Origin of the sequence: Leptospira harrisiae (genome assembly GCF_002811945.1) — a bacterium.
In the GTDB taxonomy this organism is placed as follows: Bacteria; Spirochaetota; Leptospiria; order Leptospirales; family Leptospiraceae; genus Leptospira_A; species Leptospira_A harrisiae.
In genome coordinates this window covers 865,070-917,500 of record NZ_NPDX01000001.1, presented here as the reverse complement: position 1 = coordinate 917,500, position 52,431 = coordinate 865,070, and the positions used below count along the sequence as shown (strand labels likewise).

The window sequence follows — 52,431 nt, the reverse complement described above, 5'->3', positions numbered from 1 at the left end:
TTGAATTGTTTTCTTAACGATGTCTTGACCTTCTTCTACTTTTTCCAAAACACCATTTGACAATTCCGAAACCACATAAGTGGCCTCAGCAATTTTTGTGATCGCAAGGGTATTCTCTTCTACAGCAGATTTATTTTCAGAAAAAGCTTCCAATTGGGTATTTGAATTACTTCTTACTGTCGTCATTGATTCTGATATCGTAGCTGCTACGTTTGCAGAACCTTTTGCACTTTCTATTAGCTTATCTGCTGATTGCAAAACCTCGTTTGACGATTGTGAAACAACCTGAATCATCGTTCGCAAACTATTCGTCATTTGATCAAAATCGGTAAGCAGTGATCCTATTTCATCTTTATATACATGGTTTGATTTTGAAGTCAAATCACCTTCCCGAGCTTTTCCAATCAGTGATTTCACGTGATTGATTTTACGCGCAAAGATTGCGGCAAAAAAATAAGAAAAAACTAACGAAATGACGGAAGCAAATATGGCACCGAAAAAGAATAAGTAGGAAAGCGATTTGAGGCGCTCTTCATAAAAAATGGCTTCTCTCCCGCCAGATCCTACAATCCAATCCCATGGTTCATAATAGATCTGATAGGCAATCCATGAGTGAGTTGGTTCTTCGCCTTCCTGCCATAGTTCATATACTATTTTTCCGGTTCTTTCCTTATTGGACCAAGTGTCACGTACAGTAAACTTTCCATCGACTTGGTAATCCCAAAGATTTACGCCCTCAATGTTAAAGGGGTTCATCGTAAATACACCATTCGGGTGCGATGCCCAAACCCTCATATCTAATTTGGCTGACATTTTACCTTTGGATAAATCTCGAACTCCATCGGAACCTTTAGGACCCAAAATATAGATCCTAGCCGTTTCTTGGGCATCCGCTAAACTCATCTTCCCGGCCTTTACATCTTCATTTAATAAATCGATAACAGCGACTGAATCAGTTGCCAGAGTTTTAAACAAGTCTGCACCAATATCTACGATTTGACTTTTTGCAGACTGATAGACGAGATAAAAAATTGGACCTAGTACTAAATTAAGAACCACAAAAATGAAGATCATTAATTGAGTACGAATACTAAGAGAATAAAGTTTATGTAGAGTTTGTTTTAACATATTTTGGAAGTGATCGTTTGAATTATGAGAGAACAAAAACTTTATATGAAATGAAAGTCTTTTTTAATATTTCCGCTTACAAGAGACCAGTAAAAAAACTAACTATATTTTTTTACAAATGGCATAGAAAACAATATGCACTTTGCACTATCTGTAAATAAAAAATTTACAAGAATTCTCTGCTCTCGAAGATTAAGAGACATAGCCTGGAGCATTAGATCAGTGTTCAAATGCCAATTCCTAAAACCAAACTAGCCTCTGCATTCATTTACAATACTTTAAAGAAGTTTCAAAAGATGGTTTTAAAATCGAAACCGAGATACAATCTTTTCCATGGAATCAGAAACTGTTTGCAAACGGTTTGCCTCCTCCGAAATTTCACTAAAGGTAGTGGAAATTTTTGAATGATTTTCCCATAACTCTTGTAAGTTCGTATTCGACTTTTCCGTATATCCTGTTTGTAATTTCATTTCTTCCGTAATTTGTTCTGCATCCCGTTGAAACTGAGCAACAAGATCTTTTAATGACTTTACATTTTCAGAACTAGCTTCACTTGTACGTCCAAACATCTGCACTACTTTCGATATTTCTTCAAACTTCAATTTTACATCTTCATTGGTAGAGATAATCTCCTTCATGGATTCCAAACTTTCTTTGGAAGCAACTTGAGATAATTTCACAACGCGTTTAATTTCTTCAATATTCTTTGCAGTTTCATCTGCGAGTCGTGACACTTCCCCGGCAACAACAGCAAATCCTCTTCCCATTGTTCCTGCACGTGCAGCTTCTATGGATGCGTTTAAGGAAAGTAAATTCACTCGGTCAGAAATATCTTCTACTATGGAAATTGTTTCCTTGATATTTTCACTCATTTGATTCATGACTTCTACTTTTTCATAGGCAGATTGAATTGCATCCTTTGCTACTTGGATAGTTCCAATGGAATGAACAGTATTTTGTGCCAATCCATCAGCTTTGATCGAAAGTTCCGTCATTTCATCTGTGACTCTTGTGAGTTCGCTTGCTAAAAAGTTTGTTTTATCTTTTTGTGATAAGACACGGTCATAAGTGGCACGAGAGAGATTTTGGATTTGGTTCACTGATTCAAACGTAGAGTCTAATTTAGTTTTTTCTGCTATCACTTGAGAGTCGATCACACTACCTTTATCTAAAATTAATTTAGATGTAGAAAGAAGTGAAACAGCTTCTACCTTTGCAGTTTGGAAATACTGTCGCAACGATTCCATAAATAAGTTTAACTTAGTGATCGTATGACTTAAGTTTGTTGCAGAAAGTTGTGGAATGGTTTCTGACAATTCTCCTTGTGATAGTTTTTCTATCGAATGGTTTAAGTTACCAATATCTTCCTTAAGGGATTTACTTCCAACATACGCAGCATAAATGATAATTACAACCATCATCACAAAAACAATGGGCATTTGGTAAAACCAATAAGGAGAACGGAACTCTGTTAACAAAATTAAAAACAGATAATATCCAAAGGTTAACATTGGCAACAATGCAACTGCAATCATTGTAAAAAGATTCCGCTGGAAAACGCCAAATACTCGGATTTTTGTTTCATCCAAAAGAACTGAGGACAATTCCTTTGCTTTAAGGACAGGACTCAAGTTTACTTCGGTTTGAAAATAAAATGCTAAATAAATGATGGGAGATAACATCACACATGCATAAGGCAATGCTAATATTTCTTTCCATGGAAGGTCTAAAACTGTCGCAGCCATAAATGAAAAACCCAAAATTGAGACTGTCCAACGGATGAGGATCACCTTTCCTTCCCAGTGCGGGTGCTCCAAAAGTCCCTTTTTTAAACTTTCCAATGTTTTTCCATCAGCAAAATTTGAATAAGCTAACAAACGTTTTAATCTACGATGTCTGAGGGTGATTCCGATGACCAAAGGCACAAGGGAAAGAAGTGATCCAAGAATAGCTAAATTGATGAGAGTCGTAACATCAAAACGCGAGGCAAATAAACAAAAGTTTATAAAATAAGGAAAGATTAGTAAATAAAGAGGAGCTTCGATTGCAATAGTCAATTTTCTGATGAGTAAATTCTGATTCATGCTTTGTGGTTCCGCCATTTCGTTTGACAATCATTTCAAAAATCCCAAAGAACTTCATCTACTTTCGTAATTTTTTTTCTGCAAGGAACATCTTGAGTTCCTTGTTCAGGATTCAATTTCAAACGCCATTCACACGAAAATCATGCAGATTCCAGTGTTAATACGGAAATTTCAGAGGGGGCACCCAAACGAAACGGAGGACCCCAGTATCCAGTCCCCCGGCTAACGTAAATTAAGGAGTCTTTGTATCGGTGTAGACCAGAAACAAATTTTTGCGCAAAATAAATCAGGATATTTCCAGGAAAAAACTGTCCACCATGTGTATGCCCAGAGATTTGCAGCTGAAAACCAACTTCACTTGCTTCATAAATACTGTTGGGTTGGTGGGCTAAAAGAATTTTATAATCACAAGTTTCTCCACCTTCCATTGCTCGTTTAGGATCTGTTTGGTGAGATTTAATCATTTTTCCAGCAGTTAAATCCGTGACTCCTGCCATCAGCAATTTGGCTTTTCCTACTGATAGAATTTGATTTTGGTTGAGTAAAATTTTTACACCTAATTTTTGAATTTCAGGTAACCAAGAAAGAACACCAGAGTAGTATTCATGATTTCCAGTCACATAAAAAGTTCCATATTTTGCCTGGATCTGCGCCAGCGGTTTTAAATGTTGTTTTAAGGTGGAAGCTGGTCCATCGACTAAGTCTCCGGTAATCACTACCACATCTGGCGACTGAAAATTGATCCTTTTCACAACTCTTTGTAAAAATTTTTCTTTAATCGTGGGTCCGATATGAACATCAGAAATTTGGACAATTTTAAAACCTATCAAATCAGGATGTAAATTTTTGATAGGAACTGACACTTGTTTGTATTTCAATCGAACATGTGCGTTAAAAAATCCAAGGGAACTGAGTGCAGTCGCCGCTACGATGGTTGAAAAAGCCAAACTAAAATTTTTGACTTCAGTCACTCCATCCAAAGGAAAACCAAAATGTACCAAACTCGAAAATAAAACCTGCGAGTATTGAGTGATAATTCCTAAATCCGTCCAACGTAAAAAATCCATAATAAGGACCAAAGTGAAGAGGATAGAAAAAAAACCAAAGTTTGTGAAGGTGATATAAGCGAAGAATGTTTGGGTTTTTTCCCGTTTGGAGATCCTACTGAAAGTATAAGTGAGAGGAACAAGTAAAACCAAAGCCCCAATTCCCAATAAAATGACTAAAACGACAGGTCCATTCAGTGAAAGTCCTGAGATCAATCGAAAGGTAGAATAATAATAGATAAATCCGAGTAGCGATGTGAGAACGGACAAAAATAGGAAGAATGCTTTCAATTGAGTGACCCTATTCTTTGGACATAGATTATTACAGAAAAGTTGTCGATAATGAGACAGAAGGTAGAGGATGAAAGAAAAAGATACAGTTAGAACTAAGTCGGACGTGATTTTGATTGGAGCAGGGATTATGAGTGCCACTCTCGGAGTTCTACTGAAAGAACTTGCACCCCACCTAACAATCACAGTTTTAGAACGATTGGACGCTGCCGCAAGGGAAAGTTCGAATGCCTGGAATAATGCAGGAACTGGACACTCAGCCTTTTGTGAATTAAATTATACAATTGAAAACGAAGATGGTTCGATCCAAACAAAAAAAGCCCTTCAAATCGCAGAATGGTTTGAAATTTCGAAGGAATTCTGGGCTTATCTCTCTGGCACCAAGCGGATTTTAGATGCCGATGAATTCATTCATTCTATTCCACATTATAGTTTTGTTTGGGGAGAAGAAAATGTTTCGTTTCTAAAAAAACGTTACGAAGCTTTGAAAAAATATGAACTATTCAAAGATCTTGTTTATACAGAAGATAAAACAACGTTAGCTGAATGGCTTCCACTTGTTATGTCGGGTCGTGATCATTCAGAACCTCTGGCAGCAACAAAAATGGAATTAGGAACAGATGTTAATTTTGGAACCTTAACGAGAGCGATGTTCCGTTATTTAGAAAGTTTTCAAGATGTTCATGTTCATTATTTTGAAGATGTAAAAGATTTAGAACGAGGCGAAAATGGATTATGGCATCTCACTTCAAATAATATCCAAACACACGAAAAGGAACACCATGAAGCCAAATTTGTATTTATAGGTGCTGGTGGTGGAAGCCTCCCTCTTTTAGAAAAATCCGATATACCAGAGGCTGCGGGTTTTGGTGGATTTCCAGTTAGTGGACAGTGGTTGCGTTGTCGCAACCGAAATGTAATCAAACAACATTTTGCAAAAGTATATGGTAAGGCCAATGTAGGTTCTCCTCCAATGTCTGTTCCTCACTTAGATACGAGGATCATTGAAGGGAAAAAAGAATTATTATTTGGACCTTACGCTGGTTTTACGACAAAATTTTTAAAGAAAGGTTCCTATTTAGATTTAGTTAAATCTTTAGAATTTGATAATATCTTTCCTATGTTGTCTGCGGGAATGCACAACCTTCCACTAACAAAGTATCTCATCGGACAAGCGATGCAGTCACATGAAGATCGAATCGATGCATTAAGAGAATATTTTCCTGAAGTAAAATCTGAAGACTGGGAATTGGTTGTGGCGGGCCAAAGAGTTCAGGTGATCAAAAAAGATGAGGAAGAAGGTGGAGTATTAGAATTTGGAACAGAGGTTGTTTCAGCTAAGGATGGATCTCTTGCTGCTTTACTCGGTGCCAGTCCAGGAGCATCCACTTCAGTTTCAATAATGTTAGAAGTGTTAGCTGATTGTTTCCCAAAAGAAATTGTATCGGAAGAATGGAAATCAAAACTAAAAATAATGATTCCCAGTTTTGGCGAATCCATGAAAGACAACCCGGAAATTTGTTTAGAAAGTCGAAAAAAAACATCAGAACTTTTAGGCCTGAGCCAAACCGAACAAATTAACGTTGGCTCAAAAGTTTAGAAATGAAGCTAAAATATTGAGTTTCGTTTTTGATTATTTTACTTTTTTTCGAAGCTCAATCACAACTTTTTCTTTTGATTCCACTGTATAAAGAGAGGAACCTTGGGTGGAATCAATGATTCGCCTTGGGCTCACTCCTTTCTCTCTTAGAATTCTAGAGATTGCTTGCGAACGTTCAAAACCAAGATCATAGTTTTCGTAATTTCCAGGAACATCTTCACGGAAAGGACTTGTGTATGTAATGACAAGAACATCAAAGTCCTTGTACTCATTTTCCAAACTACGTGCTATGGCATCTAAACGCGCACGTCCTTCTAAGTGGATTCGACTCGTAGGTAAATCAAAAATCTCACTCGCAAGGAATACAAACCTCTCCAGTTTATTATCAACTATGGTTTCTTTCGGTTGCGCAGGAATTTCAGAACCCGCCGTGTCAATGACAGAATCTGGTTTTGTCTCTAACTCTGGTTTAGATTCTCCCAATGTTGAAAAACTAGCACCCAGACCTATTTTATAAAAAGTCTCTTCAAAATTCCCCTTGTTCCTATGGCCGGAACTTGGTGGGTCGTATTTTACTATATAAACATTCGAATGTTCTAATTCAGCATTTATAAAAAAATGACTGTCAAAATGGTATCTCAAACCAAAAGCACCAAACACTCGATTGGTGCCACCGCCAAATATTCTTTCGTATCCGGCACCTCCACCAATTCGAACATAGGGATCCATCGGGTCGTTAGGTTGGATGTGAAAAAAAAGATTTAAATCACCTGAAGTGGAATGAAACACATCCCTTCGTTTTTGAACAGCCATATCATACATGTCTCCTTGGTTCAACCGAGTGAGAAGCGTAGAATAGTTGGAAGCAGATAACGCATAAATGATGATTTGTCTTTCGTCAACCGATCGAAAATTAGAGGCCCGGATCACTTGGTCAGAAACAGATAACCCAATTCCAAAATAACGAAACAATCCATATTCGAAACCCAATTCTCCAAATTGACTCGAAAGATCCGTTCTCTCTCGGTTAAAGAGATTTAAGGCATAATAATTGGTATAAATTGAGAGGTTGTCCGCATAAGGAGAGTTTAGTGCAAGAAAATTAGGGAAATTTGTTTTTTCAACATTCTTCTCCAATGTTCCCGAATTTTCACCGATCCCCATCGCACCATTCCCGTAGAAAATCAATTTTCCGCGGTCAAAACCTTCAGCAAATATGGATCCAACAGGAAAAAGAAAAAAAATTCCGAAACAAATAAAATTAAATCTCCAATTCATTTTCTGCATGAGTGATCTTTCATTTTATCAGGCGTTAGATCAAGCCGAAATTTTTTGTAATCTTTGTCACAAAACCATAAGGGGAATTCGTCTTGGTATTGAGGTAAAAAGATGAAACCAAAAATTATCATTTTAGGAGCAGGTTATGCTGGAATTATGGCTGCCAATCGTTTGGACAAACAATTGGGTGAAGCTGAAATTGTTTTAATTTCCGAATCCAACATTTTCCAAGAACGAATTCGAAATCATGAATCTGCGATTCAAGGTTTTAGAAAAAAAATTCAAATCAAAGACCTCCTCAGAACAAGAGTTAAATTTTTACAAACCAAGATAAATAGAATTTCTCCCAAAGAAAAATCGGTATTTGTGGAAGGAAGAGAAGATAGTCTTACTTATGATTATCTTATACTTTGTTTAGGAAGTACTGAAATATTTACTAAATACAACCAAGAAAACTCGATTCAAAATGAAAAAACGGTTTCAAAATTTTTAGAAAGTGCAAAACAAAAAAAATTCCAAAATCTCTGTATCGTTGGCGGAGGACTTACTGGGATAGAAATGGCTACTGAGTGGAAACACTATCACCCAGAATCATCTGTGACAATCATTGATCGAAATGAATGGGGATCTTCTTTTTCACCCAAGGCCAGAAAATATTTAGAATCTTATTTATCTCAAAATCATATTCGAGTTTTAGATAAAACTAAAATTGAAACGATTATGGAGACGGAAATCACCTTACAAAACAATTCAAAACTTTCATTTGACCTACTCTTAAATTGTGCAGGATTTTTATGTTCTCCAATTCCGAATAAAGCAGGTTTTCCTACTAACGAAAAAAATCAAGTGTATGTAGATCCATTTCTAAGAGCCAAAGGTTATCCAGAAGTTTTTGTTGCAGGTGATTTAGCTTATTTAGAAAATTCAATTTTAAGAATGGGTTGTGTGACTGCATTGCCTATGGGTGCTTATATTGCAGACCACTTGGCAAACCTAATTCGAGGAAAAAACATTTCCCCATTTTTATTTCAATTTTTTGGAAGGTGTATTTCTTTGGGTAGAAACCACGGACTCATACAGTTTACTGATTATGATGACAATCCAAAAGATAAAATCATCATAGGTAGATGGGGGGCTCGTATCAAAGAATTGGTGAATCGCTTTACAATTTTTTCTCTAAAGATGGAAAAATACCTCCCATTCCGATTTTATTTTTGGCCTAAAGGAAATCCCATCCCTACAGAAACGATAATAAAAAAGACCCCTGTTGCTAACGGAGTTTGAATTGATGAATGATGTAGAAGTATTTTTAAAATGGAAACACTATCTTTTCTCAATTGCATATCGTATTACAGGAAGTTATGTGGATGCGGAAGATATTGTACAGGAGAGTTATCTTAGATGGCTCTCCCCCAAAAAAGTAGAAATTCAAAATCAAAAATCATATTTAGGAAGTATTGTCGCTCGACTTGCATTGGATCTTTTGAAAAAAGCATCGAGAAAAAAAGAAACCTATATTGGTCCTTTTTTGCCAGAGCCAATTCCTGAGACGGTTGAATCCATGAATGACGAAAAAATAAACTTCGCTTTCCTTGTCATACTTGAAACTCTCAATCCAATGGAACGTGCAGTTTTCATATTACGAGAGTTATTCGATTTTACATATGAAGAAATTGCGGAGATTATAGGAAAAACTGCTGAAAACTGTAGGCAAATCTATAGCCGAGCTCGTACGGCAATCCATTCCAGAAAAAAGAAATTTGAACCAGACCTTCAACTTCATTCAAAACTTTTACTCGAATTCAGTTTTGCATGTTACCACCAAGATACAAAATCTCTAACAAAACTTTTATGTGAGGACGTCATCGCTTACTCTGATGGAGGAGGAAAAATTCATGCTGCAAGGATCCCTATTCCTGGAATCCAAAGGGTTATCACTCTATTAAACAAAACAACAGAGAAAAAAGCAAAATCAACAGAAATCTATTTTGGTTATGCCAACGGTTCCCCTGCCCTTATTGGTTATACAAATGAAGTTCCTAGTTTTGTTCAAATTTTTACGATCAAAAACAAAAAAATCGATGCGGTCTTCAATTTAGTAAATCCTGATAAACTAAAGGGGTTTCAAAACAAAGAAAACCTAATCAAATTGGGATTTTTACGGAAACCAAGTTGGATTGACTGGATTCTTTTCAAGGTAAGGCGGTGGACCAACTTTCGTAATTGATGCATTTTTTTATATTTTTTTTCGTCAAATTGATAAAAGGCAATGAAGATCAGAAAACAAATCTTTCTGTTGATTCTTTTGACCACAGCAATTAGCAACTGCGGTTTCGGTCAAACAGCCGATGTACCAATTGCTAAAAATGGAGTTTTAAATCTCCAAAGCTGGAACTTTGAAACCATGGGAAATGTTCCTCTGAATGGAGAATGGAAGATCCATTGGGAAAATTGGAACCCAAAAGAAGATTCTTCTAACAAAGATATTACGATAGTTCCAGGACATTGGACAAACGCATCTGGGGGGAAATATCCTACTGGGTTTGCAACACTGAGTTTGACAATCCTTGTCCCTGAACATACAAAAAATCTTTACCTCCAAAACGGAGTCACTCGGAATGCTTTTGAAATTGTTATAGATGGAGAAACCATTTATCAGTCTGGTCAGATTGGCAAAAATTATGAACAAGAAGTCCCACACTTAAACATACAAACAGTCTCTCTACCAAATTCCCAAAACAATCAAATCAATTTAGATGTTAAAATTTCCTGTTTCCATTACCATATTTGTGGAATCGCTACTCCTTACACTTTAGGTTCACATTCCGGAATCAATAAGTCTTTTCTAGAAGCGATTAGCCGCGATATCTTTGTGTTGGCATCCTTACTTACTTTGGCATTTTTTCATTTGATTTTATATCTCTTTTGGCGAGATGAAAAAACGCATATTTATTTTGCTGCTGTCTGTTTTATTGCAGCAATTCGATTATTCACCACTGGAGAAACACGTTTTATTTACAATTATCTTCCTCTTGGTTTTTATGAAACAATAGTAAAATTTAACGGAATTAGTTTTGTTTTATTATATCTCTCGTTTGTTCTTTATGTAAAAGAAATTTATAATGCAAAAGAATATCGATTTGTTTATCGAGCGAACTTCTTTGTGGCATCTTTATTGTTTTTTGCTTTGCCACTTAACATGTTATCCTTTTCTAAATTTCTTGGTTTACATCTTATCCTTTCTCTAATCACTCTTTTTGGAATCTTGTATCCAATCATCCATGGTGTGATTCTTAAAAAAGCGGGAAGTCGGTTTTTTCTTTTTTCAGTCATTGCAACAATGGCTTTATTTTCCTTAGACATTCTCACTGAATTTGCTAAAAAAGGGACCGCCTATCTTGCGCAATATGGATTTCTCGTTTTCGGACTATCTCAAGCATTGTTTATTGCAGATAGGATGATTGAGAATTTCAAAAACAAAGAAAGGCTAAAACAAGAAAAGGAAAATGCTGAGGCCAAGGTAAATTTCAAAACTTCTTTTTTGTCTACAATGAGTCATGAAATCAGAACTCCTATGAATGGAATTTTGGGCATGACTCAAATCTTAAAACAAACGGAACTTACAGAAGAACAAAAAGAATATCTAAACCTAATTCAGTTTAGTGGAGATAATTTATTATTACTTGTGAATGATATTTTAGATTTAACTAAATTAGAATCAGGACAATTTGAGTTACACCTAGAACCGCTGGCATTACCAAAATTTCTAAATGATTGTATCAATCTTTTTAAGTCACAATCAGATCCAAACAAACTTACAATTTCATTGGAACTTGTGAATTCTCTTCCTGTTTTTTTGATTACTGATCAAAGACGTTTTGCTCAAATTTTAACAAATCTATTGAGTAATGCGATTAAATTTACCGAAAAAGGAACGATTACAATGTCTGTGGAATCCACTCCTGTTTCAGATGATACTGTTCGAGTGGCAATATCCGTAAAAGATACGGGGATAGGTATTCCAGAAGATCGGATGGGGATTTTATTCCAACCATTTTCGCAGATTCATTCTCACCTAACAGAAAAAACAGTTGGAACCGGCCTTGGACTCGCCATCACAAAGAAATTAGTAGAAGAGATGGGAGGATCCATATCCGTACAAAGTGTATACGGTAGAGGGTCCAATTTTTCTTTCCATTTTGAATCACAAGTCCCTTCTAAATCATTTAGGCCAGAAACCTTGGCAAACAATGGAGAATTATCTACAAAAACCGAGTGGGATTCAAAACTTGCTTTTAAGTATCCAGTAAAAATTTTGATTGCTGATGATGATCCAATTAATCAAAAAGTTTCTGATCTATTCCTAAAGAAACTTGGATTTTCCGCCTTACAAGCAGATAATGGAGAAAAAACTTTAGACATGGTACGTTCTGAACTACCTGACCTTGTTTTTATGGACATTCAAATGCCTGACATGGATGGTACAACTGTTACCAAATGCATCCGTCAATCTAAAACTATAAGTAAACAGCCAGTGATCATTGCTCTCACAGCCAATGTCCTAGAAGAAGAGAAACAAAGATGCCTTTCTGCGGGTATGGATGATTTTATGACAAAACCGCTTCTCCTTCACGATCTAGATTTTATGATCCGAAAATGGGCAAAAAAGGATTTAGCACCGTCCAATCATTAAGGACAAAATTTTGGCAACAACTCTCGGCAAACTCCCTCATGGAGACCTACTCAAACGGATCTCCCAATCTGAACACTTCCAATCAGGTAGTTTTAAAAATATCGAACATACTGAAATGTTAGCGCCTAACAGTTCTTACTGGAAAATGGCAATTAAATACTGGCAAAAACCAAACTCCATTCGACCATCTTCCCCAATTCCTTCCACTAAAATCAATTTAAAAGAACTAGATGCAAACAAAGCACAGTACATTTGGTTTGGGCATTCTTCCTATCTTTTACTCGCTCAGGGAAAAAAAATCTTAGTAGATCCTGTTTTTTCTGGTTATGCTTCCCCGGTTCCATTTGCCGTTCAATCTTTTGAAGGAACAGATATTTATCTACCAGAAGATATGCCCGATTTAGACATTCTTATCATTACTCACGATCATTATGATCACCTTGATTATGAAACAATGTTAAAAATTCACCCGCGAACAAAGAAAATCGTCGTTCCGTTAGGAGTTTCGGCACATTTGTTATCTTGGGGTGTTCCACTCTCAAAAATCATTGAACTAGATTGGTTTGAATCAAGAGAAATTGATTCCGTTGTCAATGTTACGGCAACCCCAACACGACATTTTTCCGGACGAAGTGTACTAAGAAACAAAAGTCTTTGGTGCTCTTATGTTTTGAAACTAGGCGATTATAAAGTTTTTATTGGCGGAGACTCCGGATATGGATCCGTGTTTGAATCCATTGGAAAAAAATATGGACCGTTTGACTTAGCATTTTTAGAATGTGGCCAATATGGTGATGACTGGCCTTCCATTCATATGAGACCAGAAGAAACGGCACTCGCAGCTGCAAATATTGGTGCCAAGTCCTTTGTACCAGTACACTGGGGAAAATTTATTTTATCCCTCCATCCTTGGAATGACCCTATCAAACGAGTCCTTGTTGCCTCACAAAGTATAAAACTTAATTTACAAGTTCCAAAAATTGGAGAAAGTTTTGAATTTACTGGATCAGGAAGTGTAGATGGTTGGTGGAATTTTCAGTGACAGAGAAACTCTTTACAAAATAAGTTAAGATCAATTTTCTTTAGGTTTTATAAATGAAAAATGCACTCGTTGTTGGCGCTACATCCGACATTGGTATCCATATTACAGAATCTCTTGCCAAAAGAGGTTATTCACTTTCTTTAACAGGAAGAAACAAACAAAAGTTATCTGATATAAAATCAAAAATCCAATCAGATTACTCTTCTTCTGTGGATATTTCCGAATGGGACGTCACCAATTTTAGTTCGCATCAGAAGTTTTATGAGGAACTTAGAAATAAGCCAGATATCGTTTTTTTCGTTGTAGGATACTACGAAGACCAAACCAAAGCGAGGAAAGACCAAAACGAACTTTTAAAAACCATTCAGACTAATTATTCAGCAGTAGTGTCTCTTATAAATATCATATCCTTGGATATGGAAAAAAAAGGCGAAGGAACCATTGTTGCGATTAGTTCTGTGGCGGGTGACCGAGGCAGACAAATGAACTATATCTATGGTAGCGCCAAAGCAGGACTAACTACTTATCTTTCAGGACTTAGGTCACTTTTGTTTTCCAAAGGAGTTCATATCACAACCATCCAATTAGGGCCTGTGTATACAAAAATGTCGGAAGGTCATAAACTTGTTCCTTGGCTCACCTTACAACCTGAAGTTGCAGCTGAACTCATTGTAGATGCAGGATTGAAGAAAAAAAATTTGGTATACATTCGTTGGCCCTGGAGATGGATTATGGTGGCAATTCGAATGATACCCGAATGGATTTTCAAACGCCTACCTCCATTTTAACCGAACATCCGAATATGGATTATAGTTTTGTTTTCATAGAATACAAAACTATGCCACAATGGGTTATTTTAACTTTTGGTATTGAGCCAACAGCGTCTCCGTATTCGAACCAATCCCTTCAATCCGAGAAACTACAAATCCTTCTTTAGAAACCAAACTATAGACTGCAGAATGGTTAAACTCTCCATTCGAGATTTTTTTATAATTTATCCCAAGGACAACTGACAACATTCGAATGTCTGCCTCTTTCCCCGATAGAAAAGTCCAATTGTCGTTTAAATTCATTTTCTTTTTGTAACGATTTAGAACTTCTGGATTGTCTTTTTCGGTATCAAAACTAACAAGGACCATACGAGGATATTGTCCGGTAGATTCATTTATTTTTTTAGCTAATTGTTCCATATCAGCAACAAGTCTTGGGCAAATAGACTGACAAGTTGCATAAAACATACTGATGATAAAAAGTTTACCTCTATATTGATTCAATCCAATGGTTTGATTGGATTCCGTTGTCCATTGGGAACCTAAATCAAACAAACTTCCTTGGGCTGCATCACTCGCAGCTAAAACATGATCCTCACCATGATGGTGGTGGTTATTTAAATTATGTTCATCGCAGTTAAAACTGAAACAAACCAAAAAAATAAAAATGGGGGAAACAAACTGGAATTTCATAATGGATTGTCCTTAACTTTAAATTCTGATGCACATCTAAATCCTAAATATTTGGCGGTATACCAGCCTTTGAGTCCAGCACGATATCCATAACGCATGTAAGATGCGTAATTGGAAAAATCATTGGCTTTCAATGAACCTCCACCACAAAAAAGACTATTTTCTAAATCGGTATCTTGCCTTGAATCTCCTGTCACGGAAGTATTGTTAAAATCTAATACCCATTCCCAAATCATCCCATGTTGGTCATAAACACCAAGTCCATTTTTGTATTTTCCAACAGATGGCAGAAATTCAGGTTTTTGTTCACCATACCAGCCAAGGATTACCGATTCGACGGCTTTTTTATTTTTACCAGTGGGTGGGATGTTTGCTACATATTCCCATTCTGATTCAGTTGGTAATCGTTTGCCCTTCCACTGACAATAGGCATTGGCACTAAACCATGAAACATACGTTACAGGGGAATTGATCTCCCGGTCGTTTGGAATTTTTTCTTTCCAATCCCCCAAATACCCAGTATCTGCAAATAAATTAGAAACTTTTCCTTTTTTCCATTGAGGATTTGCGTTGATAAATTCGAAATATTCTTTTTTGGTTATGGGGTATTCATCTAAATAAAAACTTTTTATCTTAACAATCTCACCTAACTTAGAATCTTTTTCTTTTAAAAAAGGTTTCCAGCTTCCTGCGGGAATTTTTACCATCTCAGCAGGAAGTGAAACCGCAAAAACCAAAATCAAATAAATCAAAAAACGATTCATTGTTTATCCAAAAATTATGGGGTTATCTTACCTCAGATTCAGAAACCATAATACCTTTGTTTCCCCATTGGTTATAAACATAACTAAGAACACTTGCAATCTCTTCATTTGAAAGTTCTAAATGAGGCATAACATTATTATATTTTTGTCCATTGACCGTAATGGAGCCACTGAGTCCTTTCTTTAAAATTTGGATGGCACGTGCTTTATCTGCGTTTAAATAATCAGATTTTGCAAGGGGAGGAAATACACCAACCACACCTTGTCCCTCTTTCATATGACAAGCAGCACAAACAGATTTATAAACTCTTTCCCCATTTGCCAAAATTTCTTTAGGAGTTTTTGCAGATACCTTTGGTTTGACTTCGGTGACCATTCTTTGGATGGCTGGACCTTCAGGTAGATACACTGTATCATCTTGTTTTCCTGAGTACACTGTGGCATTTGGTTCCCCTTCCACTTTAAGCATTCCAAGAGAACCTTTGTTAAATGTTCTAAATATAGAATGATCTACAAGAATAAGAGTACCAGGAACCTCCACTTTGAAATCCACAATGGCAGAACCACCAGCAGGGATAAGAGTAGTTTGGACATTCTTTTGGTTAGGTAAAATTCCACCTTCTGTATACACATTGTCAAAAATTTCTCCGATCACATGGAATGAAGAAACTAAATTGGGCCCGCCGTTCCCAACAAACAATCGCACAGTCTCTCCGACTTTTGCTGTAATAGCCCTGTCTTCCACAAGGGAACCAACGGAACCATTAAACACTACATAATCAGGAATTTCTGTTATCGCCTTTTCCATGCTAAATGGTTGAAGACCAGGTTCTCCATTTTTCCCTTTGGTATAAAATTCACTTTGAACAACATAGTATTCTTTGTCTACTTTTGGAAGATCATCCTTTGGTTGCACAAAGATAAGACCATACATTCCATTTGCTATATGCATACCCACAGGAGAAGTGGCACAATGATAAATATACAAACCTGGATTGATTGCCTTAAAGGAAAATTTAGAAGCATGGCCAGGGATTGTAAGAGAAGCAGCAGCACCGCCTCCTTGACCAGTAACCGCATGCAAATCGATATTATGTGGCATTTTACTAGAAGGATGATTTTTTAAATGAAATTCTACTTCATCTCCTTCTCGGACTCGAATCATTGGCCCAGGAACTGATCCCCCAAAAGTCCAAAATGTATACTCCACTCCGTCTGCAAGTCGACCCACAACTTCCACAGTTTCCATATTAACGATGACTTTAGCTTCGCTTTTTCTATCGATATGTGGTGGCACTTCAGGTGCATATGTGAGTTTTGCCTCTTCTGTTTTTTGTCCAGAACAAACACTGAATAAACTTGTTATCACCAGAAGAAGAAGATAAATCTCGAAGGTCTTTGGTTTCGGCAGTTTTAAATACATTTCCGTATCCTCTGGTTTCATTCTAAATTATGTCAACCCAAGCCGCATTGATACAAATCAAGGGATTCGAGTGCAAACATTACAAAATGCACAAAAATGGAGAATCGAGAACAAGTTTTTCTTCCGTTTTCTCATTTTAAGAAAAAACTGAATTGAATTTCTAAATCGACGAATTCGAAACTGAGAGAAATATGGGTATCGTGTCCATGTCGTTAGACCCTCAAACTAGCCTTAGTAAGTTTCGTAGCCTACTCCATATCTCTTCCATTCTGAATGCAAACCTGGATTTGCACCAACTCTTACCACTCATTATGTTATATTCTAAAGATCTACTGGAAGCTGAAGCAAGTTCCCTCTTTCTTTTGGAAGATGAAGAATTTTTGTATTGCGAAGTGGCTTTAGGGGAAAAAGGAGAAATCATCCAGCAGTATGCTCGATTAGAATTAGGTGAAGGAATTGTGGGTATGGTCGCCCGAGAGAAAAAACCCATAGCTCTGGAAGATGCTTACAAAGACCCAAGATTCAATGCGAGTATGGACAAACGCACTGGCTTCAAAACCAAGTCTTTGATTTGTGTTCCTCTTTTTGTTGAAGAAAGACTGATCGGTACTTTAGAAGTCATCAATAAAACAAATAATAGAATTTTTGATGCTTCTGATTTAGAATATTTAATTTCCTTATCCGAAGTTGCTGCTACTGCCATTCAAAATGCAAATACCAAAGATAGTTTGGACAAACGAATTCTCGAATTATCTCTGTTATATGAATTCGAAAGATTGTCAGTATCAGAAAAAAGTTTAAATGAATTAGGTAAGTGGATTCTCAATCGAGTTTTAGAATACCTTGGCGCCTCTTCTGGAACCATTTATCTTGCAAATTCCGAAAAACAAGAATTAAGCATTCTCTCTGCAAAAGGAATTCCAGAAGATGCTTATGACCAAATCAAAGTGCCTTATGGGACTGGAGTTTCAGGTTGGGTGGCAGAAAAAAAAGAAAGTCTTCTCATTCACAATTTGGATTTAGATCCAAGATACAACAAACTTTCACCATATAAATTTGAATCAAAATCTCTTATTTCAGCACCTCTAATTTTTCAAGACGAACTGCTTGGTGTTATCAGTATCAATAACAAAGTTTCGGGTTATGCTTTCCAACATTCTGATTTAGATCTACTTACAAATATTGCCGCAAGACTCAGCAGTACAATTAAAAACGCACAATTATTTCACCAAATTGTAGATACTGGAAAAGAATTGAACCGCGCTAAAAACATCATGAAAAAAATCATGCCTTCGATTCTGCCGAATTCAAATGGATTATCTTATGGTGTGGCACACATTCCTCTTGAACAAGTGGGTGGAGACTTTTATGATGTTACTGAATTAGAAGATTCTAAATTCTCCATATTGATAGCAGACATCTCTGGGCATGGGCTTTCGGCGGCTGTACTTGCAGCAATGGCTCATATGGTTTTAAAAAATTTTGAACAAGATATCAAACTTAGCCCCTCTTTATTTCTAACGACACTAAACCATATGTTGTATGGGAAGTTGGCAGGAAATTTTTTAACCGCTTTTTACGGGATCATCGATCTCAAAAATGATACGATCCTTTGTGCGAATGCAGGCCACCATGCCCCATTTTTATTAGATAAAAAAGATACACCTTTAATTCAACTTGATGTAAAAGGAAAAATTTTGGGACTGATTCCCGATTTATTTTACGAAGAAAAGAAATTCTCTTTTATTCCCGGAAACCGTTTGGTCATGTACACAGATGGAATCACAGAACACATGTCCAAAGACCATAACAAACGTTATGACGATGAATTATTTAAAAAAGCAATCATAGATTCAAAAACTCTACAAACACAAAGTTCCGCTGACGACCTAATTCGTGCCGCTAGAGATTATGTAGGGACCAATGATTTTGCAGATGATGTCACTGTATTATTAGTTGACCGCATCTAACAATACATATCAAAACATCGAAGGTTCATCATAAACCAAATTGCATTTTTTTAGAGCTATACTCTGATCAAAAAATCTCAAGATACAATTTCCATACTTTCGGTTTTACCTGTATGGTAATGTTCCACTAAATCCATAATTTTTTTGGGTTCAGAAACAACGAGAGAACTCTTTTCGTGTAAGGCTTCCGATTTATAAGCAATGACCTGTGCTTGTTCTGATAACCCAAGAAGAATGCCTGAAATTTGTTTCGAAGCTAAGTTTGCCTCTAAAACAGATTGATCAATTTGTTTCACTTGGTCTTCAACAGATTCCAATTTTAACTTCACTCTGTTTGATTCTTGAAGATCATGATACAAAGAAGCTGCCACTTTATTTAAAATAGATTTCATTTCATAAAATAAATCCGAAACAGAAAACACTTCTAAAGAAGCATCTTTTACTTTCGCAGAAGTTTCTTGGATTACCGACAAAGTTTCATCTACATAAGATTTAATTTCACCTGCAGAAATTCCGATTTGTTCATTCAAACTCATCATTTCTTTGGCGACTATTGCAAACCCGGCACCAACATGCCCTGCCCTTGCCGCTTCAATGGACGCATTTAAGGAAAGTAAGTTGGTTCTGTCGGCAATCTCAGTAATCATCGAAACAATGTTTAAAATTTTACTAGAAACTTTTTTGATAGCTTCAATTCCTTCTAAAGAATCAGTAATTTTCTGTTTTCCTAGGTCTGCTTTTTGAGTTGACCTTACCGACATCTCATCCAATCCCCTCAATGCATTTTGTGTCCCATTCAAATTTAAGTTCACCGCATTCATATAGTCTCTCATGTCCGACATGATCACAGAATGGTTGGAAGTGATTTCCTTAATATTGGTGAGAGCTGATGTTAGTTCTTCCATACAGGCTGCTGCCTCTTCACTTCCAGTAGCCATAGAATGAGTCGAAGTGAAAAAGTGATTTGTGAGTGCTGTCAATTCCTCAGAAATTCGAATGGAAACATGAGTTGCTTTTTGAATTTGTGAAACAATTCCCCAAAGATTGATACTCATACTCTTCATAGAGACTAACATAATTTTTACTTCGTCTCTACTATCATTATGGAAATGATCAGGGTATTGGAATCTTCCCGAAGAAACAGAAATAACTGATTCTGTTGCTTTTTGTAACCTTTTATTCTTTTGCGATAAAACATAGAGAAAGGTTGAAGCAATCAATGTTTGCAAAAACAACAAAAAACCACATAACGAAGGTTTATCATTATAAAAAATACATAAAAGTACTAGAAAGGGAAGGCAACCTGCTAACACAAAAAAAACATCATAAACCTTGATGGTTTTGAGATTTTTTGACACTTTTGTTTTTTTATGCAGAGAATAACTTTTTTTTCTGATTTTTTTATATAACTCATCATAATATTTCTTTTTATCATCTGCTAGTTTTTTTCGAACCGAAACATAACCAATGACTTTTCTTTCTTCATTTAAAATAGGGGTTACGGTGGCATCAACCCAATAGTAATTTCCAGATTTTGCTCTGTTTTTAACTGCACCCGTCCAAGGAAGTCCTACCTTAATGTAGTCCCAAAGTTCCTCGAAAACAATTTTTGGCATATCAGGGTGCCTCACTATGTTATGTGGTTTTCCGATCATTTCTTCTACAGTATATTCGGAAATTCTTGCAAAATCAGGCGACACATAGGTAATCAAACCTTTAGCATCGGTGCGAGAGATGATGACATCGGATTCGGTAAGGACATTTTCAACAAAATTTACTTTTATATTTTTCAATTTATTAACTCCAAACAAAATGTTAGTCGTAGAATCGAAGGGAATACGATAAGTCGTTAAGACCAGGCACAAGGTAATCCATTCGACTAACATTTCGTAAGCTAAAAAATCAGAAAATTGTAGCAACTCCGTTGTTCTTTTTTAACGAGAAGTCGCTCTTGATATTTGTCAATGGTGGATAGGGGAAACTACGAATATAAATTGTTTCGGTGTTTCAGGAAATTTTTTATTTTCTAAATTGGTCGATTATCGATTTTATGAGAAATTCATGATACAAAAATAATAAATCAATCAAAAAGGAATCGAAAGAACAATAAACTGTCGTTAGATTTTTCCTATAATGGAATCTAGGAAGGTAAACCATTCAGAAGTATTTCGAATTTTTTTTCGGTCATCAATTCGTGAGTTAAAAATGCTCCATCATAGTAAATTCCAAAAGTTCCAAACGGACTTCCCATGATTTGAGCATCCTTATGGGTTTTCAATTTTTTGATCTCCACGGGGATCTTTTTCTTTTTGGATAAATTAGCAAGTAAAGTAATATATTCTTCCATAAAAGGACATTGGTTCGAATAAACAAATGTAAATCCTTTATCATAAGAACTAATGTTAACTTTTGTATGTTCCAAAAAGTAAGGAAGTTTTGCTTTTGGATTTAGCTTTAACGCAAGTAATTCGAAATATGGTGGTGCCGAATCGACTACTTCAAACCCATGTTTCAAATAAAATTTTTTATCAGTCAAATATGGTTTTACCTGATTACTAGTAACCACAACAATCCCGTCCATTTTTTTCTGTTTCGCATCACTAATACACTCATTCAGTAGTTGTATGGAAAACCCTCTTCCTTTAAATTGGCCCGATACCCAAAGGCAATGGATCACCATAAAGTTTTTACCACCAATAGGTTTCCATACTTTCTCAATGGGTATATATTCTATAAATACTTTTCCTCTTTCATCCAAACGTTTGAAAACAAGACCTTCCTCAAAACGATCCCGCATCCATTGTTTTTTGGACTCTGCTCTCGTTTTATTCTTTAGATCGTTTCCAATCGCACAACAAATATGTTCGTCATTGATATTGTCTTTATCTATAGAAATTATTTTCATTATAATAGCGCTAAAACCATCAGACTTAAAAATATAAATTGAATTGATTAGTGCGAATATAAGGCACCTACGCAAGTTCCACAAATATCAGAATCGGCGTTGGCAGATTTTGCCACTGCCACTCGGATTTTTTTTAAATCCAATCTTAAAGATGATTTTTCCATCGTATGTTTGGAAGGATCGAAACCACAAGGGAAAGATTTCGCACCTCCCTTCTCTACTTGAATATGTGCTAGTTCGACGTTTTCAAAACGAATGAGTGTGTACAAATTTTATCCTCTCTCCTTTCAGAAAATGACAATTTTTTCCACAGTCAAGAGAGATTTATAAAAATATAATCTACAGCTCCATTAAGTCTCGACTGAGTGACTGCATTTTTTCTAATAACTCTGGATTTTCTTTGCAATCATTTATAAAATCAGCCTCGAATGATTCAACTAACAGTCGTATAGAAGAACTGGAAGTAGTATCATTGATTCCACCATCAAATGATTTGGAAACAATGGGTAAAACGATATAAAATGGAATTGTTAACCATGAAATGATTCTTCTTCCTTTGATAGGATATGTATAATCTCTGATGATTTTTCTAGAATCTCTTTCAGAGATAGTAAACGTAACATTCGAATGGGATTCTTCAAACGAAGGGAAGATACCTAAAGTTATTAAGAAGAGAAGAGCCGATATTCCCGCATTGTTTATTCCTGTCGATGTTGTGTATGTTAAATCTAACTTAGAAGTTTTACTGAGTCCAAATAATTTTGATTTTGCCAGTTCATACTCTACAGCGGATGAATTATATAAATTAGGTTTTGCGGCCTCTTCCGAGCGAATTAGATTGAATCGTATCTTTCCTTGTTTCAGTGTTTCAATAGCTTCCGAACTAGGGTAGTTTCTGTTTGCTATGGAAAAATAGTGTAAATTGCAAGAAAAACTGAATGAAAGGGCAGACGCCAAGGCAAAACGGAAAATGAATTTCATACGGTACGGATATTTTGCCATTCCACATAAGGCAAGGCAAGCTGATTTCCTTTGTTGGATGATATCAATTCAAAGGAATCAAATAGAATACAAGGTATCTAAACGAGTCCTAGAGATATCTTGGGATAGCATTTGCAGATGTGGTAACGGCTACGTTGATTTTTCCAGAGTATGTTCTGATGCGTCAAAACCGTAAATAAGAGCAAAAATCTTTAAAAAGTAAAAATCCACACAAAGAATAAAATTTTATCGTTTACTTTATTAGGCGGTATAATCGAATTCACGCGTTAGTTGGACTAAAACAACGAATGAAAAAGAAACTTACCACATTAATTATTTTCCTAATATTTTTCACTTTAGAAATGCAAGCTGAACCAGAGGAATCCTCAGATTCAATTCAAACCAGGAAAAAACTACATATATACATTACACCAATGTATATATCAAGATACACAGAATACCCATTTAGAAGAAGGATTGAAAAGAAGGCGATTACAGCTCTATATGGAATTACCAATAAATTATATATGGGCTTTTCTTATAGCAGAGGGGAAGGTCCGGAAGAAAGAGGAATATTTGCCTATACGGAGCCAAAAAATTCTTCAGGGACTCAAGAATATAAAAAAACGAGGGAAGGTGAATATTTCGTTTTTAAAACTCAATACTTTTTTGGAGGGAATGTTTACGGGAGTTTCAATTTAGGCCTGGAAAAAGGATACAAAATTGAAGAAAAAAACTTTTTATTATTCCAAGGAAATAATATTGAGATACGACCTTACTCTAAAAGTATAATTTATTCAGACCGCCACTTTGTTTCCGCAGGAATTGGATATCGAAAAGAAATCTTCGAATATTTCATTTTGGGAACTGAATTCGAATACGGAGTTATGAGTTCTGGGAAAACAAACCAACATTATACTTTTGATCCAAGGTATTACAATGGTTTACCCTATCGATATATCAATGATCAACTCATCATGAGAGACCGCAACAAGCCGAGTAGCGAATATATGTTTATTTCATTTTATGCAGGAATTGCCATTTAACAAAATTTTCAAATCTGAATTGTCTAAATTTTTTCCCCTTTCTCCAATTTTTGAATTATCTCCTTGATCCGTTTTTCTCTGGTTTCTGTTTTTTTGGCAGTGTGAAGTCGAAACCCAATAGAAAAAAGACTGGTTTTGCCTAGTTCCTGAAAGGACTTTTCTGCTTTTTTGTTTTTACTAAGTTCCAATAAAAAATCATCTGGCACCGACATTTTACTTGGTGAATCGTATGCCTTATCCCATCGGCCATCTGTTTTTGCTTTTTCGACAGCCGTTAAACCAGCAGGTTTCATTTTACCGAGTTTGATTAATCTTTCCACATGTCCAATGTTGACTTTTGACCAAATGCTTTTTGGTGTTCTTGGGGAAAACTTTTGTAACCAGGACGTTTCATCAAACTTTTGTTTTTGACTATCGATCCAACCATAACAAAGTGCAACGTCTAGTGCTTCCGCATAACTGACAGTTTTGATTCCAGAATCTTTTTTGAATATTTTTAACCAAATTCCATTCGAAAGGCCATGATTTTTATCTAGCCATTCTTCAAATTTATTTTGTGTTTTAAATTCTTTTGTTGGTATCGTATTTAATTGATTCATAAATATTACACAATTTCCTGTTTTGTGCCAAGATCTCGCAGTGGATCAAACATCGTAAGGACGTTTTTCTGCCGTTATACTCCGCGTCAATGATTCAAATGCGATAAATTTATTTAATCTAATGATCTATTCCGTTTTGCGATCAGAATTTCTTTAAAATTAACCGCATAATTATCAAAATATATTTCCAAAACCAATAATTTTAAAGATAAATATTCGAATGTAAAATTGAATGTCTTTGTTAAAAAAGAGTCCAACCACATAGATTCCAATGAGAAAAACCAAAGTAAATGTTGGAAGATAAAGCAATGTTCGCCAGAGTATATTCAATACGTTCTTTATAAACAATTCATCCGAAGATAAGTATTTTTGTTCAGCATAATATTTATTGTAAATAATCATAAAAATTAAAATTAGAATACAAATTATAAAGGAAGAAGAAAATCCAAAAGAGTCTACAGTTGATTCTGAAAATATCCTAAGATAAAATACATAGTTCAAAATTAAGGAAAATAGATAGAAGCCGAAATGATATTTTTTCATTTTCAAATGTAATTCAGATCAAATCTATTTAAGTGGTTATAGCTTTTTATGAATTTTATTCTACTATGGCACATAACACCCTTTATCTCCTAACCCTCTCCCCGCACAAGGGGTAGTAGCGGAAATCCTTTCGCACGCGAAAGATTGGAGCGGATGACCCGGTCCCTTTCCGTTAGGAAAGGGATGTGCCCCCAATTCCTTCCATACGATAGTTTTCCTTATACTTCGTGTAGTTGTTTGCGGTGCGGGTGATGATCTCTCGATCCTTTTCTGTGATGTCTCGGATGATTTTGGCGGGGCTACCCATCACGAGAACTCCGGGGGGAATTTTTTTTCCTGGAGGGACAAGGGCACCTGCCCCCACAAAAGACCATTCCCCGATTTCCACATCGTCCATAAGCATCGCTCCCATCCCCACAAAACTATGATCCCGCAAAACACAACCGTGGATGGTCGCATGGTGGCCTATAGATACATAATCCCCAATCGTGACCGGATACAAATCTCTTGCCACATGTACGAGTGTCATGTCTTGGATGTTCACATGTTTGCCAATGGTGATGGTATTTACGTCACCACGAAGCACACATTGGAACCAAATGGAGGACTCTTCGCCAATTGTGACTTTTCCAAGTACATCAGCGGAGGGTGCCACCCAGGCCGTTGGGTGGATGGACGGTGTGTGGCCTTGGAAAGATCGGATCATACTTGCTAAACATCGGGGAGCTAACTGAAACTCAAGGTCTTTTCGTTTTTCCGCTTGCGTTTTTACCTTCTCGCAAGTTACCGTAGTCTTAGATTCAAATGGGATCTCACTCCTCAAAAACGCTATTTTTCTCTAAAAACCTGCTAAGGAACATTTCATGGCAATAGATATCAAAGTCCCCGAGATGGGGGAATCCGTAACCGAAGCGACCATCAGTGCTTGGACCAAAAAAGAAGGCGATGCCGTAAAAGTAGACGAAGTGCTCGCTATTTTAGAAACAGACAAAGTCTCATTAGAGATTCCTGCTCCCACTTCCGGGGTTTTGAAATCCATCACCAAAAAGGTGGGGGATGTGGTTCATGTGCGTGATATCATGGGTATCATTGAAGAAGGTGCTGTGGCTTCGACTCCAGCAAGTTCCAGTGCCCCTGCTCCTAAAGCAGAAACTCCTGCAGCCCAACCTAACACGGGCAAAGTGAATGAGGAACTCCCTCCTGCAGCTCGCAAACTCATCGAAGAAAATAAGTTAGACGCCTCCAAAATTACTGGCACTGGTCGCAACGGACAAATCACAAAAGAAGATGTGATCCTCTTTATGGAAAAAGGTGGCGCTAGTTCTGGGGCTGCTCCCAAGGCTGCGACATCAAGTCCAGAAATTCCAAGAGCGGTTGTGGTTTCGGCAAATGTTGGTCCTAGAGAAACTGTGGTTCCAATGACGAAACTTCGTCAAACAATTGCTAACCGATTGGTGAGTGCGCAACATACGGCAGCCATCCTTACTACTTTCAACGAAGTGGATATGTCTCCGATTATGGAACTTCGTAATAAATACAAAGACAAGTTCAAAGACACTCATGGTGTGGGTCTTGGATTCATGTCACTTTTTACCAAAGCAGTGGTGGCCGCACTAAAAGCTTATCCTGCCATCAATGCAGAGATCCGCGGAACGGACATCGTCTACAAAAACTTCTATGATATCGGAGTGGCTGTGGGTGGACCAAAAGGTCTTGTGGTTCCGATTGTTCGTAACGCCGACCTACTCAGTTTTGCTGGTGTGGAACAAGAGATCGCAAGGCTTGCCGGAAAAGTCAAAGACGGAAAAATTTCTCTCGAAGATATGGAAGGCGGAACTTTCTCCATCTCCAATGGTGGTGTGTATGGATCGATGATGTCGACTCCCATCCTCAACCCTCCACAATCGGGAATCCTTGGAATGCACAACATCGTCAAACGCGCCGTAGTTGTGAACGACCAAATTGTGATTCGTCCAATGATGTATCTGGCTCTATCTTATGACCACAGAATTGTAGATGGAAAGGAAGCGGTTCAGTTCCTTGTGAAGATCAAAGAAATGGTAGAGGACCCAACTAGACTCCTCTTTGAGGTATAAGGTTTTATGGAACAATACGATATCATTGTCATTGGGGCAGGTCCTGGTGGTTATGTGGCTGCGGTTCGCGCAGCCCAACTCGGGAAAAAAGTAGCCATCATTGAAAAAAGAAAAACTCTCGGGGGGACTTGTCTCAACGTAGGTTGTATCCCTTCCAAAGCCCTTCTCGATTCTTCTGAAGAATACCACAAAACAAAACACAAATTAGCCGACCACGGAATCTCCGTCAAAGATGTCAAAATCGACATCGCTAAAATGATGGCTCGTAAAGACAAAGTGGTGAGCGAAGTGACATCGGGTGTAGACTACTTGATGAAAAAAAACAAAGTCACTCGTTACCTAGGTCATGCGAGTTTTGTTTCTAAAACAGAAATTTCTATCACCGCAGAAGATGGAAAAAAAGAATCCATCTCTGGAACGAATATCATCATTGCTACTGGTTCCACTCCAATCGAAATCCCTCCCCTTCCTGTGGATGGAAAAAATATTGTTACCTCTGACCACGCCATTGGTTTGGATTCGGTTCCCGAACACCTAATCATAGTCGGTGCCGGAGTGATCGGTCTCGAACTCGGATCGGTATGGTTACGACTCGGTGCCAAAGTCACTGTGGTGGAACTTATGCCACGACTTTTCGGAACGGCTGACCAAGCGATGGCTTCCCTTGCAGAAAGACTTCTGACACAGCAAGGAATCAACTTTCTCTTTGAAACCAAAGTCCACGGTGCCAAAGTCAAGGGCAAAAAAGTAGAAGTGGAAATCGAAGGCAAAGACGGCAAAAAAACCATTCTCGAAGGAGACAAGGTTCTTGTTTCCATTGGTCGCCGTCCGAACACAGACGGACTTGGTGCCAAAGAAATCGGTGTCGAGATGACAGACCGTGGTCGTGTCAAAGTGGAACTGAACAAATTCCAAACCAATGTTCCTAATATTTATGCGATTGGAGATGTGGTGGACGGCCCCATGCTTGCTCACAAAGCAGAAGACGAAGGGATTGCTGTTGCCGAACTCATTTGTGGAAAGTATGGCCATGTAAATTACAAAGCCATTCCTTGGATCGTTTACACTTGGCCAGAAGTGGCTTGGGTGGGCCTCGGTGAAGAAGAACTCAAAGCCAAAGGTATCGAATACAAAGTGGGTAAGTACATGTTCAAACCCAATGCTCGTGCCAAAGCCATGAATGAAACCGATGGACAAGTGAAAGTCATTGCCGACAAAAAAACGGACAAACTCCTCGGAGTGTATATCGTAGGTCCTAGGGCCTCGGACATGATCGCAGAAGCGGCAATTGCTTTTGAATTTGGTGCGAGTGCGGAAGACATTGCTCGTTCCACACATGCCCACCCCACTCTTTCCGAAGTACTTCGGGAAGCGGCGATGGATGCTGATGCGAAATGGTCCATCCATTCGTAATTTAACTGTTGTTTTGTTGTTTTAGGGAGAGTATATGACAACCGACCAGATGATGAGTTTATACGGCGATAACGTCGTATTATTGGAAGAGTATTACAAACAATTCAAAGAAGATCCGCAAAGTCTCACCAAAGACTGGATCGACTTCTTTGGAGAATTAGAAAGATCATCCGTATCAAACAACGGGTCCAATGGAAATGGGTTTGGTGGCAATGGTTATGTCAACTATGCCTCCACCGAACACAGGAAAGATTCTTCACTCAGCGACTTCGGTATCATCAACCTTCTCAATGCTTACAGAAGACAAGGCCACTTAGCAGCAGATCTTGATCCACTTGGAATCAACAAACCCAACCGCGAATTCATCGATCTAAAAATCGGTGCACTCAAACAAAGTGACTTAGACACTGAAGTGGATTCCGGAATTGCCAACCTTGGGAAAGCAAAACTAAAAGATGTCATTGATTGGTTTGAAAAAACCTATTGTGGTTCAATTGGTTGTGAACACTACTACCTTGTCAATGATGAGGAACGTGAGTGGTTACAAAATCGTATGGAACCTCTTGCAAACAACGAACCCATTAGCAAAAAGACCGCCTTACGTTTGTTTGAAAAATTATACCAAGCTGATAGTTTTGAAAACTTTCTCGCCAAAAAATTCGTAGGGAAAAAACGTTTTTCTCTCGAAGGTGGAGAAACCATGATCCCTATGCTTGATACCCTTGTGGAAGAAGCAGGTGGTCATAAAATGGATGCCCTTGTGATTGGGATGGCGCACCGAGGACGTTTGAATGTTCTTGTGAATATCATTCGTAAACCGGCAGGCCTTATCTTTGCTGAGTTCGAAGAAAAACTAAACCCAGGCCAACTTGGTTATGCCGACGTAAAATACCATCTTGGTTATTCGAATAATGTCATGACTCACTACGGTAAAGAAGTCAAATTATCTCTTGCCTTCAACCCATCTCACTTAGAAGCCGTAGACCCAGTCATCTTTGGATCGGTTCGTGCCCGCCAAGAAATGGCAAAGGACGTAGACCGTTCTAAGTTTATGCCTGTGGCCATCCACGGGGATGCTGCCTTTGCAGGACAAGGTGTGGTGGCAGAAACTCTCAACATGATGAACCTAGATGGTTATACAGTCGGGGGAACATTCCATATTGTCATCAATAACCAAATTGGATTCACGACTCTTCCTAGCGAATCTAGATCTACTTTGTATGCAACAGACCTTGCCAAAGGATTCCAAGTTCCGATTTTTCATGTGAACGGAGATGATCCAGAAGCCACATACCGTGTCACAAAACTTGCGTTAGAATACCGCCAAAAATTCAAAAAAGATGTTATCATCGATTTAATCTGTTATAGAAGGCTTGGTCACAACGAAACGGATGAACCAACTTTCACACAGCCACAGATGTATGAAATCATCAAAAAACATCCAAAAACCATCTCAATTTATGAAGAAAAATTATTAAAACGGGGAGATATCACTCCAGAAGAAATTCAATTCATCAAAGATGGAATCCAACAAGGTTTAGAAACTTCCTTCCAACAAGCCAAGGAAAAAGACACTCGGATCACAGTTGATACACTTGGTGGGGTTTGGTCCAGATATACCAAAGAACCTTTGGATTCGGATGTTCACACACAACTCCTACAACAACAATTAGGTGGGATTGTCAAAGCAGTCACAACGCTTCCAGAAGGATATACAGCAAACCCAAAACACATCAAGGTTTTGGAAGACCGTAAAAAGATGGGTGCTGGAGAATTGCCAATCGATTGGGGATTTGCGGAATCTCTATCGTTTGGTTCCATTTTGGAAAACGGATTTCCCATTCGTCTTGGGGGCCAAGATGCGCAAAGAGGGACTTTCTCACACAGACATGCCACTCTTTCCGACATCGTAAATGGGAAAAAACTCACCCTCCTCAACCACATTAGCGACAAACAAGCAAAGATTGAGATCGTTAACTCTTCTCTTTCAGAATACTCTTGCCTCGGATTCGAGTATGGGTATTCTCTAGCTGATCCAAATAGCCTTGTGATGTGGGAAGCACAGTTTGGTGACTTTGCAAATAACGCACAGGTGATTTTTGACCAGTTTATTTCCAGTTCCGAAATCAAATGGCAAAGGATGTCTGGTCTTGTTTGTTTACTTCCTCATGGTTACGAAGGCCAAGGTCCAGAACATTCTTCGGCAAGGCTCGAACGTTTCCTACAACTTTGTGCTCTAGACAATATCCAAGTGGCAAACCTTACCACACCGGCTCAGTACTTCCATATCCTTCGCCGACAAATCTTACAAAGTTTTAGAAAGCCACTCATCATCATGACACCGAAGTCTCTCCTTCGTTTGAAAGATGCTGCCTCTAGTTTGGAAGATATCACAACAGGTGCTTTTAGAAAGATCCTTCCTGATCCTGTGGCTAAACCAGAAAAAGTAGAGAAGTTACTTTTCTGTTCTGGAAAAGTTTACTACGACTTACGCAAAGCCATTGATACTCAAAAATTGGAAAACGTGGCAGTGGTTCGTATAGAACAACTTTATCCGTTCCCTGAAAACCATATCAAACAAATGATCACCAGTTACGGAAAACTGAAAAAATTTGTATGGGTACAAGAAGAACCAAAAAACCAAGGTGCATGGTTCTTTGTAAGGGATCGGATCGAAGCTGTGATGCCAGAGAACAAACGTTTGCATTATGCTGGTCGCTCCGAGTTCCCAAGCCCTGCTTGTGGTCACGTGGTCACTCACTTAAAAGAACAAGAAGATTTAGTAAAAGATGCTTTGTCTTAAAAACTAAAAAAAGACAAAGATCCAACAACAATCGATGATTGTTTCACTAATGGCCTTGGGAGAGATCTCAAGGCTTTTTCGTTTTATAGATTGGGGTTTGTTGGTGTGGCCAAGGCTTCGAGCGAGGCACTTAAAATACCTTTCGAAATACTGGCATCATAATCAAAAACATGAAGTTTGATTTCAGGTTCCGGTAGTTTTCTTCTTTTATTGATTTGTTTTTCCGGATTCTTTCCTAAAATTAAGGTTAGGTGGTTCTTTGCCGAATTATAAACAAGTTTGCGAAAATGAAACCCTTCGGGGAGAACGGTTTGTAAACCGCTAGTCTCAGGATCAAAAATATAAACCGATTTATGGTCTTTATAATTCAAAACCCCATCCAAATTACTGTCATCAGTAACAGCAAGGATTATGATTTTTTTCTCCAATGAAAGAACATCTTCCTTGGGATCATCAATGGTGTTTGAAACCGTTTTTTTGGCAAAGTCTCCCACAAAATAGTCCCAGATGTAAACATCATGAGGAAATAGTTTTTGGATTTTCCCATCTTTTAAGTTGATGGAATATAAATTTCTAGCGTGAGACAAAATCCCATCTGGACCAAACCCACCGGATTCGGTTACGAGCCCATGTGGGTAAATAAAGAATTGTTTCCAATAAATTTTCCCATTCCCGTCTTCCAAATCCAAACGATCCGTGGGCTCAGGAGAATTATCTTTTTCTTTAGATTCGGGAGTTTCTACTGTGACTTCATATCCATCATCATAGAGGCGCCAACTCTTAGACAAACTAAAAGTAAGCACCGCCAAAATGAGTAAAAAGAATAAAAATACTCCGACTCTAAACTTTTCCATTATTTGTTAGCGTTATACGCTTTTATCGCACTAAAGACTTCCTCAAGCTCTGAATCTGTCATATAGGCAAATAGTGGAAAGTTAAGAACGGATTTAGAAATCCTACGAGCATTTCCATCTTTTCCAAATCGTTCGATAAGGTATGGTTTTGCACCTGGTTGGTCAGACATGGCTCCTGGATAAATATTTCCAAATCCAACTCCCTTGTCTTTTAGTACAGCTTCTATTTTAGGACGAACTTCTGGGTCCACCAAAGTTACATTACAGTAACCATTTTCCTCATAACCTTGTGGCGGCTGGATAACACCAATCCCAAGTCCAGGTAATTCTTTATAATATACAGCTTGTGATTTTTTACGAGAATCAATTCTTGATTGCAGATGTTTTAAAGATAAATTTAAAAAGGCCGCTTGCAAGGAATCAAGTCTTGAGTTCCAACCCACAAGTCCATGTTCGTAATGAGAAGTCCGTCCGTGGTTGACAAGCCTACGTGTCACAACCGACAATTCTTCATCGTTGGTAAATACGGCACCTCCGTCACCAGCAGCACCTAACACCTTTGCAGGATAAAAAGAAGTAGTGGAGATAAGAGCATCTTTATATATAGATTTTCCGTTGTATTTTACGCCAAAACACTGTGCTCCGTCTTCAATGAGAGCTACGTTTTTTTCTTTGCAGAACTTTCGAAGTTCTTCAATTTTTGCAGTTCCCCAGCCGTATAAATGAACAACAAGAGCGGCTTTCGGTTTTACTTTTTCCACTGCTTCCTTAAATACTTGGAAGTCCATTTGTAAGTCTGTTGGATTGGTATCGATGGTATAAGGATCCCCACCTACATTCACAACTGCCTCAAAGGTTGCCCAGAATGTTGAGTCCGGTAACAAAACCTTATCTCCTCGGCCCACTCCCACTGCGCGAAGTGCCAATTGCAAAGCATCAGTTCCATTAGCGCAACCAATCGCATACTTTGTTTCTGCAAAGCTAGCAAGGTTTGTTTCCAAATCGGTCACTTCGTTTCCACCGATAAACTGTGCGTTTTGCGACATGGACTTTACTTTTTCATTCCAGACGTCCAGGAATCCGGGTTCAAATCTTTTGATATCTATAAATGGAACTGCCATTGTATGCCCTTTTTATTTACTTATTGTGAAAATTTGATGAAGCCAAACATTAAACTCTTTGGAATACATGGTCCAAAGAAAAAATAAAACCCAATACAGAACCGTCCCATAAGCAAGTATTGGGATCAAGGTTTTACTTAAGTGATTGGATGCTGAATAATAAATTCGAATGAGAACGAGAGGCCATAAAAAAAATAAAAACACATAGATGGAATTTCCCATAGCCGAAATCCAAAGTAATACCTCTTCCTTAGGATTTTCCTTCCAACGAGCCACACCTTCCCAAAATTCTGGAAAAAATTGAACTAAATAAAAACAAAAAACGAGAAAGAAAAAAAACTTCCAATGGGATTCCAAATCTCTCCGGAAAAAAGTGAGCAGGAGTCCCACAAACCAAATAAAAAGAACCGGAAAGGCAAGGACTTCCAATAGTGTCATGACTTTGTTTTTGTATTCTCCGTGAGTCGTTCTAAACAGGAAATGAGTCCTGTGGGATCACTAATGCCCTTACCAGCTATGTCGAAGGCAGTTCCGTGGTCTGGAGACACACGAGTAAAATCCAGACCTAAGGTTATGTTAACTCCCTTTTTCCCTTCAAGCAATTTAAATGGAATGAGTCCTTGGTCATGGTACCCCGCCAAATACAATTCGTATGCTTTTGCCCCTGGTAAAAAAGCAGAATCGGCGGACAGTGGTCCTTCCACCGAATACTTTGCCTTTCTCAGAATTTTGGCCCCACTGGCTAAAATAGTAGATTCCTCATCTCCAATTTTTCCGCCTTCCCCTGCATGCGGGTTTAGACCCAAATAAGCAATTTTTGGATTCTTTAAAAAAGGGGAACTTGTCATCGCAGTTGCCAGTTCCTTCCAAGAAAATTTTTTTAATTCTTTCACCACATCTTTCAAAGGCACGTGGGTGGTTAAGGGAATGACATTGAGTTTTTCCCCACTCATCATCATAAATGTAGGTCGTTTGTAATACTCGGCGAGAGTTTCTGTGTGGCCACGAAATCCTTTAATCCCGGCCTTCTGCACCCACTCCTTGGAAAGTGGCAAGGTGATGAGATCGGCCCCAAGTTCCTTTTGTAAGTCCATGGCTGCAAGCAGTGAATCATACGCCATTTGGCCAGAAAATTTAGAAGGTTTTCCCAAAACAAAAGAACGAGGTTTTTTGGAATCGGACCAAGGAAGAGAATAGAATCCTGGTTCCGTGCTGGGTTTTGTGAGGCTCGGGAGAGAGGGGATGGATAGATTGTGGGGCCCACGCACAAGGTAAATGCGATGGTGTTTCCCCAAGGCTAACAATTGAGGGAAGGCAGAAACCAGAAGTTCGTAGTTGATACTGGTTGGATCGCCTTCCGAAATCAGAATGGTTTTCAATTATTCTTTTGCGTTTGGTTGTTTCCCAAAAATCTTCTCAACACTTAAGGAATCTTTTGAGTATTCCAATTCAATTAGGTCTTTGGCACTGTGTTTGAGGTCGTTGGAAATCATACAACGGCCTTCCAAGATCACCCCATTTTGGATGATGAGCTCAGGCGTTTTGATATCTCCAAGGATTTTGGAAGTAGGAAGGAGCATCACACGGTTTCTAGCCGTTACGTTTCCCACAACAATTCCCTCTACGATGACACTGGCAGCAGTGATGTTGGTTTTGACCTTTCCGGTAACACCAATGTAGAGGTGTTCGGCTTGGAGGGATTTTCCCTCGAATTTACCGTCAATTTTTAAGGATCCATTGATGAAGAATTTACCGTTGAAGTAAGAATTCTCACCAATAGTTGAATTGGTAACTTCGGTCTGATTTTTGACTAATGCCATGCTGTTACGAGTCCGTGAATGTGATTTTTCACAGTGTCCTTGTTCCCCCCGGGAATGAAAAGGTTTTTTTAGCCTCGAAAAGACGGGAGTCGAATCAAATCACATGCCTCTTCTGCAAATTCTTGAAATTCACGAAGCCCTTCCATAATGGATCGACCTTCCAAAACAGTGGCCTTTTCAAACCGTGGATTGAATTTGATAGGTTCTTCCATGTTCATAATTACGTTGACCCCATCTTTTATGTCCTTATTGACTGCGGTGAGGAAATCTCGAAATTTACCCAAAGTTTCAAAGGACTCTGCAATAAAAATTCGGGATTGTTTGTTTTTCATCCGAGACAGCTGTTCACGAAACTCTTGTTTGTCGGCAGCGGCATATTCTTCCACTGTTTCAACAAGGATCTTCATATTCCGACGTAAGTTCTCCATATACTTAAGAACTGAATCTCTTTCTGTAGCATGGGAATAATCGAATTTTATATGACCATCTCCAAGGATGGGAATGTATTCCAAATCCATAATATTCACAAGTGTACCAATTTGGTTGATTTCACTATCGTTTGAATTGGGAGAGATTTTCATCACAGGATACTGAGAGATTACTTTATGTTTAAGGTTTTCTGGATTTTCCTCTCTCGTTTTTGCATTCCTCATAGTTTGCTCTAAGTTATCAGGAATTCCTTCTGGTGATACCTCTTGCATACGGCGTCTATAACGTTCAATGTCAAAAGCAACTCTTTCTTTTTGCAGATCATTTTTGGCGTTTCTTTCAATTTTCTCCAAATTTCTTAGCATTTTCTGCAATTTGGAGAGTTCCATAATCTGTTCTTGTGAAAGAGGCATTTTATTCCCAACCTTCTGGAATATTTGTTGATTCACCAGTGGCAACTAATGTTCGTTCAATGGATTTAGCAAGAACCTCTTCACCATTTAATTTTAAAACTCTCCAATACAAATTGAGAGCCAGTGGTAAATATTTGAGTCGTCCCGCTTTTTTATAATATTCCAAAAAACTTTGGTGTTCTTTTTTTACGAAATTGATAAATGCCAATTGCAAATTAATAAAGTAAGAATATGGCCTTTTCACCAATTCTGTTTTTAATTCTTCTTCAAACTTTAGATTATCAGCACGGAAACGCACTACTGTTTCCACAAAGGGATCCATTTGGTGAGTGAGTTCATAACCAAATCCGTCTCCATAAGTCCAATCCCCACGTAAGTTTGTTTCCAATTCCTCTCGGTAGAAAACAAAAGTATTTTCTGGAAAATATCGTTTGGCATATCGTAGAGCAGGAAATGCAGGAATTTTTCCCAAAGATACAGAACGGAATTTTTGTTTTTCCCATTCTTCCCACTCCGAATAAAATCCAATGAGAAATTTCCAAAACCGAAAGGTTTCCTCTCCTGAAAACCATCCAACTTCGATTGCATGAAAAAGAACTCCAGAAATTTGCCAATAGGAATCCAATACAACTGCATCTGTGAGAGATTTAAAATTTAATTCATCTCGATTCCCTTTTACATATTCAACTAACATATGCAATATGGAATTTTCAAATGTTACCTCAGAAGTTTCCCAACCAAGCAAAAATAAAAACCTACGATTGTCGTCGGTTTGGCCAAAAAAATCTTTGGTTTTTAAGACCCAGTTGCGAAACTCGAGCACTTCTCCCAAATATAAAAATCCAAAACCAAGTAGTTCCCAATCTTCCCTTTCCATTTCCTCAAAATCCCTGTTTTGGCATAGTTCCCAGATTTGGAATAGAGTTTCTTTTGGAAAGGGGGATGGAGAGACCAATTGTGGGTCTCGGAAACGAAAGCTTGCTTCATTTTCACCCAAAACGGAACAAAGGCTGAACCCCCCGGAAAAATCGGTCGATAAATAATGAAGGTAGTTTGCAAAACGAGACTGATTGCCTGAAAAGAAGGCACGTAAGTCTGGCCAGAGTTCATTCAGACTGGCCTTTTTCGGAATATGTGGCCCTGGGTGGAATTCGATCCGATATTCCGGCCATTGCAATTTGTATTCTGTTTGTAAGCTCATGAGGAGAGGAACCTTCCCTCTCTAAATTCGTAATCATAGGAAGTATGCATGAGGCATTTTTGGTTAGCAAGTAGAATTCTTCTCTTTTTCACAACATCCTTATTTGCGGACACTGACCTTCAATATCTAATCAAATCCCACCAGTGGGGACAAATCGAAAGTCACTTTCGAAATACAAACCCTTCCCGTGAAAGCGAAGTATATAGTTTAATTGAATTTCACGAAAAAGCACCTAACGGAGACAAGGAGAAACGATTTCGGTATTTGATTTCTCTTGTGCGCGGCGTTTTTGTCACAGAATCCTCAGAGGAAGAAGTGAAAAAAATTCTGACACAAACTATGCCCTTTCAAACCACTTTATTTAAACTCAGTTATTGGAAGTTGTACACAGAGATTACCCAAAGGAACTACCTCACACCTGCCGAAAGAATCCAATTTCTGAACCGATTGAATTTAGAAGAAGATCCGATTTGCCGCAGACTCCTTGATGAATTAGTGCGCCTGCTTGCAGCAAACAACCAATGGAAAGATATTTTAGATAAAATTAATTCCATTCAAGATTCTCATAGAAGATACCTTCTCACAGGTGATACACAATACAGATACGGAAAAGCAAAACTTGTACTAGGTGATGAAAAATCAGCAGTGGAAGAATGGTTAAATTGTCTACAAAGAGATGGTCTTTCTGATTCTACTGTGCAGATGATTGCTGCAGATTGGTCGAAATACAAAGGATCAGGAAGTATTTTGCAACTGGCTCCGTCTGAACTCACACTCTTATTACCAGCAATTAACAATAATGATAAAGAAGCCTTGTTTCGAACAAGACCAGAACTTTTTTCTACAAGACTTGCTTATTATGAAGGATTCAAACACCTCACCTCAACTTTAACAAAAACGGGAAAAACAAACGAACTTTTTAGGGTTTTACGGGCAAACAAAACCTTTGTAGATATGGATTCTGCGTGGATCGTTTCATTAGCTGACGTTTTATACCAACAAAACAAATTTCAAAATGCCATTGAACTTTTGAAAACTTTTCCAGGAAAAGATGCGGGTTATTTCCGAGTGCTTGCTGCCGCTTACGACAGATTAGGTGATCGTGAAATGTATTTTGAAAATCTAATTTTATATTTAGGGAAATATCCTTTTAATCTTTTTTATCAAGATCGTCTCATCGAATTCCTAGTGGATCGAAATGGTGAAAAATCAAATTATGCACCTGTCCAAAAATTTGAAAAAGCTCTGGCTGAAATTCCCAACTTACCCGTAAAAGGCCGGCTCGTGTATTGGTATTTACGATCTCTGAAAGAAAGTGGTGATACAGAAAAGTTAAAAAAAGAACTAAAAAGATATTATGCCCTTTGCCCTGGATCTTATTATACGCGAGTGATCCGAGAGGAATTTTTACCTATCATCAAAGAAGGAAACAAACCAGACAATCCAACTTATAACAAAGAATATCTATTTGAATACTTATCTTATACAGCAGGAATTCCAGAAGAATCTTATGCTCTCCTAGGAAGAAACTTAGGATTTGTTTATCCAAAAGATTCGTATGAATTAGGAAACAAACTGGGAGGAATGAGTTCAAGAATCCAAGGCCATAAACTTCTGAACCTTGCAAAAGAATACTTTCGAGTTGGTGAGGATAGTTTGGGACTTAGTCTTGTCAACTTTCACGTAAAACGAGAAAATCTTTCCGAAGAAGAAAAGGATGAAATTTTAGTAGGGATCGGCGATTTAACGTATAACACATATTACACAGCTTTTCATACAAGGTCTCTGCTCAAAAGGCATTTTATCCCCGATGACCCCATTCTTCTACCCACCTCCCTCTCGGTCAGAATCTTTCCTAGGCCACACCAAAGTATAGTCTCTCGTTATGCTCAGGAAAACGATATTTCCGAAGACAAGGTCTATGCACTGATGCGCCAGGAATCCTTTTTCAAAGAAACAGCGACTTCGAGGTCCAACGCACGGGGCCTAATGCAAATTATGCCAGCGACAGGAAAGGAACTGGCGACACGGATGGGCATTTCTTCCTATTCCCTTTATGAACCAGAGACTTCGATCCGACTTGGGACAAAATTTCTCGCCTACCTTTTGAAATCCAATGGGAACGAATTAAAATGGGCTTCCATCGCCTATAACGGTGGACCAGGGAATTTACGGAAGTGGAAGAAGTCTGTGTATACTGGTGATTTTAACCATTTTTTAGAAGACCTTCCTTACAAAGAGTCGAGAGATTACTGTCGCATCGTGGTTTCGAATTTCTACGCATATGACATCATGAAAAAATACCATAAGTTGTAAAAAATGGCTTTTCCCCACCCTTTCCTCCGTCTATCCTTTGAAATAGACAGAGATATACAGGAGAAGATATGTCCGAAAAGGCAATTCTGAAAGTGGATGGGAAAGAGTACGAACTTCCGATTTTAGTGGGAAGCGAAGACGAGAAGGCAATTGATATTACTAAACTCCGCCAATTGTCAGGTTATGTTACGATTGATTCCGGTTATTTAAATACAGGTGCTTGCACCAGTGATATTACCTTTCTCGATGGAGAAAAGGGAATTCTTCGTTACCGTGGGATTCCAATTGATGATTTAGCTGCTAAATCAACCTTCACAGAAGTTGCATATTTACTCATTTACGGCAAACTTCCAAGTGATGCACAACTCAAAGAATGGAATAGTTCTATCACCAAACATACTATGATCCACGAGGATCTCAAACGCCTGTTCAACGGTTTTCCAAAAGACGGACACCCAATGGCGATCATGTCTTGTATGATGGGTTGTTTGTCTACATACTACCAAGATAGTTACGATCCAATGAATGAGGAACATAGAGAAATTTCCATCATTCGTTTGCTCGCAAAATTTCCAACAATCGCAGCTTACGCTTATAAAAAATCCATCGGCCAACCGATCATCCATCCGCTCAATGAATTGGACTATGCTTCCAATTTTATGAACATGATGTTTGCGGTTCCAGCGGAAGATTACCATATCGATCCAGAAATTGTTTCTGCACTCAATTTACTTCTCATCCTCCACGCAGACCACGAACAAAACTGTTCCACATCTACTGTGCGTTTGGTGGGATCTTCTCTTGCCAATCTCTATGGTGCCATTTCTGCAGGAATTCTTGCTTTATGGGGACCTCGCCACGGTGGTGCCAACCAAGAAGTTTTGGAAATGTTAGAAGGAATTAAAAAGAGCGGGCTTTCTGTGAAAAAAATCGTAGAACAAGCCAAAGACAAAAATTCCAGTTTCCGATTGAATGGATTTGGTCACCGAGTTTACAAAAACTTTGACCCTCGTGCCAAAATCATCAAGGTTGCTTGTGATAAAGTTCTAAACAAACTAGGAATCAAAGACCCACTTCTTGACATTGCCAAAGAATTGGAAGAAGCAGCACTCAACGATCCATACTTTGTAGAAAGAAAACTTTATCCAAACGTTGACTTCTACTCAGGAATCATCTACCGTGCGTTAGGAATTCCTACCAATATGTTTACAGTGATGTTTGCTATGGGAAGACTTCCTGGTTGGATTGCACAATGGAAAGAGATGATTGAAGACCCAAGTTTAAAGATTGGCCGTCCACGCCAAATTTACACTGGTCCACAAGAAATCTCATACGAAGCAGCCAAAAAACAGGCATAACGCCAAATCAAAACAGGACAGGGGTTTTATCACCCTTGTCCATAATTTTAGAATTGAAAAAACCATTCTCCATCCCTATTTTCTACTGTATCTCAATCCTTACTCTTTTTTTTAACCACCCTCTTTTTTCCGAAACTCAAAACGATATTGGCGAAAGGATCATTTACTCAACAAAGTTTTCTTATTGGATTGATCCCAGTTCTTCAGTACCTGTTGAATCAGTATTAAATACTGGTGAATTCAAAAGAATCACCGATCCTTTTCCGAACTTTGGATTTCTAAAGGGAACTCTTTGGTTAAAACTGGAACCAAACGACTTTCCCGATCCTTCGAAATACCCACTTCTACTCATACAAGCACATAACATTGATTCGGTGGAACTTTTCCATAAAAATGACGGTAACCAATATATCCTTTCCAAATCGGGTCATATCCAACCAATGTTTCAGAGAGAAATTCCACATAGAAATTTTGCCTTTCGGATTGGACATGAAAAAGAGACCATTCTAATTGCAATACGTTCCGAAATTTCCTTACAGTTTGCATTGGTATTTACCAACCAAAGAAATCTCCAAAGAGAAGACTATATCACACAATGGATTTATGGATTATTTTTTGGAAGTTTAGGAATTATCATTTTATACAATCTAGCGATCGCTTTTTTTGTTCGAGATCGAAATTATTTTTATTATATTGGTTATGTATTTTTCTTTGGGTTTGGACAACTTTCACTACTTGGTTTCTGGGGGTATTTTTTTGTTCCCAATTCTTATTTTTGGAAACGAATAGGAATCTCTTTTTTCTTTAGTATTTGCCTCTTTTACTTTGTCCTCTTTACTTCTAATTTTCTAAAACTAAAAATCCGAATTCCTAAAATTGCAAGGTTTTACAAAGTATTGGGATATCTTTCTCTTCTGAACGCACTCATCTCTTTGTTAGGTGGAATATCAGAAGCATCCATTGGAGTGACTTGGCTTTCCGTTTTGATTTGTCTAAGTTTACTCGGAGTTTTAATTTGGGGAATTTACAAAAGACTAAGATCCTTTTATTATTTTGCCATTGCTTTTGTTTTATTACTCATAACTTGTCTTGTGTATGGATTACTCAAATTCGGGATACTACCTTCTAATTCCTTTTTAGAAGAAATGTTATTTCCCATTGCTTCCCTTGCTGACATTACCTTGTTTGCTTTTGCTTTGGCAGATAGAATCCAATTGTTACGGCAAGAAAAAGATTTAGCCCTAGCTCAAGTGACAAGCCTTAGGAAAGAAAGAAAAATTTCTAGGGACATTCTGATGCAGTCCCTTCCCAAAACAATTCCGGATGTAAAAAACTTACAAATGCAAATTTTCATCCAACCAATGAAAGATGTAGGCGGAGATTTTTACGAATACTTCTCACCCAATCCTTATGAACTAGGAATTGTTCTTTGTGATGTTTCAGGTCATGGAATTCCCGCATCCCTGATTTCGGCAATGGGAAAGGTTGCCTTTACTACGCAAAAAGACAATATCCCTTCACCCAAACAAGTTTTAGAAGGAATGAACCGTGTGTTATTTGGAAATTGTAACCCGCAGTATGTCACGGCTTCTTATGTGTATCTCAATACATCCACGAAAGTATGGAGGTTTGGAAGGGCCGGCCATCCAAGTGCTTATTTACAAAGATCCAGTGGAGAAATTTTAAAAGTGCATCCCAAAGGAAAAATCATCGGGGTTTTTCCTGAAATTCAAATTGAAGAAACCACACATAGAGTGGAACGCAAAGATAGAATCCTGATCTTAAGTGATGGAGTTTTGGAATGTTTTAATCCTGAAGGGGAAATGTATGGAGAATCGGGACTTCTCGAATTTTTAAAAGCAAACCGCGAAATTCCAAATCATCTATTTAAAATAAAACTCATCCAAGATTTAGAGTCATTTTCTAAAAGAGAAATAAAAGACTGGGACGACGACCTAACCTTTATTTTTCTGGAATTGGTATGACAAAAAGTTACGAACTCCTAGATTCAGGTGACCTATCCAAATTAGAAATCGTTGGCGGATACAAACTCCATCGTTCTTCCCCTACTTCTGCTTATGGAAAAGAAACTCCTGAAATTTGGAACGATCTCCACGCTCATTATATTAAAAATGACTCGGGTTCGGGACATTGGAATTTTCAAAAAAAAGTTCCTGAAAGTTTTACCATCGAATTTTCCCATTTAACATTCAAAATCAAACTCACACCCTTTGGTCATATTGGCCTTTTCCCGGAACAAGAAACCAATTGGAACCGAATCCGAGAGATTGGAAAAAAGAAACAAGGCCTAGAAGTTCTAAACCTATTTGCCTATTCCGGTGGTTCCACACTCGCCTGCCTTGATGCTGGGATGAGTGTCTGCCATGTCGACGCTTCCAAAGGAATGGTGGACTGGGCCCGGGAAAATGCAAAACTTTCAGGACTCGATTCGAAACCTGTGCGTTGGATTGTAGACGATGTGATGAAGTTTATCCGCCGTGAAATCAAACGGGGAAAAAAATACCAAGGCCTTATCCTTGATCCTCCAAGTTTTGGTCGTGGTTCGAAAGGAGAGGTTTGGAAAATTGAAGAAAACTTAAGTGAGCTAATGGATGCACTGATGGAACTCTCCGATTCCAAACCAGAATTTGTGATCCTCAGTTGTCATAGCCAGGGTTTTAGTCCATTAACCTTAGAAAGGATTTTATCTTCACGAATCAAAACCAAAGGGAACTACCAAACCTCTGAGTTATTCATTCCAGAAAAATCAGGAAAAAAATACCCTGCTGGATTTTGTACTTTCTTCTCTAAATAATTCAGGCAAATCTTAAGATCCGTATCCTGTTATATGCCAAATAGAAGACAATACATTACCAGTTTTTCCAATCCCAAGGTCAAATGGGTTGCGGGACTCAAAGAAAAACGAAATCGGGATGAAGAAAAAAAGTTTTTCATCGAAGGTTATCGTGAAATTAAAAAAGCGATCACAAGCAACCCAAACTCATCTATCCCTTGTTTGCCGGTAAACATTACAAGTTTATTCATATCCCCTGAATGTTTTTTGGGAGAAAATGAAGAGGCTCTCATTAAGTCAATCCATTGTCCCATCTTTGAACTTCCCCGTAAAATTTTTGAAAAAATTTCTTATAGGGATCGGCCAGATGGCCTCATCGCAGTAGCAGAAACTCCCGATGCCCATGTCCCTTGGGAGAAAATAAAGTCCATGAATACCAATCCCATCCTTATCATCGAAGGAGTGGAAAAACCGGGGAACCTAGGAACCATCCTTCGAACGGCAGAAGGTGCGGGTGTTGGCCTTGTGATTGTCACCGATCCACGAATTGATCTTTTTAATCCGAATGTGGTGCGGGCAAGTACAGGAACCATTTTCACTCTACCAGTTTATATTGGAGATTTACAGGAAGTTCTTAAAGAATTCAAAGGCAAAGGTTACAAACGTTATGCGGTCACTCCCGAAGGAAAAACTCTTTATACCTCCATCAATATGAAAGAAAAATCAGTATTTCTTTTTGGAAGTGAACAGTATGGATTGAGTGTTGAAGCAAAAAATCTTTCTGATGACACACTCCACTTACCCATGCTCGGAGAAGCCGATTCTTTAAACCTAGCCATGTCTTGTGGAATTGTATTGTATGAATCCATTAGACAAAGAAGCCAATGAAACTATATTTTTATATTTCAGGCCACGGATTCGGCCATATCAGTCGTTCTGCAAATATCATAAGGCGCCTACTAAAAGAGGATTTCATTGAAGAAATTCATTTAGTTAGTACCAGAATTTCATTTTTAGAATTTACCCACCCAAAACTCATCACAAAAAATTTAAAACTGGATGTAGGAGTTTCTCAAAAAAACTCACTCTCCATTGATTTACAAACCACAAAAGAAGAACTCATCGACTTCGAAAAAAAGAAATCAAAACTTCTAAAAGAAGAAACAGAATACTGCAAAAAAAACAAAATAGGTTTGATCCTAACAGACAGTTCTTCTTTTCCTATTACCATTGCCCTGGAAACAGGAATTCCAAGTGTATTTATTGGAAATTTTACTTGGGATTTTATTTATCAAAATTACGCAAAAGGTGATTCTTATTTTGGGACTCTCAGCGAACAACTGCAGGTGGAATATGGGTTTGCAACGGAAGCATTGGTACTACCGTTTTTTTGTCCTATGCCGCCTTTTCTTGAACAAACTAATATTGGTCTTGTGGGAAGAAAACCAACCCTTTCGAAAAAACAAGCCAGACAAAAGTTTGGAATGAAAGACGATACCACATACATCCTATTATCTTTTGGCGCCTATGGTTTGGAAGGAACCAAACTACAAACAGAAAATCTTCCAAAGTCCATCCAACTTGTGGCATACGGAGTTCCGGGAATCCAGACAGAAGATATTTTAGTACCGGAAGTATCACATTATCCGGACTTGGTTGCAGCTGCAGATTATGTTTGTACAAAACCAGGATACGGAATTTTAGCTGAATGTTATTATGCAAAGACCCCTATACTCTATACAGACCGTGGAGATTTTAGTGAATACTTCCATTTGGTAAATGCTTTAGATTTATACTTTCGTTCCGCATATATTGACTTATCCCGAATTATTTCTTGTCAATTTGAAGAAGTGCTGACTCTAATTAATACAATCGACTCCATGACTCCAAAGTTAGAATTAAAAGTGGATGGAGAAGAAGATGTCGTTTCTCACTTATTAGAATACAATTAAATGCCCGGCCCAGACTCTTATACCGATCGTATCCTCCAAGATTTAGAAGCTTCTGAAAACGGTTATTTCCAGATCGAAAATTCCGGTGGTAAAGCAGTTCTAAAAATCACAAAACCTGGTGCCAAAGGAAAAAAAGTCGATTACAAGGATGTTTTGGCAAGGGTGCAACTTTTTGGAGTAGAAGGTTACAACCAGGAACAAATCAAAAGAGCAGTTGTTTTAGCAGAAAACAAACCAGTTGAAATTGGAACCTGGTCAAAGGGAGATCCTACTAGTTCTTATGCTGACATTACTATTTCCGAAGATCATATGGAAGCCAAAATGGTTCTACATCCACCCAAACATGGAGGCGACCTTCTCACCGAATACCAGTTACGTGAACAAATTGCCTCGGTGGGTATTTCCGTTGGGATCATTGATGTTGTCATCCAAAACCAAATCAAAAACCCAAACTTTTTTGTTCCTTATACGATTGCCAAAGGTTACCCACCCGTTCCAGGCAAAGATGGACAAATCAAAATATACTTTCGTTCGGACAACAAACCCCAACTGGAAGAAGATGAACATGGTCGGATTGATTATAAAAATATTGGAGTCATCCAATCAGTAAAACCGGGAGATCTCATTGCAGAAAGAATTCCGCCAAAAAAAGGTGAATTTGGAAAAACTGTGAATGGAACCATCATCCCTTACCCAGAAGAAAAATCAGTGGATTGGAATCTTGGTCCCAATGTTGAACTAAAGGAGGACAAACTGTACGCCAAAATTGCTGGCCGGCCAGTTTTATCTGCCGCCTGGGAAATCAAAGTGGATGAAGTGATCCAATTAGAAGCAGTCGATTATTCCACAGGGAATATCGATTTTCCAGGAACCATCATCGTAGAAGATAAAATTGGAGATGGATTTTCGTTAACCACAAATGGAAGTATCATCATTCGAAATTCCGTAGGTAAGGCATTTCTAAAAGCCAAAGGTGATATTGTTCTCTCTGGTGGGTTTATGGGACGCGGAGAAGGTTATATCGAATCAGATGGAAACATTTATGCTAAATTTGTAGAACAAGGAAAACTTACTGCTCAAGGAAGTATCTTTGTGGAAGAAGCTGTGATGCATTCTGAAATTTCTGCCAAAGATTTGATTCGTGTCATGGGAGGAAGAGGAGAGGTAATTGGAGGAACTTTGATTGCGGGAAATTCTCTTACCTGCTCCAAACTTGGTGCTGTGGTGGAAACCAAAACCAAGGTTGCCATAGGGACTCCACCAGAATTACTCGATGAACTCAACCGAATGAAAAAAGAAATCGCAGAAAAAGAAATCACCTTACATAAAGTCCAGCTAACACTCACTAAACTAGTGGAAAAAAGTCAGAAAAAAGAACTAAACAAAGAAGAAAAAGAAAGTATTGCCAAACTAAAAGAGGCAAACGATAAGTTTACCAAAGTTTTAGAAACTGAATCCAAACAGTTTGAAACTGCACTTGGTTCTTATGAACCAAATCCAGATGCCTTTGTGGATGTAGAAAGAGAAGTTTATCCGGGTGTGGATTTAAGTTTTGGAGCTGGGAAAAACTATCGTTTAGGAATCAATTCCTTAGTTGGGAAAACACATTTTTACCTGGGAACCGACGGCAGCATTCAAACAGAAAGAACCGTCATTCGAAAAGAAGACTAAATACGAAGATTTATCGTTTATTCTCCGTTGATGATCCCTTCTTCTTCATCACGTGAAATTCTTTTTTCTGGTTTAAGATCTGCATCAACAGAGTTTGTCACTTCAGGAACAATTGTTTTCTTTCTTTTTTCAAATTTCAATTTAGCCAAATCAGCTTTATCAAAAACTAACCAATGTTTATTACGGAATCCAGAAACCTTTTTAAAGGAAAATCCTGAACCTTGTAAAATGTATGTAGATGCTGGAAAATGTTCAAAAGGAATGTCAGGGATATTAGACCAATCATAATAATTCCCTTGTTCATCATATGTGATTTCTTTCTGAAGTTCTCCAAATAAAATCTCAATGGAAGTTTCTGACGACCAAATATAAAAACCTGTACGGGAATAATGAGAAACCACAGACTTCACTGGATTGTATTTAGAGATAACAAGTAGTAGTTGGTCTGGTTTCAGCTTTTGTAATCCGTCAGCCAGATCCATAGCAAACTCTTTGATTTCTTTTTCTTCAAAGATATATTGATTTACGTCTCCGTAAGAACTTTCTTCTCGGAATCTAATATTTCCAAGTAAATCTAAAATTTTATCTTCTGTAATTTCTACGGGATGTGCAAAAGTTTTAGGAACAGATGATTCTGATTTTAAATTAATTTTGTCTCGGTTGACTGTATAAATGGCAAATTCGTTACTACGGAATAACAATGACCTGGACTTCACACCTGATGCACAGGAATTAAGGAAGATTGATAATAAAATAAGAGAAAAAATTTTGGAAAGTTTCATTACGCTTATGCCTCTAGAGTTTTTTGGAACTCTGGAAATTTAGAAAGGTATTCATCTAAAGTTAAGATAGAAAGGATATGGTTAAGTCCGGAAAGTCGAAACACGGAGTTTAGGTTTTTATTTAGATTGGTAACAAAAATTTCGACTCCGCGATTGTGAAGCGCTGAAGATGCTTTGATCACCGCACCAATCCCACTCGAGTCCAAAAACTTTACTGAGTGGAAATCCATGGTCAGTTTTCCAAAATTCTGACTATCAATCGCTTTTTCAAACTCTTGGTAAAACTCTCTTGAGTTTTCCATCAGGACATCCCTTTGGATCGAAAGAAGCAGGTGATTTTCCTGACGGTGGCTTAGAATCAACATAGTTGGATTAACAATACGTTACGATTCTCTGGATTTGTGTCAAGAAAATCGGCTTTACGAAAGTGGTGCCAAATCCGTCAGATTCATCTCTAAATCGTGAGGGTATCCTTCTTTATCATTATAAACAACTATGGCTTTTTCTGCTTGGATTTCTTTAATTTCAACAGTAGATCCAGTAAAAATAAAAATCCCTTGATGAAGGAACGTTTGTTTGGTGAGTTTTGCCTTATCGCCTGGCTTCATTCCCCTTCCCCTGTTTTTAGATAGAGGTCTTTACCAGCTTTTTTCATGACATCGAAGATATACATTTGGCTATGATCCACTCGGGTTCCAATATCATAAATGGCATCAGTAAAATCGGCACCTTCGATTTTGGCAGAAGCAAGTTTTGCAAAACGTAAATCAGCACCTCGAAAGTTTGCATTTCTAAGATCGGCACCGTTAAAAAATGAAGCCTTTAGGTTTGCACCTTGGAAGTTGGCTCCTACAAAACTGGAATTTTGAAGGAAGGCGTTGTGAAGATCAGCGCCAGAAAAATCCACACCATCTAACTTTTCTTTTTCTAACATAACACTGGATAACTTCGCAGCGCGAAGATGACCTTGGTTATGGAGGAGTTCCATAGTTTGTGATTTTGTGATTCGGTTTTCTTTGGGAACACCTTGTCCTGACTCATAATCTTCAACTGCTTTTTTTAATGCAGCCACTGCTGATTCTGGGTAGTTCTTTCTTCTTTCTGGAAATTCAAAAAGTGTTTCTAAGGTTTCTGGAGTGAGATTTTTAAGTTCCAAAAGGGATTTTCCTTTTGCATACTCAGTAGCCATAGCGAGAGCCACAATTCCAAACCCGCACCCTGTTGTAGTGTAACTTGCGTCTTCCACAACAGAATTGTCGTTTAACTTTAAATAGATGCGATAACCGTCTCCGCAACCGGTGTTGCGGTAATAGGAGACGACTGTAGCGTCTTCCATCTCACGATAATTCATCCTTTGATCGTTGATTTCTTTGTAGCGAGCAAAGTCCATTACTGCCATGAGTTGTTCCCCCGTTATGACTTAGACGGTTCTTAAGGCGACTGCCTCTTACTTCATTTTGTATTTTTTCTTGAACTTGTCTACTCGACCGGTAGTATCCAATAATTTGGATTTTCCAGTAAAGAATGGGTGGCAGTTGGAACAAATTTCCACACTGATATCACCGGCAGTGGATCTTGTATCGATCACTGTACCACAAGCGCATTTGATTTTTGCAGAAATGTATTTTGGATGGATGTCAGTTTTCATGGTGGCCCTTTTAGTTCGTATTCATGCTGGCGAGGAATTGGTCGTTGGTCTTCGCTCCACGCATTTTTTCAATCAATAGTTCCATACTTTCGGTGATACTCATAGGCGAAAGTACTTTTCGGAGGATAAAGACACGAGTGAGCGTATCTTGTGGAAGGAGGAGTTCTTCCTTCCTGGTTCCGGAGCGGTTGATGTCGATCGCAGGGAAAATTCGTTTGTCAGCGAGTTTTCGGTCCAAATGGATTTCCATATTTCCCGTTCCCTTAAATTCCTCAAAAATCACCTCATCCATTCGGGAACCGGTGTCAATGAGGGCAGTCGCGATGATGGTGAGTGAGCCACCCTCTTCGATATTTCTTGCTGCTCCAAAAAAACGTTTTGGTTTGTGGAGGGCATTGGAGTCCACACCACCAGAAAGGATTTTTCCAGAAGTAGGAACCACTTGGTTATAAGCACGTGCAAGCCTTGTGATAGAGTCGAGTAAAATGACCACATCCTTTCCGTGTTCCACAAGTCGTTTTGCCTTTTCGATGACCATCTCCGCTACTTGGACGTGGCGTTGTGCAGGTTCATCAAAAGTGGAACTCACAACCTCACCCTTTACATGACGAGCCATGTCGGTCACTTCTTCTGGACGTTCATCGATGAGTAACACGATAAGAAAAATTTCTGGGTGATTTCTTGTGATCGCATTGGCAATGGATTGCATAAGGACTGTTTTACCAGTCCTTGGTGGTGCAACAATCAGAGCTCTTTGTCCTTTCCCAATTGGACACATAAGATCAATCACGCGAGTGTCCAAATGACTTGGATCAAACTCCATATTGATTCTTTCGTTTGGATAAAGAGGTGTTAGGTTATCAAATAAATTTCTTTTTTGTGCCACTTCCACTGGGAAACCGTTGATAGATTCCACACGTAACATCGCAAAAAATCTTTCTGCTTCTTTTGGCGGTCGGATGAGTCCTGTTACGGTATCGCCTGTTCTAAGACCAAACAATTTAATTTGAGAAGGTGATACATAAATATCATCTGGACCTGGCACATAATTGTAGTCAGGCGACCGAAGGAATCCGTATCCATCAGGAAGTCTTTCCATAACTCCTGCTGCATGCACTTGTCCATCTTTTTCGGTTTGTGCTTGGAGAAGAGCAAACATCAAGTTTTGTTTTTTCAGACCATGAGTGTTTTCCACACCCAAACCTTTTGCAAGGTCGGCTAGTTCATTGATGTTTTTTTTCTTGAGTTCTACTAAATCAAGCGGAGGAGGAATTGGACCTTCGTATCGATTCTTTTTCTTCTTAAACTGTTTTGGTGGTTCGGAACCATCTTCTTGGTCCATGATGCCGTTCGTATATTCAGTTGGTTCTTCAGGAGGGTTAACTTGGATTTCTTCTTGTTTGCGTGATGCCATAGATTGTTCTACATTGATTTGTTAAGGTATTTGATTAAATTCGGGAAACCATTTGTGCAAGTTATGTATGCAAGGGAAACAGCGAAGTGCGGAGGTGTTTTCTCAAACGGTAATGAAAAAATTGTTTTTCCGAGTGTTTTCGTCAACGTCTTTTTTTCGACTTTTTCCCTGCTTGTGTTGGTTTTTGACTCTGTTTCTTTGCTTTCGCCTTTGGTTTTAAAGATTTCTGCGGTTTTTCACTGGTTTTTGGCTTCTTTTTGGTGAGTGACTTCTTAATTTCGGAAACTTTTTTTTGTTTTTCTTCGGGTTTTTCAGAGCGTTTTCTAGGAATTACGGACTTTACTTTGCCTTCATTTTGAAAACGTTCCGAAAGTTTTAAAAAACGAATTCTGTTTTGTAAGGTAGTTCTTGGAACTCCAAGTTCTGTCGCCGTATGAGATATATTATTGGAATTTCTCCCGAGCGACTTATGAATGTAATGTGCTTCCATTTCTTCCAAAACTGATTCCAAAGGAAGTTTAGAACGAAACGCTTCGTCCATATTCGGAAATTCCGAAGTCCCTGTTCCTGAAAGATTTGTAAAACTAGAAGGAGAAAAATGGTATAAAAACCCAACCACCTTCTTTTCTTTTTTTAAAGTGATGATACGAAGGTTTGCCCGAAGCTCAGTGATGTTTGTATGTAATACACTCGTATCAGCATCTTTTCCCAAACTCAAATCATGTTCTTTTAAATAAGTGGCAAGGACTTCCCGATTGAGATTGTGAAGGTATTTTTCAGCTAACTGCAATGAATCACGAAACAAAGATTTGGTGAGAATATTGGTTTCAAATGTTTCATTATAAAAAATTGTAGAACCATTTACGTCAGTCGCAAGAAGTCCATCAGGAAAATGGGAAAGAATTAACTCCATAAACCACTGCACAGAGTCTGCATTTTCTTTTTTCTTTTCTAGTTTGGATTCGATTTCTTCGAGTTTGGGATCCCGTATCTTGGAAGAATCGAGGCGAGTGAAGGAAGCAAGGAACCTTGGTTTGTCCCAATTGTCTTTTTTTTCCCCATCCAAACCAATGACTGGGATCTGAGTAGATTCTTTAAAATAGAGTAATAGATTTTCGTGAAGTTCTGTTTCGAGAATATCCAATGGAATTTGATCTAAGTCTTCTCGTTCTCTTCCCAAATCGGATAACTCACGGTGGACCCGATCTTTGGACAGAAGACCTAACAACTCACCCTCTTCCGAAATGACAGGAAGGTGGGTGGCTTTGGTCAGCAAAAAATGACGATAAAGTGATTCGAACTTCACTAAGCAGTCATTCTTTGAAATTTAGTATCAGTGAAAATCGAAATTTTTAGTTTTCTTGGATTGAGGTTTGCTTTTGTTTATGAAGGCCCAGCCAAATTGGTTGGACCCAAACATTGTCCGCTGATTGGTATTCTTCAGGGATCTCTGCTTTTTGCGATCGTAAAGACATAAGACTGTAAACTAG

The 52,431-nt window shown here is 38.1% G+C and carries 46 protein-coding genes (2 of these 46 only partly in view); 18 read left to right on the top strand and 28 right to left on the bottom strand.

Going from position 1 to position 52,431, the window contains the following annotated elements:
- The 3 genes from CH364_RS04235 to CH364_RS04225 all read right to left on the bottom strand — a co-directional run.
- Positions 1–1,128, bottom strand: partial view of a methyl-accepting chemotaxis protein gene (locus tag CH364_RS04235; RefSeq protein ID WP_243401245.1) — the 5' portion only. It extends 633 nt beyond the left edge of the window; the window shows 1,128 of its 1,761 coding nt (coding positions 1–1,128); its start codon is at positions 1,126–1,128; its stop codon lies beyond the left edge, outside the window.
- Positions 1,129–1,430: 302 nt separating this feature from the next.
- On the bottom strand, positions 1,431–3,212 hold the full coding sequence (locus tag CH364_RS04230; protein WP_100743400.1) for a methyl-accepting chemotaxis protein: 1,782 nt from the start codon (positions 3,210–3,212) through the stop codon (positions 1,431–1,433).
- 140 nt (positions 3,213–3,352) lie between these two features.
- Positions 3,353–4,549, bottom strand: a complete 1,197-nt coding sequence (locus CH364_RS04225; RefSeq protein ID WP_100742347.1) for a metallophosphoesterase — start codon at positions 4,547–4,549, stop codon at positions 3,353–3,355.
- 70 nt (positions 4,550–4,619) lie between these two features.
- Here CH364_RS04225 and CH364_RS04220 point away from each other — a divergent pair, with 70 nt between their 5' ends.
- Positions 4,620–6,149 (top strand): malate:quinone oxidoreductase, encoded by a 1,530-nt coding sequence (locus CH364_RS04220; RefSeq protein WP_100742346.1) that lies wholly within the window; start codon positions 4,620–4,622, stop codon positions 6,147–6,149.
- Positions 6,150–6,182: 33 nt separating this feature from the next.
- Here the strand turns inward: CH364_RS04220 and CH364_RS04215 are convergent, their stop codons facing one another.
- Entirely contained in the window at positions 6,183–7,436 is a 1,254-nt protein-coding gene (locus CH364_RS04215; protein ID WP_100742345.1) for an OmpA family protein, read from the bottom strand.
- Between the two features lie 102 nt (positions 7,437–7,538).
- Here CH364_RS04215 and CH364_RS04210 point away from each other — a divergent pair, with 102 nt between their 5' ends.
- The 5 genes from CH364_RS04210 (at position 7,539) to CH364_RS04190 (ending at position 13,950) form a co-directional block, all read left to right on the top strand.
- Positions 7,539–8,711 (top strand): NAD(P)/FAD-dependent oxidoreductase, encoded by a 1,173-nt coding sequence (locus CH364_RS04210; protein ID WP_100742344.1) that lies wholly within the window; start codon positions 7,539–7,541, stop codon positions 8,709–8,711.
- Between the two features lie 4 nt (positions 8,712–8,715).
- Positions 8,716–9,654: a sigma-70 family RNA polymerase sigma factor gene (locus tag CH364_RS04205; protein WP_100742343.1), complete on the top strand. Its 939-nt coding sequence runs from the start codon at positions 8,716–8,718 to the stop codon at positions 9,652–9,654.
- Positions 9,655–9,831: 177 nt separating this feature from the next.
- The gene (locus CH364_RS04200) at positions 9,832–12,120 is read left to right on the top strand and encodes an ATP-binding protein (RefSeq protein ID WP_100743399.1); all 2,289 of its coding nucleotides are present in this window, start codon (positions 9,832–9,834) and stop codon (positions 12,118–12,120) included.
- Between the two features lie 10 nt (positions 12,121–12,130).
- Complete coding sequence (locus tag CH364_RS04195) at positions 12,131–13,162, top strand: MBL fold metallo-hydrolase (protein ID WP_100742342.1); 1,032 nt, start codon at positions 12,131–12,133, stop codon at positions 13,160–13,162.
- Positions 13,163–13,215: 53 nt separating this feature from the next.
- Positions 13,216–13,950 (top strand): SDR family oxidoreductase, encoded by a 735-nt coding sequence (locus CH364_RS04190; RefSeq protein WP_100742341.1) that lies wholly within the window; start codon positions 13,216–13,218, stop codon positions 13,948–13,950.
- Between the two features lie 63 nt (positions 13,951–14,013).
- Here CH364_RS04190 and CH364_RS04185 read toward each other — a convergent pair whose 3' ends face one another.
- The 3 genes from CH364_RS04185 to nirK are packed head-to-tail and all read right to left on the bottom strand — an operon-like array spanning position 14,014 to position 16,833.
- Positions 14,014–14,625: an SCO family protein gene (locus CH364_RS04185; RefSeq protein ID WP_100742340.1), complete on the bottom strand. Its 612-nt coding sequence runs from the start codon at positions 14,623–14,625 to the stop codon at positions 14,014–14,016.
- Positions 14,622–15,389 carry a formylglycine-generating enzyme family protein gene (locus CH364_RS04180; RefSeq protein WP_100742339.1) on the bottom strand — a complete coding sequence of 256 codons (768 nt, stop codon included), beginning with the start codon at positions 15,387–15,389 and terminating at the stop codon, positions 14,622–14,624. The genes CH364_RS04185 and CH364_RS04180 overlap by 4 nt, the downstream gene beginning before the upstream one ends.
- Positions 15,390–15,411: 22 nt before the next feature.
- Positions 15,412–16,833 (bottom strand): copper-containing nitrite reductase, encoded by a 1,422-nt coding sequence (gene nirK, locus CH364_RS04175; RefSeq protein WP_243401243.1) that lies wholly within the window; start codon positions 16,831–16,833, stop codon positions 15,412–15,414.
- Between the two features lie 185 nt (positions 16,834–17,018).
- On the opposite strand from nirK, the gene CH364_RS04170 reads away from it, so the two are divergent.
- Entirely contained in the window at positions 17,019–18,782 is a 1,764-nt protein-coding gene (locus tag CH364_RS04170; RefSeq protein WP_100743396.1) for a GAF domain-containing SpoIIE family protein phosphatase, read from the top strand.
- A gap of 77 nt (positions 18,783–18,859) precedes the next feature.
- Here the strand turns inward: CH364_RS04170 and CH364_RS04165 are convergent, their stop codons facing one another.
- The 4 genes from CH364_RS04165 to CH364_RS04150 form a co-directional block, all read right to left on the bottom strand.
- Positions 18,860–20,575 (bottom strand): methyl-accepting chemotaxis protein, encoded by a 1,716-nt coding sequence (locus CH364_RS04165; RefSeq protein WP_243401242.1) that lies wholly within the window; start codon positions 20,573–20,575, stop codon positions 18,860–18,862.
- Positions 20,576–20,922: 347 nt separating this feature from the next.
- Entirely contained in the window at positions 20,923–21,687 is a 765-nt protein-coding gene (locus CH364_RS04160; protein WP_100742338.1) for a GNAT family N-acetyltransferase, read from the bottom strand.
- Between the two features lie 47 nt (positions 21,688–21,734).
- Positions 21,735–21,956 carry a hypothetical protein gene (locus CH364_RS04155; RefSeq protein ID WP_100742337.1) on the bottom strand — a complete coding sequence of 74 codons (222 nt, stop codon included), beginning with the start codon at positions 21,954–21,956 and terminating at the stop codon, positions 21,735–21,737.
- A gap of 70 nt (positions 21,957–22,026) precedes the next feature.
- The gene (locus CH364_RS04150; RefSeq protein WP_100743394.1) at positions 22,027–22,668 is read right to left on the bottom strand and encodes a hypothetical protein; all 642 of its coding nucleotides are present in this window, start codon (positions 22,666–22,668) and stop codon (positions 22,027–22,029) included.
- 308 nt (positions 22,669–22,976) lie between these two features.
- Between CH364_RS04150 and CH364_RS04145 the strand changes: the two genes are divergently transcribed.
- Positions 22,977–23,714, top strand: coding sequence for a hypothetical protein (locus CH364_RS04145; protein WP_100742336.1), 738 nt, complete (start codon positions 22,977–22,979; stop codon positions 23,712–23,714).
- Positions 23,715–23,737: 23 nt separating this feature from the next.
- Here the strand turns inward: CH364_RS04145 and CH364_RS04140 are convergent, their stop codons facing one another.
- Both CH364_RS04140 and CH364_RS04130 read right to left on the bottom strand, forming a co-directional pair.
- Positions 23,738–24,313: a YdeI/OmpD-associated family protein gene (locus CH364_RS04140; RefSeq protein ID WP_100742335.1), complete on the bottom strand. Its 576-nt coding sequence runs from the start codon at positions 24,311–24,313 to the stop codon at positions 23,738–23,740.
- A 715-nt stretch (positions 24,314–25,028) separates the two neighbouring features.
- Positions 25,029–25,562 carry a gamma carbonic anhydrase family protein gene (locus CH364_RS04130; RefSeq protein ID WP_100742333.1) on the bottom strand — a complete coding sequence of 178 codons (534 nt, stop codon included), beginning with the start codon at positions 25,560–25,562 and terminating at the stop codon, positions 25,029–25,031.
- Positions 25,563–25,719: 157 nt separating this feature from the next.
- On the opposite strand from CH364_RS04130, the gene odhB reads away from it, so the two are divergent.
- Genes odhB through CH364_RS04115 form a run of 3 tightly spaced genes read left to right on the top strand, consistent with a single transcriptional unit; the run spans position 25,720 to position 31,168 of the window.
- Positions 25,720–26,952 carry a 2-oxoglutarate dehydrogenase complex dihydrolipoyllysine-residue succinyltransferase gene (odhB, locus tag CH364_RS04125; protein WP_100742332.1) on the top strand — a complete coding sequence of 411 codons (1,233 nt, stop codon included), beginning with the start codon at positions 25,720–25,722 and terminating at the stop codon, positions 26,950–26,952.
- Positions 26,953–26,958: 6 nt separating this feature from the next.
- On the top strand, positions 26,959–28,365 hold the full coding sequence (gene lpdA, locus CH364_RS04120) for a dihydrolipoyl dehydrogenase (protein ID WP_100742331.1): 1,407 nt from the start codon (positions 26,959–26,961) through the stop codon (positions 28,363–28,365).
- A 34-nt stretch (positions 28,366–28,399) separates the two neighbouring features.
- On the top strand, positions 28,400–31,168 hold the full coding sequence (locus tag CH364_RS04115; RefSeq protein WP_100742330.1) for a 2-oxoglutarate dehydrogenase E1 component: 2,769 nt from the start codon (positions 28,400–28,402) through the stop codon (positions 31,166–31,168).
- A gap of 83 nt (positions 31,169–31,251) precedes the next feature.
- Here CH364_RS04115 and CH364_RS04110 read toward each other — a convergent pair whose 3' ends face one another.
- The 7 genes from CH364_RS04110 to CH364_RS04080 form a co-directional block, all read right to left on the bottom strand.
- On the bottom strand, positions 31,252–32,022 hold the full coding sequence (locus CH364_RS04110) for a hypothetical protein (RefSeq protein WP_207762207.1): 771 nt from the start codon (positions 32,020–32,022) through the stop codon (positions 31,252–31,254).
- Positions 32,022–33,143 (bottom strand): DegT/DnrJ/EryC1/StrS aminotransferase family protein, encoded by a 1,122-nt coding sequence (locus tag CH364_RS04105; RefSeq protein ID WP_100742328.1) that lies wholly within the window; start codon positions 33,141–33,143, stop codon positions 32,022–32,024. The genes CH364_RS04110 and CH364_RS04105 overlap by 1 nt, the downstream gene beginning before the upstream one ends.
- A 12-nt stretch (positions 33,144–33,155) precedes the next feature.
- Positions 33,156–33,581: a hypothetical protein gene (locus tag CH364_RS04100; RefSeq protein WP_100742327.1), complete on the bottom strand. Its 426-nt coding sequence runs from the start codon at positions 33,579–33,581 to the stop codon at positions 33,156–33,158.
- Entirely contained in the window at positions 33,578–34,522 is a 945-nt protein-coding gene (locus tag CH364_RS04095; RefSeq protein WP_100742326.1) for a PdxA family dehydrogenase, read from the bottom strand. Before CH364_RS04095 ends, CH364_RS04100 begins: the two co-directional genes overlap by 4 nt.
- The gene (locus CH364_RS04090) at positions 34,523–34,963 is read right to left on the bottom strand and encodes a bactofilin family protein (RefSeq protein WP_002973191.1); all 441 of its coding nucleotides are present in this window, start codon (positions 34,961–34,963) and stop codon (positions 34,523–34,525) included.
- A gap of 68 nt (positions 34,964–35,031) precedes the next feature.
- Positions 35,032–35,805, bottom strand: a complete 774-nt coding sequence (locus CH364_RS04085; RefSeq protein ID WP_100742325.1) for a hypothetical protein — start codon at positions 35,803–35,805, stop codon at positions 35,032–35,034.
- A 1-nt stretch (position 35,806) separates the two neighbouring features.
- Positions 35,807–37,006 carry an LBF_1011 family protein gene (locus CH364_RS04080; RefSeq protein WP_100742324.1) on the bottom strand — a complete coding sequence of 400 codons (1,200 nt, stop codon included), beginning with the start codon at positions 37,004–37,006 and terminating at the stop codon, positions 35,807–35,809.
- Positions 37,007–37,054: 48 nt separating this feature from the next.
- On the opposite strand from CH364_RS04080, the gene CH364_RS04075 reads away from it, so the two are divergent.
- From CH364_RS04075 to CH364_RS04045, 7 genes are all read left to right on the top strand, one after another.
- Positions 37,055–39,322, top strand: a complete 2,268-nt coding sequence (locus tag CH364_RS04075; RefSeq protein WP_100742323.1) for a lytic transglycosylase domain-containing protein — start codon at positions 37,055–37,057, stop codon at positions 39,320–39,322.
- Positions 39,323–39,390: 68 nt separating this feature from the next.
- Entirely contained in the window at positions 39,391–40,680 is a 1,290-nt protein-coding gene (locus CH364_RS04070) for a citrate synthase (protein ID WP_100742322.1), read from the top strand.
- Positions 40,681–40,715: 35 nt separating this feature from the next.
- Positions 40,716–42,665: a SpoIIE family protein phosphatase gene (locus CH364_RS04065; RefSeq protein ID WP_243401241.1), complete on the top strand. Its 1,950-nt coding sequence runs from the start codon at positions 40,716–40,718 to the stop codon at positions 42,663–42,665.
- Complete coding sequence (locus CH364_RS04060) at positions 42,662–43,495, top strand: class I SAM-dependent methyltransferase (protein WP_100742321.1); 834 nt, start codon at positions 42,662–42,664, stop codon at positions 43,493–43,495. The genes CH364_RS04065 and CH364_RS04060 overlap by 4 nt, the downstream gene beginning before the upstream one ends.
- Before the next feature lie 33 nt (positions 43,496–43,528).
- Positions 43,529–44,362 (top strand): TrmH family RNA methyltransferase, encoded by an 834-nt coding sequence (locus tag CH364_RS04055; RefSeq protein WP_100742320.1) that lies wholly within the window; start codon positions 43,529–43,531, stop codon positions 44,360–44,362.
- Complete coding sequence (locus CH364_RS04050; protein WP_100742319.1) at positions 44,359–45,426, top strand: glycosyl transferase; 1,068 nt, start codon at positions 44,359–44,361, stop codon at positions 45,424–45,426. Before CH364_RS04055 ends, CH364_RS04050 begins: the two co-directional genes overlap by 4 nt.
- Positions 45,427–47,097: a DUF342 domain-containing protein gene (locus CH364_RS04045; protein ID WP_100742318.1), complete on the top strand. Its 1,671-nt coding sequence runs from the start codon at positions 45,427–45,429 to the stop codon at positions 47,095–47,097.
- Between the two features lie 17 nt (positions 47,098–47,114).
- Here the strand turns inward: CH364_RS04045 and CH364_RS04040 are convergent, their stop codons facing one another.
- The 8 genes from CH364_RS04040 to CH364_RS04005 form a co-directional block, all read right to left on the bottom strand.
- Positions 47,115–47,879, bottom strand: a complete 765-nt coding sequence (locus CH364_RS04040; RefSeq protein WP_100742317.1) for an LA_1326/LA_4305 family lipoprotein — start codon at positions 47,877–47,879, stop codon at positions 47,115–47,117.
- Between the two features lie 5 nt (positions 47,880–47,884).
- Positions 47,885–48,181 (bottom strand): STAS domain-containing protein, encoded by a 297-nt coding sequence (locus tag CH364_RS04035; protein WP_004785957.1) that lies wholly within the window; start codon positions 48,179–48,181, stop codon positions 47,885–47,887.
- A 117-nt stretch (positions 48,182–48,298) separates the two neighbouring features.
- Complete coding sequence (locus tag CH364_RS04030) at positions 48,299–48,487, bottom strand: hypothetical protein (RefSeq protein WP_100742316.1); 189 nt, start codon at positions 48,485–48,487, stop codon at positions 48,299–48,301.
- On the bottom strand, positions 48,484–49,278 hold the full coding sequence (locus CH364_RS04025; protein WP_100742315.1) for a pentapeptide repeat-containing protein: 795 nt from the start codon (positions 49,276–49,278) through the stop codon (positions 48,484–48,486). Before CH364_RS04025 ends, CH364_RS04030 begins: the two co-directional genes overlap by 4 nt.
- 48 nt (positions 49,279–49,326) lie before the next feature.
- Positions 49,327–49,527: a 50S ribosomal protein L31 gene (rpmE, locus tag CH364_RS04020; RefSeq protein WP_100742314.1), complete on the bottom strand. Its 201-nt coding sequence runs from the start codon at positions 49,525–49,527 to the stop codon at positions 49,327–49,329.
- A 10-nt stretch (positions 49,528–49,537) separates the two neighbouring features.
- Entirely contained in the window at positions 49,538–50,941 is a 1,404-nt protein-coding gene (gene rho / locus CH364_RS04015) for a transcription termination factor Rho (RefSeq protein ID WP_004784490.1), read from the bottom strand.
- A 142-nt stretch (positions 50,942–51,083) separates the two neighbouring features.
- Positions 51,084–52,247 (bottom strand): helix-turn-helix domain-containing protein, encoded by a 1,164-nt coding sequence (locus CH364_RS04010; protein WP_100742313.1) that lies wholly within the window; start codon positions 52,245–52,247, stop codon positions 51,084–51,086.
- A gap of 46 nt (positions 52,248–52,293) precedes the next feature.
- Positions 52,294–52,431, bottom strand: the end of a protein-coding gene (locus tag CH364_RS04005; RefSeq protein WP_100742312.1) for a hypothetical protein. 501 nt of this gene lie beyond the right edge of the window; 138 of the gene's 639 nt are visible here — the last part of the coding sequence; its start codon lies off the right edge, out of view; its stop codon occupies positions 52,294–52,296.

Coding starts and splice junctions, on each gene's coding strand:
- CH364_RS04085 (WP_100742325.1), bottom strand. CDS start 35,805: ATGCCTCTTTCACAAGAACAGATTATGGAACTCTCCAAATTGCAGAAA.
- odhB (WP_100742332.1), top strand. CDS start 25,720: ATGGCAATAGATATCAAAGTCCCCGAGATGGGGGAATCCGTAACCGAA.
- CH364_RS04140 (WP_100742335.1), bottom strand. CDS start 24,313: ATGAATCAATTAAATACGATACCAACAAAAGAATTTAAAACACAAAAT.
- CH364_RS04185 (WP_100742340.1), bottom strand. CDS start 14,625: ATGAAATTCCAGTTTGTTTCCCCCATTTTTATTTTTTTGGTTTGTTTC.
- CH364_RS04045 (WP_100742318.1), top strand. CDS start 45,427: ATGCCCGGCCCAGACTCTTATACCGATCGTATCCTCCAAGATTTAGAA.
- CH364_RS04215 (WP_100742345.1), bottom strand. CDS start 7,436: ATGCAGAAAATGAATTGGAGATTTAATTTTATTTGTTTCGGAATTTTT.
- CH364_RS04190 (WP_100742341.1), top strand. CDS start 13,216: ATGAAAAATGCACTCGTTGTTGGCGCTACATCCGACATTGGTATCCAT.
- CH364_RS04050 (WP_100742319.1), top strand. CDS start 44,359: ATGAAACTATATTTTTATATTTCAGGCCACGGATTCGGCCATATCAGT.
- CH364_RS04130 (WP_100742333.1), bottom strand. CDS start 25,562: ATGATCCGATCTTTCCAAGGCCACACACCGTCCATCCACCCAACGGCC.
- rpmE (WP_100742314.1), bottom strand. CDS start 49,527: ATGAAAACTGACATCCATCCAAAATACATTTCTGCAAAAATCAAATGC.
- lpdA (WP_100742331.1), top strand. CDS start 26,959: ATGGAACAATACGATATCATTGTCATTGGGGCAGGTCCTGGTGGTTAT.
- CH364_RS04060 (WP_100742321.1), top strand. CDS start 42,662: ATGACAAAAAGTTACGAACTCCTAGATTCAGGTGACCTATCCAAATTA.
- CH364_RS04110 (WP_207762207.1), bottom strand. CDS start 32,022: ATGGAAAAGTTTAGAGTCGGAGTATTTTTATTCTTTTTACTCATTTTG.
- CH364_RS04170 (WP_100743396.1), top strand. CDS start 17,019: ATGTCGTTAGACCCTCAAACTAGCCTTAGTAAGTTTCGTAGCCTACTC.
- CH364_RS04150 (WP_100743394.1), bottom strand. CDS start 22,668: ATGAAATTCATTTTCCGTTTTGCCTTGGCGTCTGCCCTTTCATTCAGT.
- CH364_RS04210 (WP_100742344.1), top strand. CDS start 7,539: ATGAAACCAAAAATTATCATTTTAGGAGCAGGTTATGCTGGAATTATG.
- CH364_RS04090 (WP_002973191.1), bottom strand. CDS start 34,963: ATGGCATTAGTCAAAAATCAGACCGAAGTTACCAATTCAACTATTGGT.
- rho (WP_004784490.1), bottom strand. CDS start 50,941: ATGGCATCACGCAAACAAGAAGAAATCCAAGTTAACCCTCCTGAAGAA.
- CH364_RS04040 (WP_100742317.1), bottom strand. CDS start 47,879: ATGAAACTTTCCAAAATTTTTTCTCTTATTTTATTATCAATCTTCCTT.
- CH364_RS04105 (WP_100742328.1), bottom strand. CDS start 33,143: ATGGCAGTTCCATTTATAGATATCAAAAGATTTGAACCCGGATTCCTG.
- CH364_RS04075 (WP_100742323.1), top strand. CDS start 37,055: ATGAGGCATTTTTGGTTAGCAAGTAGAATTCTTCTCTTTTTCACAACA.
- CH364_RS04160 (WP_100742338.1), bottom strand. CDS start 21,687: ATGAAAATAATTTCTATAGATAAAGACAATATCAATGACGAACATATT.
- CH364_RS04025 (WP_100742315.1), bottom strand. CDS start 49,278: ATGGCAGTAATGGACTTTGCTCGCTACAAAGAAATCAACGATCAAAGG.
- CH364_RS04030 (WP_100742316.1), bottom strand. CDS start 48,487: ATGAAGCCAGGCGATAAGGCAAAACTCACCAAACAAACGTTCCTTCAT.
- CH364_RS04230 (WP_100743400.1), bottom strand. CDS start 3,212: ATGAATCAGAATTTACTCATCAGAAAATTGACTATTGCAATCGAAGCT.
- CH364_RS04080 (WP_100742324.1), bottom strand. CDS start 37,006: ATGAGCTTACAAACAGAATACAAATTGCAATGGCCGGAATATCGGATC.
- CH364_RS04180 (WP_100742339.1), bottom strand. CDS start 15,389: ATGAATCGTTTTTTGATTTATTTGATTTTGGTTTTTGCGGTTTCACTT.
- CH364_RS04200 (WP_100743399.1), top strand. CDS start 9,832: ATGGGAAATGTTCCTCTGAATGGAGAATGGAAGATCCATTGGGAAAAT.
- CH364_RS04115 (WP_100742330.1), top strand. CDS start 28,400: ATGACAACCGACCAGATGATGAGTTTATACGGCGATAACGTCGTATTA.
- CH364_RS04100 (WP_100742327.1), bottom strand. CDS start 33,581: ATGACACTATTGGAAGTCCTTGCCTTTCCGGTTCTTTTTATTTGGTTT.
- nirK (WP_243401243.1), bottom strand. CDS start 16,833: ATGAAACCAGAGGATACGGAAATGTATTTAAAACTGCCGAAACCAAAG.
- CH364_RS04205 (WP_100742343.1), top strand. CDS start 8,716: ATGAATGATGTAGAAGTATTTTTAAAATGGAAACACTATCTTTTCTCA.
- CH364_RS04145 (WP_100742336.1), top strand. CDS start 22,977: ATGAAAAAGAAACTTACCACATTAATTATTTTCCTAATATTTTTCACT.
- CH364_RS04055 (WP_100742320.1), top strand. CDS start 43,529: ATGCCAAATAGAAGACAATACATTACCAGTTTTTCCAATCCCAAGGTC.
- CH364_RS04220 (WP_100742346.1), top strand. CDS start 4,620: ATGAAAGAAAAAGATACAGTTAGAACTAAGTCGGACGTGATTTTGATT.
- CH364_RS04070 (WP_100742322.1), top strand. CDS start 39,391: ATGTCCGAAAAGGCAATTCTGAAAGTGGATGGGAAAGAGTACGAACTT.
- CH364_RS04035 (WP_004785957.1), bottom strand. CDS start 48,181: ATGGAAAACTCAAGAGAGTTTTACCAAGAGTTTGAAAAAGCGATTGAT.